At 68.9% G+C, this 56,742-nt stretch carries 55 protein-coding genes; 30 read left to right on the forward strand and 25 right to left on the reverse strand.

Annotation, left to right across the window (positions count from 1 at the left end; translation table 11 throughout):
• Window positions 1-1,505, forward strand: a 1,505-nt coding sequence (locus AC1D12_RS00240) for an RNA-directed DNA polymerase (RefSeq protein WP_477838325.1), incomplete at its 5' end; no start/stop codon positions are given.
• A gap of 252 nt (window positions 1,506-1,757) precedes the next feature.
• On the opposite strand, the gene gyrB is transcribed toward AC1D12_RS00240, so the two are convergent.
• The 3 genes from gyrB to dnaA all read right to left on the reverse strand — a co-directional run bounded on the left by gyrB (window position 1,758) and on the right by dnaA (window position 7,150).
• Window positions 1,758-4,274: a DNA topoisomerase (ATP-hydrolyzing) subunit B gene (gyrB, locus tag AC1D12_RS00245; RefSeq protein WP_477838327.1), complete on the reverse strand. Its 2,517-nt coding sequence runs from the start codon at window positions 4,272-4,274 to the stop codon at window positions 1,758-1,760.
• 54 nt (window positions 4,275-4,328) lie between these two features.
• Window positions 4,329-5,450 carry a DNA polymerase III subunit beta gene (dnaN, locus tag AC1D12_RS00250; protein WP_477838329.1) on the reverse strand — a complete coding sequence of 374 codons (1,122 nt, stop codon included), beginning with the start codon at window positions 5,448-5,450 and terminating at the stop codon, window positions 4,329-4,331.
• Window positions 5,451-5,695: 245 nt separating this feature from the next.
• On the reverse strand, window positions 5,696-7,150 hold the full coding sequence (gene dnaA, locus AC1D12_RS00255) for a chromosomal replication initiator protein DnaA (protein WP_477827634.1): 1,455 nt from the start codon (window positions 7,148-7,150) through the stop codon (window positions 5,696-5,698).
• Between the two features lie 284 nt (window positions 7,151-7,434).
• On the opposite strand from dnaA, the gene rpmH reads away from it, so the two are divergent.
• The 6 genes from rpmH (at window position 7,435) to AC1D12_RS00285 (ending at window position 12,604) form a co-directional block, all read left to right on the forward strand.
• Entirely contained in the window at window positions 7,435-7,569 is a 135-nt protein-coding gene (rpmH, locus tag AC1D12_RS00260; RefSeq protein ID WP_047486751.1) for a 50S ribosomal protein L34, read from the forward strand.
• 121 nt (window positions 7,570-7,690) lie between these two features.
• Complete coding sequence (locus AC1D12_RS00265) at window positions 7,691-8,140, forward strand: ribonuclease P protein component (protein ID WP_465110104.1); 450 nt, start codon at window positions 7,691-7,693, stop codon at window positions 8,138-8,140.
• Between the two features lie 2 nt (window positions 8,141-8,142).
• The gene (gene yidD / locus AC1D12_RS00270; protein WP_477838331.1) at window positions 8,143-8,502 is read left to right on the forward strand and encodes a membrane protein insertion efficiency factor YidD; all 360 of its coding nucleotides are present in this window, start codon (window positions 8,143-8,145) and stop codon (window positions 8,500-8,502) included.
• Window positions 8,499-10,280: a membrane protein insertase YidC gene (gene yidC / locus AC1D12_RS00275; RefSeq protein WP_047503791.1), complete on the forward strand. Its 1,782-nt coding sequence runs from the start codon at window positions 8,499-8,501 to the stop codon at window positions 10,278-10,280. The genes yidD and yidC overlap by 4 nt, the downstream gene beginning before the upstream one ends.
• 283 nt (window positions 10,281-10,563) lie before the next feature.
• Window positions 10,564-11,976 (forward strand): tRNA uridine-5-carboxymethylaminomethyl(34) synthesis GTPase MnmE, encoded by a 1,413-nt coding sequence (gene mnmE / locus AC1D12_RS00280; RefSeq protein ID WP_477838334.1) that lies wholly within the window; start codon window positions 10,564-10,566, stop codon window positions 11,974-11,976.
• 160 nt (window positions 11,977-12,136) lie between these two features.
• Window positions 12,137-12,604 carry a cyclic nucleotide-binding domain-containing protein gene (locus AC1D12_RS00285; RefSeq protein WP_047503796.1) on the forward strand — a complete coding sequence of 156 codons (468 nt, stop codon included), beginning with the start codon at window positions 12,137-12,139 and terminating at the stop codon, window positions 12,602-12,604.
• A 27-nt stretch (window positions 12,605-12,631) separates the two neighbouring features.
• Here AC1D12_RS00285 and AC1D12_RS00290 read toward each other — a convergent pair whose 3' ends face one another.
• On the reverse strand, window positions 12,632-13,192 hold the full coding sequence (locus AC1D12_RS00290; protein ID WP_047503799.1) for an adenine phosphoribosyltransferase: 561 nt from the start codon (window positions 13,190-13,192) through the stop codon (window positions 12,632-12,634).
• Between the two features lie 135 nt (window positions 13,193-13,327).
• Here AC1D12_RS00290 and AC1D12_RS00295 point away from each other — a divergent pair, with 135 nt between their 5' ends.
• Complete coding sequence (locus AC1D12_RS00295) at window positions 13,328-14,779, forward strand: alpha/beta hydrolase family protein (RefSeq protein WP_477838336.1); 1,452 nt, start codon at window positions 13,328-13,330, stop codon at window positions 14,777-14,779.
• Window positions 14,780-14,785: 6 nt separating this feature from the next.
• On the opposite strand, the gene AC1D12_RS00300 is transcribed toward AC1D12_RS00295, so the two are convergent.
• Window positions 14,786-16,783: a monovalent cation:proton antiporter-2 (CPA2) family protein gene (locus tag AC1D12_RS00300; RefSeq protein ID WP_465110109.1), complete on the reverse strand. Its 1,998-nt coding sequence runs from the start codon at window positions 16,781-16,783 to the stop codon at window positions 14,786-14,788.
• 70 nt (window positions 16,784-16,853) lie between these two features.
• Between AC1D12_RS00300 and AC1D12_RS00305 the strand changes: the two genes are divergently transcribed.
• From AC1D12_RS00305 to AC1D12_RS00330, 6 genes are all read left to right on the forward strand, one after another.
• Window positions 16,854-17,849, forward strand: a complete 996-nt coding sequence (locus tag AC1D12_RS00305) for a KpsF/GutQ family sugar-phosphate isomerase (protein WP_477825724.1) — start codon at window positions 16,854-16,856, stop codon at window positions 17,847-17,849.
• Window positions 17,849-18,427: a KdsC family phosphatase gene (locus tag AC1D12_RS00310; RefSeq protein WP_047503808.1), complete on the forward strand. Its 579-nt coding sequence runs from the start codon at window positions 17,849-17,851 to the stop codon at window positions 18,425-18,427. The genes AC1D12_RS00305 and AC1D12_RS00310 overlap by 1 nt, the downstream gene beginning before the upstream one ends.
• Window positions 18,414-19,100: an LPS export ABC transporter periplasmic protein LptC gene (gene lptC / locus AC1D12_RS00315; RefSeq protein ID WP_082004273.1), complete on the forward strand. Its 687-nt coding sequence runs from the start codon at window positions 18,414-18,416 to the stop codon at window positions 19,098-19,100. Before AC1D12_RS00310 ends, lptC begins: the two co-directional genes overlap by 14 nt.
• Entirely contained in the window at window positions 19,097-19,876 is a 780-nt protein-coding gene (locus tag AC1D12_RS00320; protein ID WP_047503811.1) for an SDR family oxidoreductase, read from the forward strand. The genes lptC and AC1D12_RS00320 overlap by 4 nt, the downstream gene beginning before the upstream one ends.
• Before the next feature lie 94 nt (window positions 19,877-19,970).
• Window positions 19,971-20,834, forward strand: a complete 864-nt coding sequence (locus tag AC1D12_RS00325; protein ID WP_477824628.1) for a DUF4349 domain-containing protein — start codon at window positions 19,971-19,973, stop codon at window positions 20,832-20,834.
• Between the two features lie 86 nt (window positions 20,835-20,920).
• Window positions 20,921-23,212 (forward strand): carbohydrate binding family 9 domain-containing protein, encoded by a 2,292-nt coding sequence (locus tag AC1D12_RS00330; protein WP_477838339.1) that lies wholly within the window; start codon window positions 20,921-20,923, stop codon window positions 23,210-23,212.
• 88 nt (window positions 23,213-23,300) lie between these two features.
• Here AC1D12_RS00330 and rbp read toward each other — a convergent pair whose 3' ends face one another.
• Entirely contained in the window at window positions 23,301-23,801 is a 501-nt protein-coding gene (gene rbp / locus AC1D12_RS00335; protein WP_047503813.1) for an RNA-binding regulator, read from the reverse strand.
• Window positions 23,802-23,976: 175 nt separating this feature from the next.
• On the opposite strand from rbp, the gene AC1D12_RS00340 reads away from it, so the two are divergent.
• The 6 genes from AC1D12_RS00340 (at window position 23,977) to AC1D12_RS00365 (ending at window position 31,837) form a co-directional block, all read left to right on the forward strand.
• The gene (locus tag AC1D12_RS00340) at window positions 23,977-24,756 is read left to right on the forward strand and encodes a helical backbone metal receptor (RefSeq protein ID WP_465110112.1); all 780 of its coding nucleotides are present in this window, start codon (window positions 23,977-23,979) and stop codon (window positions 24,754-24,756) included.
• Between the two features lie 14 nt (window positions 24,757-24,770).
• Window positions 24,771-25,409, forward strand: coding sequence for a MarC family protein (locus AC1D12_RS00345; protein WP_047503815.1), 639 nt, complete (start codon window positions 24,771-24,773; stop codon window positions 25,407-25,409).
• A gap of 75 nt (window positions 25,410-25,484) precedes the next feature.
• Complete coding sequence (gene creD, locus AC1D12_RS00350) at window positions 25,485-26,867, forward strand: cell envelope integrity protein CreD (protein ID WP_477824625.1); 1,383 nt, start codon at window positions 25,485-25,487, stop codon at window positions 26,865-26,867.
• 32 nt (window positions 26,868-26,899) lie between these two features.
• Complete coding sequence (locus AC1D12_RS00355) at window positions 26,900-27,859, forward strand: quinone oxidoreductase family protein (RefSeq protein WP_477824624.1); 960 nt, start codon at window positions 26,900-26,902, stop codon at window positions 27,857-27,859.
• Between the two features lie 10 nt (window positions 27,860-27,869).
• Entirely contained in the window at window positions 27,870-29,549 is a 1,680-nt protein-coding gene (locus tag AC1D12_RS00360) for a GMC family oxidoreductase (RefSeq protein WP_477838342.1), read from the forward strand.
• The gene (locus AC1D12_RS00365) at window positions 29,546-31,837 is read left to right on the forward strand and encodes a putative bifunctional diguanylate cyclase/phosphodiesterase (RefSeq protein ID WP_477824622.1); all 2,292 of its coding nucleotides are present in this window, start codon (window positions 29,546-29,548) and stop codon (window positions 31,835-31,837) included. Before AC1D12_RS00360 ends, AC1D12_RS00365 begins: the two co-directional genes overlap by 4 nt.
• An 8-nt stretch (window positions 31,838-31,845) precedes the next feature.
• Here AC1D12_RS00365 and AC1D12_RS00370 read toward each other — a convergent pair whose 3' ends face one another.
• From AC1D12_RS00370 to AC1D12_RS00390, 5 genes are all read right to left on the reverse strand, one after another.
• Window positions 31,846-33,984 (reverse strand): TonB-dependent siderophore receptor, encoded by a 2,139-nt coding sequence (locus AC1D12_RS00370; protein WP_477824621.1) that lies wholly within the window; start codon window positions 33,982-33,984, stop codon window positions 31,846-31,848.
• A 247-nt stretch (window positions 33,985-34,231) separates the two neighbouring features.
• Window positions 34,232-34,675: a universal stress protein gene (locus AC1D12_RS00375; protein WP_477838344.1), complete on the reverse strand. Its 444-nt coding sequence runs from the start codon at window positions 34,673-34,675 to the stop codon at window positions 34,232-34,234.
• Between the two features lie 29 nt (window positions 34,676-34,704).
• Window positions 34,705-35,106, reverse strand: coding sequence for a type II toxin-antitoxin system VapC family toxin (gene vapC, locus AC1D12_RS00380; protein WP_477824619.1), 402 nt, complete (start codon window positions 35,104-35,106; stop codon window positions 34,705-34,707).
• Window positions 35,103-35,297, reverse strand: coding sequence for a type II toxin-antitoxin system VapB family antitoxin (locus tag AC1D12_RS00385; protein ID WP_477824618.1), 195 nt, complete (start codon window positions 35,295-35,297; stop codon window positions 35,103-35,105). The genes vapC and AC1D12_RS00385 overlap by 4 nt, the downstream gene beginning before the upstream one ends.
• A 107-nt stretch (window positions 35,298-35,404) precedes the next feature.
• On the reverse strand, window positions 35,405-36,841 hold the full coding sequence (locus AC1D12_RS00390; RefSeq protein ID WP_477838346.1) for an alpha-hydroxy acid oxidase: 1,437 nt from the start codon (window positions 36,839-36,841) through the stop codon (window positions 35,405-35,407).
• 72 nt (window positions 36,842-36,913) lie between these two features.
• On the opposite strand from AC1D12_RS00390, the gene AC1D12_RS00395 reads away from it, so the two are divergent.
• The 10 genes from AC1D12_RS00395 (at window position 36,914) to AC1D12_RS00440 (ending at window position 45,806) form a co-directional block, all read left to right on the forward strand.
• The gene (locus tag AC1D12_RS00395; protein ID WP_477838348.1) at window positions 36,914-38,113 is read left to right on the forward strand and encodes an acyl-CoA dehydrogenase family protein; all 1,200 of its coding nucleotides are present in this window, start codon (window positions 36,914-36,916) and stop codon (window positions 38,111-38,113) included.
• A complete protein-coding gene (locus AC1D12_RS00400; protein WP_477824616.1) occupies window positions 38,110-38,922 on the forward strand; it encodes a methionine ABC transporter ATP-binding protein in 813 nt (270 codons plus the stop codon). The genes AC1D12_RS00395 and AC1D12_RS00400 overlap by 4 nt, the downstream gene beginning before the upstream one ends.
• Window positions 38,915-39,577 (forward strand): methionine ABC transporter permease, encoded by a 663-nt coding sequence (locus AC1D12_RS00405; RefSeq protein ID WP_477824615.1) that lies wholly within the window; start codon window positions 38,915-38,917, stop codon window positions 39,575-39,577. The genes AC1D12_RS00400 and AC1D12_RS00405 overlap by 8 nt, the downstream gene beginning before the upstream one ends.
• 41 nt (window positions 39,578-39,618) lie before the next feature.
• Window positions 39,619-40,431, forward strand: coding sequence for a MetQ/NlpA family ABC transporter substrate-binding protein (locus AC1D12_RS00410; protein WP_477838350.1), 813 nt, complete (start codon window positions 39,619-39,621; stop codon window positions 40,429-40,431).
• Entirely contained in the window at window positions 40,428-41,801 is a 1,374-nt protein-coding gene (locus tag AC1D12_RS00415; RefSeq protein WP_477824614.1) for an LLM class flavin-dependent oxidoreductase, read from the forward strand. The genes AC1D12_RS00410 and AC1D12_RS00415 overlap by 4 nt, the downstream gene beginning before the upstream one ends.
• 24 nt (window positions 41,802-41,825) lie before the next feature.
• Entirely contained in the window at window positions 41,826-42,800 is a 975-nt protein-coding gene (locus tag AC1D12_RS00420; protein ID WP_477838352.1) for an aliphatic sulfonate ABC transporter substrate-binding protein, read from the forward strand.
• Window positions 42,790-43,617, forward strand: a complete 828-nt coding sequence (locus tag AC1D12_RS00425; RefSeq protein WP_477824612.1) for an ABC transporter permease — start codon at window positions 42,790-42,792, stop codon at window positions 43,615-43,617. The genes AC1D12_RS00420 and AC1D12_RS00425 overlap by 11 nt, the downstream gene beginning before the upstream one ends.
• A gap of 31 nt (window positions 43,618-43,648) precedes the next feature.
• Window positions 43,649-44,437 carry a MetQ/NlpA family ABC transporter substrate-binding protein gene (locus AC1D12_RS00430; protein ID WP_477824611.1) on the forward strand — a complete coding sequence of 263 codons (789 nt, stop codon included), beginning with the start codon at window positions 43,649-43,651 and terminating at the stop codon, window positions 44,435-44,437.
• A gap of 71 nt (window positions 44,438-44,508) precedes the next feature.
• On the forward strand, window positions 44,509-45,039 hold the full coding sequence (locus AC1D12_RS00435; protein WP_477838353.1) for a GrpB family protein: 531 nt from the start codon (window positions 44,509-44,511) through the stop codon (window positions 45,037-45,039).
• A complete protein-coding gene (locus AC1D12_RS00440) occupies window positions 45,036-45,806 on the forward strand; it encodes a fumarylacetoacetate hydrolase family protein (protein WP_477824609.1) in 771 nt (256 codons plus the stop codon). The genes AC1D12_RS00435 and AC1D12_RS00440 overlap by 4 nt, the downstream gene beginning before the upstream one ends.
• Here the strand turns inward: AC1D12_RS00440 and AC1D12_RS00445 are convergent.
• The 14 genes from AC1D12_RS00445 to AC1D12_RS00510 form a co-directional block, all read right to left on the reverse strand.
• Window positions 45,791-46,246, reverse strand: a complete 456-nt coding sequence (locus tag AC1D12_RS00445) for a GNAT family N-acetyltransferase (protein ID WP_477824608.1) — start codon at window positions 46,244-46,246, stop codon at window positions 45,791-45,793. The genes AC1D12_RS00440 and AC1D12_RS00445 overlap by 16 nt on opposite strands.
• 7 nt (window positions 46,247-46,253) lie before the next feature.
• Window positions 46,254-46,715, reverse strand: coding sequence for a GNAT family N-acetyltransferase (locus AC1D12_RS00450; RefSeq protein WP_477824607.1), 462 nt, complete (start codon window positions 46,713-46,715; stop codon window positions 46,254-46,256).
• Window positions 46,716-46,731: 16 nt separating this feature from the next.
• Window positions 46,732-47,286, reverse strand: a complete 555-nt coding sequence (locus tag AC1D12_RS00455) for a DUF1697 domain-containing protein (protein WP_477824606.1) — start codon at window positions 47,284-47,286, stop codon at window positions 46,732-46,734.
• 7 nt (window positions 47,287-47,293) lie between these two features.
• Window positions 47,294-47,812 carry a cupin domain-containing protein gene (locus AC1D12_RS00460; RefSeq protein ID WP_477838355.1) on the reverse strand — a complete coding sequence of 173 codons (519 nt, stop codon included), beginning with the start codon at window positions 47,810-47,812 and terminating at the stop codon, window positions 47,294-47,296.
• Between the two features lie 10 nt (window positions 47,813-47,822).
• On the reverse strand, window positions 47,823-48,161 hold the full coding sequence (locus AC1D12_RS00465) for a DUF2845 domain-containing protein (RefSeq protein ID WP_465110135.1): 339 nt from the start codon (window positions 48,159-48,161) through the stop codon (window positions 47,823-47,825).
• 19 nt (window positions 48,162-48,180) lie between these two features.
• Entirely contained in the window at window positions 48,181-49,188 is a 1,008-nt protein-coding gene (locus AC1D12_RS00470) for a 2-dehydropantoate 2-reductase (protein ID WP_477824603.1), read from the reverse strand.
• On the reverse strand, window positions 49,185-50,705 hold the full coding sequence (locus tag AC1D12_RS00475; RefSeq protein ID WP_477838357.1) for a tripartite tricarboxylate transporter permease: 1,521 nt from the start codon (window positions 50,703-50,705) through the stop codon (window positions 49,185-49,187). Before AC1D12_RS00475 ends, AC1D12_RS00470 begins: the two co-directional genes overlap by 4 nt.
• Window positions 50,706-50,763: 58 nt before the next feature.
• Window positions 50,764-51,261: a tripartite tricarboxylate transporter TctB family protein gene (locus tag AC1D12_RS00480; RefSeq protein ID WP_047503878.1), complete on the reverse strand. Its 498-nt coding sequence runs from the start codon at window positions 51,259-51,261 to the stop codon at window positions 50,764-50,766.
• Between the two features lie 24 nt (window positions 51,262-51,285).
• Window positions 51,286-52,251 (reverse strand): Bug family tripartite tricarboxylate transporter substrate binding protein, encoded by a 966-nt coding sequence (locus AC1D12_RS00485; protein WP_477838363.1) that lies wholly within the window; start codon window positions 52,249-52,251, stop codon window positions 51,286-51,288.
• Between the two features lie 178 nt (window positions 52,252-52,429).
• Window positions 52,430-53,953 carry an acyl--CoA ligase gene (locus AC1D12_RS00490; RefSeq protein WP_477838359.1) on the reverse strand — a complete coding sequence of 508 codons (1,524 nt, stop codon included), beginning with the start codon at window positions 53,951-53,953 and terminating at the stop codon, window positions 52,430-52,432.
• A 144-nt stretch (window positions 53,954-54,097) separates the two neighbouring features.
• Entirely contained in the window at window positions 54,098-55,000 is a 903-nt protein-coding gene (locus AC1D12_RS00495) for a nucleotidyl transferase AbiEii/AbiGii toxin family protein (protein WP_477824601.1), read from the reverse strand.
• Window positions 54,997-55,602 carry a type IV toxin-antitoxin system AbiEi family antitoxin domain-containing protein gene (locus AC1D12_RS00500; RefSeq protein WP_477824600.1) on the reverse strand — a complete coding sequence of 202 codons (606 nt, stop codon included), beginning with the start codon at window positions 55,600-55,602 and terminating at the stop codon, window positions 54,997-54,999. Before AC1D12_RS00500 ends, AC1D12_RS00495 begins: the two co-directional genes overlap by 4 nt.
• Window positions 55,603-55,671: 69 nt before the next feature.
• A complete protein-coding gene (locus AC1D12_RS00505; RefSeq protein ID WP_465110139.1) occupies window positions 55,672-56,313 on the reverse strand; it encodes a peroxiredoxin in 642 nt (213 codons plus the stop codon).
• A gap of 43 nt (window positions 56,314-56,356) precedes the next feature.
• On the reverse strand, window positions 56,357-56,742 hold a 386-nt coding region (locus tag AC1D12_RS00510; protein WP_477838361.1), incomplete at its 5' end, for an RBBP9/YdeN family alpha/beta hydrolase.

The following is a 56,742-nucleotide window of genomic DNA, read 5'->3' on the forward strand; positions in this document are numbered from 1 at the left end:
CCTTTTTGGCTACGTTCGTCGCCCGGCACTGGGCCGACTTTCTGCGGCACTACCGCAAGTCGCGTCTCAGTGCGAGCCATCCGAGGTTTCTTCGGGCAGCTGGTCGCGCGGCCTGCATCCCGTCAATGCAGAGACTCCACGAGCGCAAGATTTTGGAGTCCGCCGGCTTCCGGTACATGCTCCGGACAGACGTATCTCGGTTCTTTCCAACCGTTTACACACACTCCGTTCCGTGGGCACTGCACACCAAACCAGTCTCCAAGCGGAACCGAAAGATCACGGCCAAGTACTTTGGGAATCTGATCGACCAAGCCCTGCGACAGGGGCAAGACGAGCAGACGATGGGGCTGCCGATTGGGCCTGACACCTCCCACGTCATCGCAGAGGCCATCGCCGTTGCAGTTGACCTCTTGCTGAAAACGTCGCTGAAGTCGTGGCCCGCCGGTTTCCGCTACGTGGACGACTATTTTTTGTTTTTCCCAACGATGGCCGAAGCAGAGGCGGCGCTCGCAGCACTATCAAGAGCCCTGAAGGAATTCGAGCTTCAGATCAATTTCGAGAAGACCCACATCGGCCCAGTCTCGGAGATTGCTGACGACTATTGGACGCATCAACTGCGGGGCTTCGATATCGACAAGGGCGCCCGAAAACAAAAAACCGACATCCATCACTTCTTCGAGCTTGCCAGGGACCTCGCGGCAAAAAATGCTGATGAGAACGTCATGWCGTATGCGCTGAAGCGCGCTTCCTCTGTGCTTATCAAGCCAGAGAACTGGGAGGCATTCGAGGCTCATATCTGCCACATTGCGCTGTCTCACCCGAACACGTTGCAGACGATTGCGCAGATTTTCGCAACGTATAAGTTCCACGCCTACAAGCTCAGTGGCCGACGCATTCAGCGCACCCTGAATGCACTGATCGTCGAGCATGCGGGGCTAGGTCATCACAGCGAGGTGGCCTGGTGCCTCTGGATGTGCAAGGAGCTTGATGTCAAACTTGAACAGGCTGGCGTTGACCTTGTTGCAGCGATGCAAAGCTCGGTGTGCGCATTGTTACTGATGGACTTGGCCGTTTCCGGGAAGCTAGACAAGGCCCCCAAGGAGTCGTTCTGGCGATCAGTTGATGGTCCGGATTCCCTGCACGAAGAGCTTTGGCTGATGTGCTATGAGGCTGGTGTTCGTGGATGGGGCGGTTTCACGAATGCACGAGTGTCGGCTGACGGTCATTTCGTGATGCTTCAAGCCCTCGGGGTTCACTTCTACGAACCTACCGCGACTTCAAAATTGCTGTTCAACGTCAAGCCGGGCACGCTCGAAAAATTTAGCTTCACCGATTTCGATGATTTGTTCGAACGCGACGATGCAGACGACTACCTTGAGTACGAAGCCGGGGACGGCGGTTACGAGGGTGTCATCTTCGATGAAAACGAGGACGGAGCCGACGACAAAGATGACGACGAAGAGGAGCCCGGTGAAGAGGAACAGGACGAGGAGTTCTACTTCTAACTCCGGCACGGGTGCCATTCAACAGACCTCCGCCCGATCTGGCGAATCAGTCAGGGCAGGCCGCTCGTCCTGCTCCGAGACAGTAGTCGGAGTTCCTTAGCAAGCGTGACAGACGAAACCGCGTAGGGCTGAAATTGGCCCGGCGACCAGCATTAACGACCGGCATGCCGGTCGTCCCTTTCTATCACCTTCCGCGTCAATGCTTTTTCACTAACTCGGCAGGGTTTTCACTTTCCGTGTCACCCGACACGGTCACGCGTCGATGTTCGCCGCCCTCAACGCATTCGCCTCGATGAACTCCCGGCGCGGCTCCACCTCGTCGCCCATCAGCATCGTGAACACCCGATCCGCCTCGATCGCGTCGTCGATCTGCACCTTCAGCAGGCGCCGCACGGTCGGGTCCATCGTGGTCTCCCACAGCTGCGCCGGGTTCATCTCGCCCAGCCCCTTGTAGCGCTGGCGGCCCACCGCCGACTCCGCCTGCTGGATCAGCCAGGCCATCGCCTGGCGGAAGTCGCTGACCTTGGCGTCCTTCTGCTTCTCGCCCTCACCGCGCTTGACCACCGCCTCGCTGCTCACCAGCCCCTTGAAGGTCTGGCCCGCCGTCGACAAGGCCTCGTAGTCGGCGCCGTGCACGAAGTCGGCGCTGATCACGCTGCTCTTGCGGTTGCCGTGGTGCATGCGGCTGATGCGCAGGATGTGCTTGTCGGTGCGGGCATCGAACTCGGCCGTCACCTCGGCATCGTGCAGCGCCGCCTTCAGCGCCGCCGCCGACACCTCGGCCGCCTCCAACGTGTCCAGGTCGAGCGCCAGGCCGTTGGCCATCGCGCGCAGCGCCTCGATGTCCATCCAATTCGACAGCCGCTCCACCACGTTGTTGGCCATCACGTACTGCCGTGCCAGCGTCTCGAGCGTCTCGCCCAGCAGCACCGTGCCGCCGACACCCGTCTCGAGCTTCGCATCCTTCAGCGCCACCTTCAGCAGGTAGGCGTCCAGCTCGTGCCCGTCCTTCAGGTACTGCTCTTCCTTGCCGAGCTTCACCTTGTAGAGCGGCGGCTGCGCGATGTAGATGTGGCCGCGCTCGACGATCTCCGGCATCTGCCGGTAGAAGAAGGTCAGCAGCAGCGTGCGGATGTGCGCGCCGTCCACGTCCGCGTCGGTCATGATGATGATGCGGTGGTAGCGCAGCTTGTCCGGGTTGAACTCGTCCTTGCCGATGCTGGTGCCCAGCGCGGTGATCAGCGTCAGGATTTCATTGCTCGTCAGCAGCCGCTCGAAGCGCGCCCGCTCGACGTTCAGGATCTTGCCGCGCAGCGGCAGGATCGCCTGGAACTTGCGGTCGCGACCCTGCTTGGCCGAGCCCCCTGCGGAGTCGCCCTCCACGATGTAGATCTCGCAGAGCGCCGGATCCTTCTCCTGGCAGTCGGCCAGCTTGCCCGGCAGGCCCATGCCGTCGAGCACGCCCTTGCGGCGCGTCATCTCGCGCGCCTTGCGGGCCGCCTCGCGCGCCCGCGCCGCCTCGACGATCTTGCCGCAGATGATCTTCGCGTCGACCGGGTTCTCCAGCAGGTAGTCGGTCAGCGCCTTGCTGACCACGTCTTCCACCGGGCCGCGCACTTCGCTGGACACCAGCTTGTCCTTGGTCTGGCTGCTGAACTTCGGCTCCGGCACCTTCACGCTCAGCACGCAGCACAGGCCTTCGCGCATGTCGTCACCGGTGATCTCGACCTTGGCCTTCTTCGCCAGCTCGTTGTCCTCGATGTACTTGTTGATGACCCGCGTCATGCCGGCACGCAGGCCCGTCAGGTGGGTGCCGCCATCACGCTGCGGAATGTTGTTCGTGAAGCAGAGGACGTTCTCGCTGTAGCCGTCGTTCCACTGCATCGCCACTTCGGCGGTGATGTTGGTGTTCTGGTCGGACAGCTTGTCGCCGGTGGCGTGGAAGATGTTCGGGTGCAGCACCTTCTTGCCGGTGTTGATGAAGTCGACGAAACCCTTCACGCCGCCGATGAAGGCGAAGTTGTCTTCCTTGTTGTTGCGCTCGTCGACCAGCCGGATCTTGACGCCGTTGTTCAGGAAGCTCAGCTCGCGCAGCCGCTTGCTGAGGATGTCGTAGTGGAAGTCGATGTTGTTGAAGATCTCGTCGTCCGGCAGGAAGTGCACCTCGGTGCCGCGCTTCTCGGTCTCGCCGGTGATCTTCATCGGGCTCACCTCGAAGCCGTCGCGCATCTCCAGCACGCGGTCCTGCGGCACGCCCTTGCGGAACTCGATGAAGTGCGTCTTGCCGTCGCGCCGCACCGTCAGGCGCAGCCACTTCGACAGCGCGTTCACGCACGAGACACCCACCCCGTGCAGGCCGCCCGACACCTTGTAGCTGTTCTGGTTGAACTTGCCGCCGGCGTGCAGCTCGGTCAGCGCGATCTCGGCCGCACTGCGCTTGGGCTCGTGCTTGTCGTCCATCTTGACGCCGGTCGGGATGCCCCGGCCGTTGTCGGTGACGCTGATCGCGTTGTCGCTGTGGATCGTCACGACGATGTCGTCGCAGTAGCCGGCCAGCGCCTCGTCGATCGAGTTGTCGACCACCTCGAACACCAGGTGGTGCAGCCCGGTGCCGTCGGAGGTGTCGCCGATGTACATGCCCGGGCGCTTGCGCACGGCCTCCAGGCCTTCCAGGATCTGGATGCTGCCTTCGCCGTAGGCGCTCGACACTGCATCTGCAGCCGCCTTCTTGGCGGCACCGTCGTCGGGAGTGTTCAGGGAATCGGTCATCGCGGTGTTGAACTCATGGAATGCACAGGGTACGGGCGGGCGGCACGCGGATCGTCAGATCCGCATCGGCATCACCACGTACTTGAAGCCCGCCTGCTCGGGCACGGTGAACAAGGCGCTGGAGTTGGTGTCCTGCAGCTCCAGCTTGACCATCTCGACGCTCATGTTGGCCAGCGCGTCCATCAGGTAGGTGACGTTGAAGCCGATCTCGATCGCGTCGCCGTCGTAGTCGACCTCGAGTTCTTCCTTGGCCTCTTCCTGCTCGGCGTTGCTCGACGCGATGCGCAGCACGCCCGGCTCGATGTTGACGCGCACGCCCTTGAACTTCTCGCTGGTCAGGATGGCGGCGCGCTGCAGGCTGGCCAGCAGCGGCGCACGGCCGAGCGTCACGTGGTTCTTGTGGTTCTTCGGGATCACGCGGTTGTAGTCGGGGAACTTGCCCTCGACCAGCTTGGTGACGAACTCCATGCCGCTGAAGCTGAACTTCGCCTGGTTGCCGGCAAAGCGCATCTCGATCGGGCTGTTCTCCTTGTCGTCCTTCTCGTCCTTCAGCAGCCGCTGCAGCTCGAGCACGGTCTTGCGCGGCAGGATCACCTCCTGCTTCGGGATCTCGACGTCGAGGTTGGCCTGCGCGAGCGCCAGGCGGTGGCCGTCGGTCGCGACCAGCGTCAGGCTCTTGCCCTCGGCGACGAACAGGATGCCGTTCAGGTAGTAGCGGATGTCGTGCACCGCCATCGCGAAGTGCACCTGGTTGATCAGCATCTTCAACGTCTTCTGCGGCACGCTGAACACCGGGCCGAAGTCGGCCGCTTCCTGCACCAGCGGGAAATCGTCGGCCGGCAGCGTCTGCAGCGTGAAGCGGCTCTTGCCGCCTTGCAGCGTCAGCTTGTTCTGCGCGGTGCTCAGCGTGACGATCTGGTCGGCCGGCAGCGAACGCAGGATGTCGATCAGCTTGCGCGCACCGACGGTGGTCGCGAAGTTGCTCGCGTCGCCCTCGAACTCGGCGGTGGTACGCACCTGGATCTCCAGGTCGCTGCTGGTCAGCTCGACCTGGCTGCCGGTTTTGCGAATCAGCACGTTGGCCAGGATCGGCAAGGTATGCCGACGTTCGACGATGCCGGACACGGCCTGCAGGGCTCCCAACACTTTTTCTTGCGCTGCCTTCAAGACAATCATGTCAACCTCTTAATTTAGTCGTCTTAGTAGAGGAAACGCGTTCCTTGTGGAGAACGCCATTTTCCCCTTTTCCATCAACCGCTTACAGACCTCGAAACCCTGTGCGCAGAGGCCCCTGAACTTCGGGACTCGCGCACAACAACTTCCTGGAACCCGCCTGGCCTGTGGACATCTCCGGTGTTGTTCGAGAGTTGTCCCCAGGCTTGTGCTTTGACATCCCCGCGCGTTGGTGTCAGTCGAAACGTTCAGCCCTTCAATGTCTGTTCCAGCACGTGCAGCTGCTGGTTCAGTTCGGTGTTCTTCTGGCGCTCGCCGGCGATCTTGCGCACCGCGTGCAGCACCGTCGTGTGGTCGCGCCCGCCAAACAGCTCACCGATCTCCGGCAGGCTCTTCTGCGTCATTTCCTTGGCCAGGTACATCGCGATCTGGCGCGGCCGGGCGATGCTGGCCGGGCGCTTCTTGCTGTACATGTCCGCGACCTTGATCTTGTAGAAGTCGGCCACGGTCTTCTGGATGTTCTCGACGCCGACCTGGCGGTTCTGGATCGACAGCAGGTCCTTCAGCGCCTCGCGGGCGAGCTGGATGTTGATGTCCTTGTGCGAGAACCTTGAGTACGCAAGGATCTTGCGCAGCGCGCCTTCGAGCTCGCGCACGTTGGCGCGCACGTTCTTCGCGACGAAGAAGGCCACGTCCTCCGGCATCGCGGTGCCCTCGGCATCGGACTTGCGCATCAGGATGGCCACGCGCATCTCCAGCTCTGGCGGCTCGATCGCCACCGTCAGGCCGGCGTCGAAGCGCGAGGTGAGCCGCTCGTCGATGTCCACCAGCCCCTTCGGGTAGGTGTCGCTCGTCATGATGATGTGGGCGCGCTTGGCCAGCAGCGCTTCGAAGGCGTTGAAGAACTCCTCCTGCGTGCGCTCCTTGCCGGCGAAGAACTGCACGTCGTCGATCAGCAGCAGGTCGAGCGAGTGGTACTTGGCCTTCAGCTCGTCGAAGGTCTTGCGCTGGTAGTTCTTGACGACGTCGGTGATGAACTGCTCGGCGTGCAGGTAGAGCACGCGGGCGTCGGCGCGGTCGGCCAGCAGCGCATTGCCGACGGCATGCACCAGGTGGGTCTTGCCGAGGCCGACGCCGCCGTAGATGAAGAGCGGGTTGTACATCTGCCCGGGCGCACCGGCCACGTGCAGCGCCGCGGTGCGGGCCATCTGGTTCGCGCGGCCGGCGACCAGCGAGCCGAAGGTCAGCGCGGGGTTCAGGCGGTGGCGCGGCAAGGCCGCATTGGCGGCGGAGGGGCTGCGCGGTACGGCGACGGTGGGCGCACCCACCGTCGCGACCTCGGCGCCGCCGCCATGGCCGATGCCGCTCGACCGTGCCGGCCCGAGCGCGCGGGCGATCGGCACCGGGCCATCGCTGCGGAATCCGCTGACCGGCACCGGGTTGTCGCGCGGCGCGAGCATCAGGTCGAGCCGCACCGGCTTGCCGGCCAGCTCGCTCAGCACGGCCTCGATGCGGCCGGCGTACTGGTTGCGGATCCAGTCGAGCTTGAACCGGTTGGGCACACGCAGTGATGCCACCGCGCCGGAGATGCCTTGGTCAGTGACGTCGGCAGCGGGCAGCGGGCGGATCCAGGTGTTGAATTGTTGTTCGGGCAGTTCGGCTGCCAAACGCTCGCAGCCGCGCTGCCAGAGATCAGCGCTCATGTTGTGGAAAAGTTCTTCTCGGAGCGGCCGGATTCTACGGTGCAACGGGCCCGCCGGGCGAGGTTATCCACAGTCTTGTGCAGCCGGATGAAACCGGCGCGCGGGCGCATGCCACCGTGTAAGTCTTTGACTTGGCAGGGGGTTTTTGGTGTAATAGTGGGTTTCCCGAAGGCCCGGCTCTTGTGACCTTGATGATCAAGGTGAGCAGCATGCAGGGTCGAGTCGTGTGGTGATCACATTGAAGATCACATGGCTTGGGACCCCCTTCAGCAGGACTGATCATCATGAAACGCACCTACCAAGCTTCGAAGACCCGCCGCGCCCGCACCCATGGTTTCCTCGTGCGCATGAAGACGCGCGGCGGCCGCGCCGTCATCAACGCGCGCCGCGCCAAGGGCCGCAAGCGCCTGGCCGTCTGAGGCCTGTCGCTGTAAGCGCAACAGCAGCCGCAGTCAGCGCATCCACGGCGGCACCCCCCGTTTCGGCAACGGGTGCGGCGTTGGATGCAGCAACGCCGGCCGTGGCGTCCAGGGCGTCACCGTGATCGGGCGAATCGTTCAATCGGTTGATTTCGAGCGCGTGCTCGCGGCGCCCACCCGGGCCCGCAGCACGCATTTCGCCGTCCATTTCCTCGCCGCCCGGCCTGCTGTCAAAGTGGCCGCTGTTCGTGCAGCTGCCCACAAGTTGTCAACAGGCGAGGCACCTCAACAGGGCAAAGCTGTGGATGACTTGCCTGAAGGCGCCTGCTGGCTGGGTGCGGTGGTGCCCAAGCGGCATGCCCGCCGGGCCGTCACGCGCAACCTGCTGAAGCGTCAGATCCGTCGCGTCGTGCATGCGCAGGCCGGCTTGCCGAGCGGCTTGTGGGTGATCCGGCTGCGCAGCCCGTTCGATCGCAAGCTGTTCCCGAGCGCTGCATCCGACGCGCTGCGCACCGCGGCTGGTACCGAGCTGCTGGCGGTGATGGCGCGCGCTGCCCGGACCGGAGCCTGACGATGTCGCGGCTGGTCGTGCAGTTGAAGTCCGCGCCGCAACGCCTGTTGATGGCGCTGGTGCGCGGCTACCGCTTCTTCCTGAGCCCGTGGCTCGGCAGCGCGTGCCGTTTCGAGCCGACCTGCTCGGTGTATTCGCTGCAGGCACTCGAGCGGCACGGCGCGATCGGTGGCAGCTACCTGACGCTGCATCGGCTGGCGCGTTGCCACCCGTGGTGCAATGGCGGCCACGATCCGGTGCCCGAGCGGCTGGCCGGCCTGTTCACCCGCCTTGAGGCGCAGCGTTCCGGCCCCAACTCCGGCGCAGCTGCGGCCTCCCGTCCCCCTTCTTCCCCCCTTTCCCGCGAAGAGACTCTTCCATGACCGATATGCGCCGCACCCTGCTGTGGGTGGTGTTCTCGATGTCGCTCGTCCTGCTCTGGGACGCGTGGAGCCGGCACAACGGGCAACCGTCGCTGTTCGGGCCGCAGCCGGTGACGGCGCCGGTCGCCGCAGCCGGTCCCGGCAGCGCCCCGGCCGGCGTGCCGGCGGCCCCGGGATCGGTCGCGTCGACCACGGCGGCCGTGCCCGCTGCGCCGGCGGCGTCGGCGGTGCTGGCCGAGCGGGTCGAGATCCAGACCGACCTGGTGAAGGCCACGCTCGACAGCAAGGGCGGCACGCTGGTGCGCGTCGAGCTGCTGACGCAGCATGAGCAGCTGCAGAAGGACCTGTGGCAGAAGGTGCAGGAGCTGGTCGGCCTCGCGCCGCGCCATGACGAGCAGTTCGAGAAGAAGAACGTCGTCGTGCTCGATGAATCGGCGCAGCGCCTGTATGTGGCGCAAAGCGGCCTGATTCCCGCGGCGGGCGGCAGCGGCCTGCCGAACCACCTGACGGTGATGAGCCTGGTGCCCGGCGAGCGCAAGTTGAAGGATGGCAGCAACGAGCTGCAGGTGCGCTTCGAATCGCCGGTGGTCAACGGCGTCAAGCTGGTCAAGACCTACACCTTCAAGCGCGGCGACTACGTGATCGGCGTGCACAACGAGGTCACCAACGCGTCGGGTGCGCCCGTCAATGCGCGGCTGTACCTGCAGCTGGTGCGCGACGGCAACGACGGCACCGGCGGATCGAGCTTCTACTCCACGTTCACCGGCCCGGCGATCTACGACGAGACCAAGCACTTCACGAAGGTCGATTTCAAGAGCATCGAGAAGCGCGGGCCGAAGGACGTGCCCGATCACGTGACGACGGCCGAGACCGGCTGGGTCGCGATGGTGCAGCACTACTTCACCTCGGCCTGGCTGATCGACAAGCCCGACGCGAAGCAGCCGCGCGAGTACTTCACCGGCAAGGCCGACGTGACGAACGACGTCACCGGCGGCCCGGCGCACGTCTACCAGGTGGGCATGACGGTGCCGCTGGGCGACATCGCGCCGAACGCCACGAAGACCTTCGACGCGCAGCTGTTCGTCGGCCCGCAGGAAGAGCACAAGCTCGCCGAACTCGCCCCCGGCCTCGAGCTGGTGAAGGACTACGGCTACTTCAAGGTGCTGTCCGAGCCGCTGTTCTGGGTGCTGACCCAGCTGCACAAGCTGATCGGCAACTGGGGCTGGTCCATCATCTCGCTGGTCGTGCTGCTGAAGATCGCGTTCTACTGGCTCAACGCCAGCGCCTACCGCTCGATGGCCAAGATGAAGGCCATCAACCCGAAGGTGATGGAGCTGCGCGAGCGCCTGAAGGACAAGCCTCAGCAGATGCAGCAGGAGATGATGCGCATCTACCGCGAGGAGAAGGTCAACCCGATCGGCGGCTGCCTGCCCATCATTGCGCAGATGCCGTTCTTCATCGCGCTGTACTGGGTGCTGCTGTCGACGGTGGAAATGCGCAACGCGCCGTGGATCGGCTGGATCACCGACCTGTCGGCCAAGGACCCGTACTTCATCCTGCCGCTGCTGATGACGCTGTCGAGCCTGCTGCAGACCTGGCTGAACCCGACGCCGCCGGATCCGGTGCAGGCCAAGATGATGTGGATCATGCCGCTGGTGTTCTCGGTGATGTTCTTCTTCTTCCCGGCCGGCCTGGTGCTGTACTGGCTGACGAACAACATCCTGTCGATCGCGCAGCAGTGGCTGATCAACAAGCAGCTGGGCGTGCTGGGCAAATAGCAACCTCAGGTTGCCCCCGCGCTTGCGGCCCCCCAAGCGGGGGCTTGTTGCAAGAGGCGGTCGGCGCGACGATCCAGCCATGGAATGACGGCAGCTCGCCGCCCTTCCACCAGTTCAATGCGGGGCAGACCCGCTGCCGTGATCTCGGCAGCGGCTCGGGAGGATGATTCGGATCGCAGCATGCTGCACCGGCGCTTCCCCCCGCGCCATCTTCAACCCGGGCCACGCCGTGTGCGTGCCCGGGTTTGTCGTTTCTGGACGGCCTTCCAGGACAATCACCGCCATGCTGCCGCGCCACCACGACCCCGTCATCGCCATCACCACCGCGCCCGGCCGCGGCGCCGTCGGCATCGTGCGTGCCTCGGGCCGCGACCTGAAGCCGCTGGTCGACGCGCTGTTCGGTCGCGCACTGGCGCCGCGGCACGCCACCTACCTGCCCTTCACCGATGCACAGGGCCAGGTGATCGACCGCGGGCTGGCGCTGTACTTCCCGGCCCCGCATTCGTACACCGGCGAAGACGTGCTCGAACTGCAGGCGCACGGCGGCCCGGTCGTGCTGCAGTTGCTGCTCGCGCGCTGCCTGGAAGCCGGTCGCGCGGTCGGGACAGGGACAGGGACGAGGATGGGGCTGCGCCTGGCCGAGCCGGGCGAGTTCACCGAGCGCGCCTACCTGAACGACAAGCTCGACCTCGCGCAGGCCGAAGCCGTCAGCGACCTGATCGAAGCCAGCACCGAGGCGGCGGCGCGCTCGGCCAGCCGCTCGCTGAGCGGCGCGTTCTCCGACGAAGTGCATGCGCTGCGCGATCGGCTGGTCTCGCTGCGCATGCTGGTCGAGGCGACGCTCGATTTCCCGGAGGAAGAGATCGACTTCCTGCAGAAGGCCGACGCGCTCGGCCGCCTGCGCAGCATCGCGGCCGATGTCGCGGGCGTGCTCGGCCGCGCGCGCCAGGGGGCGCTGCTGCGCGAGGGCATGCAGATCGTGCTGGCCGGGCAACCGAACGTCGGCAAGAGTTCGCTGCTGAATGCGCTGGCCGGCGCCGAGCTGGCGATCGTGACGCCGATCCCCGGCACCACGCGCGACAAGGTCAGCGAGACCATCCAGATCGACGGCGTGCCGGTGCACGTGATCGACACTGCCGGGCTGCGCGAGGCCGGCGACGAGGTCGAGCGCATCGGCATCGCGCGCAGCTGGGAGGCGATCGAGCGGGCCGATGCGGTGCTGTTCCTGCACGACCTGACGCGGCGCGGCGAGCCGGGCTACRACGCGGCCGAGGCGCAGATCGCGGCGCGGCTGCCCGCCCCGCAGCGCGACGGCGAACGCATCGTGCACGTCTACAGCAAGAGCGACCTGGCGAAGGTGCAGGATCTGCCAACCGGTGCAGGCCACCACCTCGCGCTGTCGGCCCGCACCGGCGAAGGCCTGGACGCACTGCGCCGCCTGCTGCTGCAACTGGCCGGCTGGCATGCCTCGCCCGACGGGTTGTTCATCGCGCGCGCCCGCCATGTCGACGCGCTGCGGCACACCGCGGAGCATCTCGCGTTGGCACTCGAACTCGCGACCTCGCCCGACCCGGCGCTCGACCTGCTGGCCGAAGAACTGCGCCTTGCGCAGACGGCGTTGTCGCAGATCACCGGCGAGTTCACGTCAGATGACTTGCTGGGCGAGATCTTCAGCCGCTTCTGCATCGGCAAGTAGCACTTTTTGTCACACGGGCCCCGACAGACGGGACCGTGACGGTGACCGACGGGCACAACTTTTGCCATGCGCTGTTGTGGTGCCCGTCACACACGCTGATAATCGCGTCACTTTCACGCACTTGTCCCGCAAGTACGCGTCACACCACACAGAGGACACGATGGAACTGCAGCAGCTGGTACAAGCGATTCAGACGTTGAATGCGGAAGACGCCTTTCGCGCGCGTTTGACGCTCGACCAGTGGCGGGTCATCGGGCCCTACCTCACGCGCCACGACATCCGCGCCGGCGACCTGCTGATCAAGCAGGGCGACTCCGACCGGAGCATGTATTTCCTCGGCCAGGGCTCGCTGCAGGTCTTCGTGACCGGCGGCCCGCCCGGCAGCAACCGCATCGCGATCCTGCGCGCCGGCTCGGTGATCGGCGAACCGGCGCTGTTCCTCGACGGCCCGCGCATGGCCAACGTCGAGGCGATGACGCCGTGCATCGTGTGGGCGCTGCGCGGCCCGCGCCTGGAAGAGCTGGCCCAGCGCACGCCGGCCCTCGCGCTCGAGCTGGTGCGGGCTGCCGGCTCGGTGATGGCGCTGCGCATGCGCGCCAACATCACGCGCCAGACCCCGATCACCTGAGTCGGATCCTCCGGCCCCGGGCGGGCGTCAATGCCCGCCGAAATCGACCAGCGTGAACAGCGGCAGCCCGGCCTCGCGCAGGCGCTGCGAGCCCTGCAGCTCCGGCAGGTCGACGATGGCCGCGCCTTCGATCACCACCGCGCCGAGCCGCTGCAGCAACCGCATGCCGGCCATCATCGTGCCACCGGTGGCGATCAGGTCGTCGACCAGCACGATGCGGTCGCCGGGCTTCACCGCATCGGTGTGCATCTCGACGGTGGCCGAGCCGTACTCCAGCTCATAGGTCTCCTGCACCGTCGTGAACGGCAGCTTGCCCTTCTTGCGGATCGGGATGAAGCCGACGTTGAGCTCGTAGGCCAGCACCGAGCCGATGATGAAGCCGCGCGCGTCGAGCCCGGCGATCGCGGTCGGCCGCACGTCGAAATAGCGGTGCACGAACTCGTCGATCAGGATGCGGAAGGTGCGCGGATCGGCCAGCAGCGGCGTGATGTCGCGGAATTGCACGCCCGGCTCCGGCCAGTCGGGCACGGTGCGGATGCTGCGCTTGATGGTGTCGCGCGCTGATTCGAGGGGGCTGGCTGCGGTCATGGGGGATTCACCGTCGGTGAGCGGGGCGCCATTGTCCCGCACGCGACAGCCCGTGACGGGAAATCCCGGGCGACGCCATCGTGCGTGCCGACTAGTCTCGATCTGCCACTCGGCGCCCACACCAGGAGACACCCCATGCATCAGCGACACCTGCTGAGGATGACGGCTTTCGCCGCCGCCTCCACCCTGCTGTTCTCCGCCTGCGGCGGTGGAGACGACGGCCCTGCCCCGGCGCCTGCGCCGGTCCCCGAGGAGACGCGTGCACAGGATGGCCGCACCGCGTTCACCGCCGATCCCGCGGCGCTCGCGTTCGACGCGCTCGCGGGCCTGGCCGTCGAGACCGACCGCTGGACCGGCGTGCAAGCCGGTGCCGGCTACCGCGTCGAGGTGCCGAAGACCGGCTGGAACGGCAAGCTCGTGATGTATGCGCACGGCTACGTCGGCACCGGCAACGCGCTCGTGGTGACGAACCCGTCGATCCGCCGCTACCTGCTGGAGCAGGGTTTCGCGTGGGCTGCATCGAGCTACGGCAAGAACTTCTACGACGTGCGCGCCGGCGTCGAGGACACCAACGCGCTCGCGCAGGCCTTCGTGCAGATCGCAGCGGCCAACGGCCGCACGCTGGCGGCGCCGACCCGCACCTACCTGATCGGCCATTCGATGGGCGGCCACATCACCGCGGCCGCGATCGAGGACGAGGCGGCCGCGACCGCGGTCCACAAGCAGAAGTACGACGGCGCGGTGCCGATGTGCGGCGTGGTCGGCGACACCGAGCTGTTCGACTACTTCGCCGGCTACCAGCTCGCGGCGCAGCAACTGGCCGGCGTGCCGGCGACATCTTTCCCGACCACCGACTGGGCCACGCTGGTCGCCGACGTGCGGACCACGTTGTTCGCGAGCCAGACCTCGTTCACGACGCCCACCGCGCAGGGCGCGAAGCTGAAGGAGGTGGTGATGAACCTGACCGGCGGGCCGCGGCCGATCTTCGACCAGGGCTTCGCGAACAACGGGCTGCAGAACGTCGTGTGGGGCACCTTCGGCGGCGACGGCAGCATCAACGGCATCCTGAACAGGAGCGTGGTCGACACGAACCGCTTCAGCTACCGGTTCACCGCGAGCGATGCGGTGCTGGCCTCGTTCAACGCGTCGATCGTGAAGGCGACGGCGGTACCCGATGCCAACCGGCTGCGCACGGATGGCCTGCGCTGGATCCCGAAGGTGAACGGCGAGTTCAAGATCCCGGTCGTCAGCCTGCACACGCTGGGCGACCTGTACGTGCCGTTCCGCATGGAGCAGGTCTACCGCGAGCGTGTCGAGGCGAAGGGCAACGGCGGCTGGCTGGTACAGCGGGCGGTGCGCGCACCGAGCCACTGCGACTTCACGGTGGCCGAACAGGTCGGCGCGTTCTCGGCGATGGTGGCGTGGGCCGAGACCGGCGTGAAGCCGGCCGGCGATGACGTGACCACCGCGGCGACGGTGGCCGACCCGGGCTATGGCTGCACCTGGACCGTCAACGCCGGCGGTGCGGACGACAACCCGACGACGATCGCGACCCGCGCGCTGATGCCGGCCTGCCCGGCGCCGTGAAACAGCTCAGCGGCCGAGCAGCTTGCTCTCGGCCAGGGCGAGCGGCTCCGGCAGCCCCGACAGCACCAGCGTGTCGCCGCCGGCCAGCAGCAGCGCGTCGTGCGGCTTCGTCACCGCGCCCGACGCGCGGCGCACCGACACCACGGTGACGCCCACCGCATGCAGCGCCAGCGCCGACAGCGGCTGGCCGATCCAGCTGCCGGCCGACGGCATGCTGACGCTGAGCAGCCGTGCCTGCTGCCGCTCGTCGACGGTGTCGTCGTCGGCGCCGTGGAAGTAGCCGCGCAGCAGCCCGTAGCGCGCATCGCGCTGGTCCTGCACGACGCGGATCACGCGCCGCATCGGCACGCCCACCAGCGCCAGCGCATGGCTCGCGAGCATCAGCGAGCCCTCGATCGCCTCGGGCACCACCTCGGTCGCTCCAGCCGCCTGCAGCCGCTCGATGTCGCTGTCGTCGAGCGTGCGGACGATCACCGGCACCGTCGGCGCGTGCGCCTGCACCAGGTGCAGGATCTTCATCGCCGACGGCGTGTCGTGGTAGCTCACCACCACCGCGCTGGCGCGTGCCAGCCCGGCCGCCATCAGGCTCTGCAGCCGCGCGGCGTCACCGAACACCACGCTCTGCCCGGCCGCGGCGGCCTGGCGCACGCGGTCGGGGTCGAGGTCGAGCGCCATGTACGGGATGCGCTCGCCGTCGAGGATGCGCGCCAGGCTCTGCCCGCTGCGGCCGTAGCCGGCGATGATCACGTGCGCCTCGGTGTTGATCGCGCGCTTGGCGATGCTCGTCATCGCGACCGACTGCATCAGCCAGTCGCTCGAACTCAGGCGCATCACGATGCGGTTGCTGTACATGATGATGAACGGCGTGGCCAGCATGCTCAGCACCATGCTCGCGAGCACCGGGCTCTGCAGCGGGGCCGGGATCAGGTGCTCCTGCGTCGCCAGCGTCAGCAGCACGAAGCCGAACTCGCCGGCTTGCGCCAGGTACAGGCCGGTGCGCAGCGCGACACCCGGCGCCGCGCCCGCCAGCCGCGCCAGCAGCGTCACCAGCGCGAACTTGAACAGCACCGGCAGCACCGTCATCGCCAGCACCAGCGGCCATTGCCGCAGCACGATCTCGACGTCGAGCTTCATGCCGATCGTGATGAAGAAGAGCCCGAGCAGCACGTCGTGGAACGGCCGGATGTCGGTCTCCACCTGGTGCTTGTACTCGGTCTCGGCGATCAGCATGCCGGCCACGAAGGCGCCGAGCGCGAGCGACAGCCCCGCATGCTCGGTCAGCCAGGCCAGGCCGAGCGTGACCAGCAGCAGGTTCAGGATGAACAGCTCCTCGCTCTTGCGCCGCGCCACCAGCGTGAGCCACCAGCGCATCACGCGCTGCCCGCCGACCAGCAGCACGGCGAGCACCAGCACCGCCTTCAGGCCGGCCCAGGCCAGCGCCGGTGCCAGCGCATCGGGCGATGAGCCGAGCGCCGGGATCAGCACCAGGAACGGCACCACGGCCAGATCCTGGAACAGCAGCACGCCCATCACGCGGCGGCCGTGCTCGCTCTCCAGCTCGAGCCGCTCGGCCATCAGCTTGACGACGATCGCGGTGCTGCTCATCGCCAGCGCCCCGCCCAGCGCGAACGCGCTCTGCCACGACAAGCCCCAGCTGCGCCCGACCTGCGCCAGCCCCCAGCCGAGCAGCACGTTGCCCGCCAGCGCCGCCAGCACCGTCATCGCGACCTGGCTGAGGCCGAGGCCGAACACCAGCCGGCGCATGCTGTTGAGCTTCGGCAGGTTGAACTCGAGCCCGATCACGAACATCAGGAACACCACGCCGAACTCGGCCAGGTAGGTCATGCCGGCCGAATCCTTGGCCAGGCCGAGGGCATTCGGGCCGATCAGCACGCCGACCGTCAAATAGCCGAGCATCGGCGGCAACTTCAGCGACCGGCACGCCACCACGCCCAGCACCGCGGCGATGAGATACAGCAGGACGAGTTCGAGTGTGGATGCCATGAAGTCGCTGTCGCAACGTGCGTGCCTACAATCGCCTGATCCTATCGGACCGAAGCTTCTCTCCGTGCCCCTGACCGCCCCTCCCGCCGATTCTTTTGATGCCGAACGCGTGCTGCAGCTGGCGCGCGAGACCTTCGACATCGAGGCCCGCGCGCTGCTGGCCTTGCACGCGCGCCAGGGCGACAGCTTCGTGCAGGCGGTGCGCGCGATGCTGCAGTGCAAAGGCCGGGTGGTCGTGATGGGCATGGGCAAGAGCGGGCACGTGGGCCGCAAGGTCGCGGCCACGCTGGCCTCCACCGGCACGCCCGCCCTCTTCGTGCACCCGGCCGAGGCGAGCCACGGCGACCTGGGCATGGTGACGCCCGGCGACGTGGTGCTCGCGATCTCCAATTCGGGCGAGAGCGACGAGCTCGCCGCGATCCTGCCGGCGCTCAAGCGCCTGGGCGTCACGCTGGTCGCGATGACCGGCCGGCCCGACTCCAGCCTGGCGAGCCATGCCGACATCACCATCAGCAGCGCCGTCGACCAGGAGGCCTGCACGCTGAACCTCGCGCCCACCGCCAGCACCATCGCGCAGATGGCGGTCGGCGACGCGCTGGCGGTCGCGCTGCTCGATGCGCGCGGCTTCCGCGAGGAAGACTTCGCCCGCTCGCACCCGGGCGGCAGCCTGGGCCGCAAGCTGCTGACCCACGTGCGCGACGTGATGCGCAGCGGCGACGACGTGCCGCAGGTGCCGCCGGCCACGCCCTTCGTCGACACGATGCGCGAGATGACGCGCAAGGGCCTGGGCGCCACCGCGGTGCTCGGCGAGCGCGGCGAGATCCTCGGCATCTTCACCGACGGCGACCTGCGCCGCCTCGTCGAGCAGGGCCGCGACCTGCGCGCGCTGACCGCGGCCGACGTGATGAGCCCGAGCCCGCGGCGCGTGCGCAGCGATGCCCTTGCGGTCGACGCGGCCGACCTGATGGAGCTGCACCGCATCACCGTGTTGCTCGTCGTCGACGCCGACGACCGGCTGGTCGGCGTCATCAATACCAACGACCTGATGCGCGCGAAGGTGATCTGATGGCCCTGGACGACATCACCCCGGTGCTCGGCTTCCCGCCTGAGCTGCTGCTGCGCGCGCAGGACATCCGCGCCGCGATCTTCGACGTCGACGGCGTGCTGACCGACGGCCGCATCTACATCAGCGAGCGCGGCGAGGAGTTCAAGGCCTTCAACACGCTCGACGGCCACGGGCTGAAGCTGCTGGCCCAGGGCGGCATCGCGCCGATCGTGATCACCGGCCGCGATTCGCCGGCGGTGCGCCGGCGCGTCAACGACCTGGGCATCGCGCATGCCGTCTACGGCGTGCACGACAAGCTGGCCGCCGCGCAGCACCTGCTGACGACGCTCGGCATCGGCTGGGATGCGGTGGCGGCGATCGGCGACGACTGGCCCGACCTGCCGCTGCTCGCGCGCGCCGCACTGGCCTGCGCGCCGGTCAACGGCCATGTCGAGGTGCGGGCGATCGCGCACCACGTCACCACGGCGGCGGGCGGCCATGGCGCCGCGCGCGAGTTCTGCGACCTGCTGCTGTCGGCCACCGGCCGCTATGCCGCGCTGCTGCGCGGCCACCTCACCACGCTCGATGGCGGAAGCTGACGCTGCCGCCCAGGCCAGCCGCCCCGGCGCGCTGGCGCCGGCCGTGGCACGCCCGGGCGGCCGGCGCACGCCGCAGCCGCTGCGCTGGCGGCTGGTCGAGCTGCTGTCGTCCTACCTGCCGCTGGTGCTGATGGGCGTGCTCGCGATGGGCACCTGGTGGCTCGTCAAGAACACGCCGCTGTCCGACGACCCGCGCATCGCCGCGCCGCTGCGTCACGTGCCCGACTACGAGATGCGCCACTTCGCGCTGCAGCGCTTCACGCCGCAAGGCCAGCTGCGCGCGCAGATCGAGGGCGACGTGCTGCGCCACTACCCCGACACCGACACCGTCGAGATCGACAACGTGCGGCTGCGCGCCGTCGGCACCGACGGCCGCGTGCTGCACGCCACCGCGCGCCAGGCCATCGCGAACGGCGACGCCACCGAGGTGCAGCTGGTCGGCCAGGCCGAGATCATCCGCGACGGTGTCGACGGCGGCCCGCCGATCAGCTTCCGCAGCGAGTTCCTGCAGGCCTTCATCGACACCGAGCGCATCAAGTCGCACCTGCCGGTCACCATGACCCAGGGCGGCACCGAGCTGCGCGCCGACAGCATGGAATACAGCCACCTCGACCGGGTGATCAAGTTCGGCGGACGCATGCGGGCCGTCTTCAGCCCCCGGGAATCCAAATGAGCGGCGATCGCCTCGTCTTCATCACCGGCGCCTCCAGCGGCATCGGCCAGGCGCTCGCCTGGCGCTTCCACCAGGCCGGCTACCGGCTGGCGCTGGTGGCGCGGCGCACCGACGAGGTCCGCAAGTGGGCCGATGCGCAACGCCTCGACGCGTCGCGCTTCGCGGTGTACGCCGCCGACGTGCGAGACATCGACGCAATCACCGCGGCCGGGCGGGCCTGCATCGCGGCGCAGGGCCTGCCCGATGTGGTGATCGCGAACGCCGGCATCAGCGTCGGCATCGACACCGCGGTGTTCGACGACCTGGCGGTGATGCGGGCGACCTACGAGACCAACAACCTCGGGATGGCGGCCACCTTCCAGCCGTTCATCACCGCGATGCGGGCGCGGCGCAGCGGTGCGCTGGTCGGCATCGCGAGCGTGGCCGGCATCCGCGGGCTGCCCGGTCACGGCGCGTACTGCTCGAGCAAGGCGGCGGTGATCGCCTACTGCGAGAGCCTGCGCGGCGAACTGCGGCCCGACGGCGTCAAGGTCGTCACGCTGGGCCCGGGCTACATCGACACGCCGCTGACGCGCGAGAACCGCTACGGCATGCCGTTCCTGATGCAGCCCGAGGTGTTCGCCGACCGGGCCTTCCGCGCGATCGAGGCCGGCGTCACCTACCGGGTGATCCCGTGGCAGATGGGCGTCGTCGCGAAGCTGCTGCGTGCGCTGCCGAACTGGCTGTACGACCTGGCGCTGGCCGGGCGGCCGCGCAAGAAACGCCAGGGCGAGTGACGGTTTCACCCCGTTCGGCGGGGTCGTGCGTATCAGCCTTCACCTGAACTTTCACGTGAGACGCCCGATGCGCCGTTCTTCCGTTCTGCCCGTGTTGACCCTGTCCCTCCTGTTGGGAGCCCTCACTGCCTGCGGCCGCGGCGGATCGATGGAGGCCGACAGCGGCACCCTCGAGGGGGCGGCGCCGGCCCCGGCGCCCGCCGCGTTCGGGAAGGCCAAGCGCGCGGCCGCTGCCGAGCTGGCGCAATCCGCGAAGGCCGGCGCCGACACGGCCAGCGAGGTGCGCCGCTACGTGGCCGTGCGCCACACGCTGCAGATCTTCACCGCGGCCGACGGCGTCGAAGCCGCCTGGCGCGATGCCACCGACGCCTGCACCGCCGCCGGCTGCGAGGTGCTGAACGCCGCGCTCGAGCGCAACGACGAGCGCCGTCCCGCCACAGCGACGCTCGAGGCGCGCGTGCCGCCGCAGCAGCTCGAGGCCTTCCTCGCGCGGATCAGCGGCCTGGGCCGCACCGGCCTGAACGCGCGCACCGCCGAAGACAAGACCGACACCGTGCTCGACACCGAGGCGCGGCTGAAGAACCAGACCGCGTTCCGCGACCACCTGCGCGTGCTGATGGCGACGCCCGGCGCGAAGCTGAAGGACCTGATCGAGGTCGAGCGCGAGCTGGTCCAGGTGCAGAGCGAACTCGACAGCCTGGCGTCGCAGCGCAAGGTGCTGGCCAACGAGACCGAACGGGTGCACGTGTCGATCAGCTTCGGGGCCCAGCCCTCGGTCATCGAGACCGGCATGTGGCGGCCGGTCACCGATGCGCTGCGCGGCGCGGGGCATGTCATCGCGTCGAGCATCGGGGTGCTGATCACTGCAGTGGTCGGCCTGCTGCCGTGGGGGATCGCGCTGGTGCTGGCGGGCTGGGGCGTGCGGGCCGCGTGGCGCCGCCGCCGGCGCGCCCGCTGAGCGCGGACAGTTGCGGAGGACGCGCCGCAGTTGCACTCCCTGTTGCAAACCTATACTGCGCGCCTCCCTTCGTTCCGGTCCTCCCGATGAACCTCTCGCGCTGGCGCTGGTGGGCGCCTGCGGCCTGTGCCTTTGCGCTGCAGGCCTTCACGGCCGAAGCGCCGGCCCAGGAGGCCGCCGCGCAGCTGCCGCACCCGCGCGCGTCCAGGCTGCTCGCCGACGACCCGCCGCTGGTCATCGACGGCCGCCTCGACGACGCCGGCTGGCGCCATGCCCCGGTGCACGATGCCTTCGTGCAGTACCTGCCGGTCGACCGGCTGCCGGCGCCGCTGCGCACCACGGTGCAGGTGCTGGTCGACGAGCACGCGATCACGTTCGGCATCCGGGCCTACGACCCGCAGCCCGAGCTGATCCGTGCCCCGTTGCTGCGCCGCGACCAGGTGCGCCGCGACCAGGATTTCGTCTCGGTGATGCTCGATGCGGCCGGCACGCGCCGCTCGGCGCAGTTCGTGCGCGTCAACGCGGCCGGCGTGGTGGCCGACGGCATGTACATCGCCGAGACCGACACCGAGGATTTCGCACCCGATTTCGAGGTGGATGCCGCGGTGCACCGCGAAGTCGACGGCTACAGCGTCGAGATCCGCATGCCGCTGCTCGGCCTGCGCTACCCGTACGAGGGCGGCGCGCCGTGGCGGATGATGGTCGGCCGCAGCGTGCCGCGCGAGGCCAGCATGCTGCTGCTCAGCGCGCCGCTGACCAAGGACGCGCTGAACTTCATCGCCGAGCTGCAGCCGGTCGACGGGCTCGAGGACGTGACGGAGCGGGTGCGCGAGCGCTCGTTCCTGACGGTGCGCCCCGAGCTGACGATGCGCTCGACGCGCGGCAGCGAGCCGGCCGACCGCACCTCCGTCGGTGCCGAGATCAAGTGGCGCCCGCGCGCCGACTGGGTGTTCGATGCGACGCTGAACCCCGATTTCTCGCAGGTCGAGCTGGACGTTCCGCAGCTGGCCGGCAACACCCGCTTCGCGTTGAGCGTCGAGGAAAAGCGGCCGTTCTTCCTCGAAAGCACCGATGTGCTGGACCTGCCGCTCGCCTCGTTCTACTCGCGCTCGGTGACCGATCCGCGCTGGGGGCTGCGCGCCACCTGGCGCGGTGCCGAGGCTGACGCGACCGGCCTCAGCCTGAGCGACGACGGCGGCGGGCTGGTGCTGCGGCCGGGCGCCTACGGCACCGGCGTCGCGCTGCAGGACCAGCGCTCGCAGGCCACGCTGCTGCGCGCTCGGGTGCACGGCGAGGCGCTGAGTGCCGGCGGGCTGGTCTCGGTGCGCCGCTACGAGGCCGCGCGCGAGAACCGCGTCGCCGGTGCCGACCTGCTGTGGCGCCGCACCGCCGAGGAGCAGCTGCGCCTGCGGGCGCTCGGTTCGCAGACCACCGCGCTGTTCGACGCCGATGGCGCGCCGTCGGCCGGCKCGCCGGAGGACGGCCGCTACCTGTGGGCTGCGTGGGCGCGGCGCGTGCCGGGCTGGAACCTCAACGCCGAGGCCGCCGAGATCAGCCCGCGCTTTCGCAACGACAACGGCTTCGTCGAGCAGGCCGGCGTGCGCTCGCTGCAGGCCGAGGCGATCCGGCGCTTCGGCGAGGTCGCGCTGCCCGGCATCAACCTCTACGAATTCGAGGCCTACCTGTGGGCGCAGCAGCGCACCGCGCTCGCCGACCCGCGCGAGGGCATCGCCGACGGCGAGCTGGTGTCACGGCGCCTGCACCCCGGGCTGTGGTGGTCGGCGGCGTACAACACCGAGGCATCGGTCGAGTGGCGTGCCCACACCGAGCGCGTGAAACCGGTGTCGGCAGGCGGTCAGGCGCACCGCACGAACGCGCTGGCGCTGACCTACGGCGTGAACCCGGCGCCGTGGTTCACCCGTTTCACGGCCGAACTGGAATGGGGGCAGCGCATCGATGTCGAGGCCGATCGGGTCGGCCGCGGCGCGGTCTGGCTGCTCGAGGCCAAGCTGCGCGGCAGCCTGCCCAACGGCTGGGGCGTCGAATCGGAACAGCGCGCCGAGCAGGGCTTCGTGCGCGGGCCCGACGGCCGCCGCGCGCTGACCGACACCGCGCTGCAGTGGCTGGCCGTGCTGCACCTCGATGCACGCGATTCGGTGCGGGCGGTCTGGCAGCGCCATCGCATCGACCGCGTCGCCGACGATGCCGCCGGGCTGGCGGCGGCGCGCGAGCGGGACACCGTGGGGTCGCTGGTGGCCCAGCACCGCATCGGGCTGGGCCGGGTCTTCAGCGTCGGCATGAGCCGCCAGCGCCCGGGCGTGAGCGCGCCGAAGGACACCGAGGTGTTCGTGAAGGCGGCCTTCGCGTTGGAGCTCTGATTGGGGCTCTGACGCGACGGGCCATGAAAAAAGCGGTGAGCGCTTTCGCACTCACCGCTTCTTGTTCTAACCGGATCGCTGGGGCTGATCAGTAGCCGCCGCGGCTGCCGCCGCCACCACCACCACCGTAGCTGCCGCCACCGCCGGAACGGCCACCGCCGCCACCGCCGTAGCCGCCGCCACCACCGGAGCGGCTGCCGCCACCACCGCCGTAGCCGCCGCCACCGCCGGAGCGGCCACCGCCGCCACCACCACCGCCGTAGCCGCCACCACCGCCGCCGCCGAAGCCACCACCGCCGGAGCGGCCGCCACCGCCGCCGCCGAAGCCGCCCGGACGCTCTTCGCGCGGACGGGCTTCATTGACGACCAGCGCACGGCCGTCGAGGGCCTGGCCGTTCATGCCGTTGATGGCCGATTGCGCTTCGGCATCCGAGCCCATCTCCACGAAGCCGAAGCCCTTGGAGCGGCCGGTGTCGCGGTCCATCATGACCTTGGCGGACGAGACAGTACCGAATTGTGCGAATGCTTGTTGGAGATCGTCGTCGCGAACGCTGTAGGCGAGGTTGCCGACGTAGAGTTTATTGCCCATGGAGAGCGCCTTTCTTTCCTGAAGTCACGAGAACCATGTGGAGCGTGTACCCATCCTGAACCATTCAAGTGAAGGCGCTGCTTCCAGACACAGAATTTTGATTATCGAGTAATTGCGCGAAGCGGTGCAAATTGTGGAAACCCCTTGCAAGCCGAGGGAAACGAAAAGTGTTGTCGTGAACACACGCATAGCCAGTCTTGTGCCCAGCCTGACCGAGCTCGTCGTCGCGCTCGGCCTCGGTCCGCGCCTGGTCGCGCGCACCGGCTTCTGCATCCATCCGGCGGCCGTCGTGCGGGATGTGCCCAAGGTCGGCGGCACCAAGGCGGTGAACCTCGACCGGCTGCGGCGCCTTGCGCCCACCCACGTCCTCGTCAACGTGGATGAGAACCGGCACGACATCGTGCCGGCGCTGCACGAGATGGGTGCGCAGGTCATCGTGACGCACCCGTGTGGTCCCGAGGACAACCTCGCGCTGGTCGACCAGCTCGCCGCGGTGTTCGGCCACGAGCCGGGCGTGCACGACCGCGCACGGGTGCTGCGCGAGGCCTTGCAGCACGAGCTAGGGGAAACCCGTGGTGAAGAAAGTCTGTTGCCTGGCTTGCGGTGCCGCGTGCTCTATCTGATCTGGCACGACCCGTGGATGACGGTCGCGCGCGACACCTACCTGTCACGCATGCTGGCGCGCATCGGCTGGCACACCGAGCCGGCGCTCGACGGCGGCCCGCACGGCGCGGCGCGCTACCCGGTGGTGCGCGGCGACGAGCCCTGGCTCGCGCAGGTGGAGCGCGTGCTGTTGAGTTCGGAGCCGTTCATGTTCAAGGACCGACACCTGGCGCTGGCGCAGGCGCTGTGCCCGCAGGCGCGCGTGCAGCGGGTCGACGGCGAGTTGCTGAGCTGGTACGGGCCGCGCGCGGTGCCGGGGCTGCGCTACCTGCGCGAGCTGGGCCGCAGCTGAAGTCAGAATGCCGCATGGACATCTACAAGCCGCTGATCGCCCTGCTCGCCATCGTGAACCCGATCGGCGTGATCCCGTTCTTCATCCACTTTACCGGTGGTTTCACCCGCGAACAGCGCCAGCGCACGATCCGCGTCGCCGCGTTCAGCGCCTTCATCGTGATCGCGGTCAGCGCGGTGGCCGGGTTGAGGATCATCGAGTTCTTCGGCATCTCGCTGGCGTCGTTCCAGGTCGGCGGCGGCACGCTGCTGCTGATCTCGGCGCTGCAGATGCTGAACGCGCAGCCGGCCGAGACGCGGCAGGAGGATGTGACCGAAGGCAACACCAAGGTCGATGCCGGCGACAGCATCGCGGTGGTGCCGCTGACCATTCCGCTGCTGACCGGCCCGGCCACCATCTCGACGATGGTGATCTATGCCGACAAGACGCGGCATTGGTGGGAGATCGCGGTGCTGGTCGGCTACGGCGTGGTGATCGGCATCGCCGTGTGGCTGGCCTTCAGCGCGTCCGGCCGCATTGCGCGGGTGCTCGGCAAGACCGGCATCAACGTGATGACGCGGCTGATGGGGCTGATCCTCGCGGCGCTCGCGGTCGAGGTGATGTCCGACGGACTGGTGAAGCTGTTCCCGATCCTCGCGAGCAGCATCCACTGAGCCGACTTCACCGCGACTTCATGGCGCCTTCAACGGTGCTGGCCACAGTGCGGCGCTTCAACTCCTGGAGCCCGCATGAAGCCCCACCCGCTGTTCGTCAAGGCGGCCGCCATCGGCGCGATCGCCGTCCTGTTGTCCCTGGCCCTGGGCCGCATCGGTGCCCTGGTCGATGAACGCCAGAGGCGCCTCGCCGAGGCCGAACAGAACGTCGAGGAGAGCCAGGCCGGCCGGCAGGCGCTGCTCGGGCCGCTGCTGCGCACGCGCTGCACCGAGTCGTGGGACGTGCAGTACGGCCATGGCGCCGCTGCCCGCAGCGGCGTCGAGACGCGCGAGTTCATCGTCACCAGCGTGCCGGCCCGGCTCGACGTGACCGCCACCGCGACGATGGAGCCGCGCTGGCGCGGCCTGTTCAAGGTCAACACCTACGGGCTGCACGCCGAGATGGAGGCCGCCTGGGCACCGGTGCGGCCGGCGCTGCGGCATGCGAATGGGCGGCTGCAGTGCGAGCCGCCGGTGCTGCAGGTCGAGGTGACCGACCCGCGCGGCATCCGGCGCGCCGACGTGCGCGTCGGCAGCGACCTGCTGGTGGTGCAGCCCGGCACCGGCGACGAGAAGCGCCCGCAAGGCTTCCAGGCGCGACTGCCCGACGGCTGGCTGCGCGCCGCCGTGCCGGCGCCGGTGAAGCTGTCGCTCGACCTGACCGGCACCAGTGAGCTGGGCCTGGTGCCGGTGGGGCGCGAGAACCACATGACGCTCGCGGGCAACTGGCCGCACCCGTCGTTCGGCGGCCGCTTCCTGCCGACGCGGCGCGAGGTGCGCAAGAACGGCTTCGATGCCACCTGGGATGTGTCCGCGCTCGCCACCGGCGCGGCGACCGACCTGTCGGGCGAGGTCGCGGTGTCGACGGCGGTGCCGCTGACGGCGGCCGCCGTCGCCGGGTCGCCCGACGAGGTGCGCGGGGCTCGTCCGTCCGGCCAACCCGAGGCGTTCAGCGTCGCCTTCATCGACCCGGTCAACCCCTACTCGCTGAGCGACCGGGCGATCAAGTACGGCCTGCTCTTCATCGGCCTCACCTTCGTCGCGGTCGCGATGGTCGAGCTGCTGCTGCGCCGCCGCGTGCACCCGGTGCAGTACCTGCTGGTGGGTTGCGCGATCAGCCTGTTCTTCCTGCTGTTGCTGAGCCTGTCGGAGCACTTCCCGTTCGCCGCGTCGTACGCGGTGGCGGCGGGGGCCTGCGTCGCGCTGCTCGCCTTCTACGGGCGCCACGTGCTGGGCGGCTGGCGCGAAGGGCTCGGCTTCGGGGCCGGCATCGCCGGGCTCTATGGCGCGCTGTACACGCTGCTGCAGATGGAGCAGACGGCCCTCGTGATCGGCTCGGTGCTGCTGTTCGTGGTGCTTGCCGCGGTGATGGTCGCGACGCGCCGCTTCGACTGGTACGGCGTCACTGCGCCGCGCTGAGGCCGTCCGGGCGGCGGGTACCATGCCGCACCATGAATGTGCTCAGCTTCGACAGCTTCGGTGCGCCGGATGTGTTGCGCTATCGCCCGCATCCCGACCCGGCGCCGGGGCCCGCCCAGGCCCTGGTGCGCACCCGCGCGATCGGGCTGAACTTCGCCGACGTCTACCGGCGCAAGGGCACCTACCACCTGGCCGGCTCGCCGCCGTACATCGCCGGCTATGAAGGCGCCGGCGAGATCGTCGCGGCGCCGGCCGGCAGCGGCTTCGCGCCCGGCGACCGCGTCGGCTTCGCCGACATGCCGTTCGCCAACGCCGAGCTGGTGGCGGTCGACCTCGCGAAGCTGATCCCGCTGCCCGACGACATCGGCTTCGACACCGCGGCGGCCGTGCTGCTGCAAGGCCTCACTGCGCAGTACCTGGTGCGCGACAGCCACGCGCTGAAGGCCGGCGAGCGCGTGCTGGTGCATGCCGCGGCCGGCGGCGTCGGCGGGCTGCTGGTGCAGCTGTGCAAGGCGCTCGGCGCCCGCGTGATCGGGCTCACGTCGAGCGAGGCCAAGGCCGCGCAGGCGCGCGAGGCCGGCGCCGATGCGGTGGAGCTGTATTCGCAGGACTGGGTGGCCGCGGCGCAGGCCTTCGCGCCGGGCGGCGTCGACGTGGTCTACGACTCGGTCGGGTCCACGCTCGCGCAGAGCCTGGCCGCGGTGCGCACCGGCGGCCACGTCGTCTTCTACGGCATGGCCGGCGGCGACCCGGCGCCGGTCGACCCGCGCCTGCTGATGGACACCTCGAAATCCCTCACCGGMGGCGACCTGTGGAACGTGCTGACCAGCGCCGACGAGCGCCGCAGCCGGGCCGGCGAGCTGTTCGGCTGGGTGCGCAGCGGCCGGCTGCGCGTGCCGGTCGACTCGCGCTTCGCGCTGGCCGACGGTGCGCAGGCGCATGCCCGCCTGGAGAGCCGTGCGTCGACCGGCAAGGTCCTGCTGATTCCCTGAGCCCCCCCCGATGCGCGAGATCACCTACGACTACATCGTCTGCGGCGCCGGCACGGCCGGCTGCCTGCTGGCCAACCGGCTGAGTGCCGACCCGACCAAGAGCGTGCTGCTGATCGAGGCCGGCGGCAACGACGACTACCTGTGGATCCACATCCCGGTCGGCTACCTCTATTGCATCGGCAACCCGCGCACCGACTGGCTGTTCCACACCGACGAAGACCCCGGCCTGAACGGCCGCTCGCTGCGCTAYCCRCGCGGCAAGRYGCTGGGYGGCTGCTCCAGCATCAACGGCATGATCTACATGCGCGGCCAGGCRCGCGACTAYGACCACTGGGGCGCGCTCGGCAACCCCGGCTGGAGCTGGCAGGAGTGCCTGCCCTTCTTCAAGCAGCACGAAGACTTCCACAAGGGCGCCGATGAATTCCATGCCGCGCCCGGCTTCGACCGGACCGGCCAGCGCGCGGGCGGCGAATGGCGGGTCGAGAAGCAGCGCCTGCGCTGGGAGATCCTCGACGCGTTCGCGCAGGCGGCGCAGCAGGCCGGCATCCCGCACAGCAACGACTTCAACCGCGGCGACAACGAAGGCGTCGGCTACTTCGACGTCAACCAGCGCAGCGGCATCCGCTGGAATGCGGCCAAGGCCTTCCTGCGGCCGGTGCTGCGCCGGCCCAACCTGCAGGTGTGGACCGGCGCGCAGATCGCGCGCGTGCTGGTCGAGCCCGGGCCGAGCGACGGTTCGTGGGATGGCCAACCGCAAGCCAACGGCGTCGAGGTGATCCCGCAGGGCGGTGGCGAGCGCGTGCGCGCCCGCGCGGCGCGCGAGGTCATCCTGTGCRCCGGCGCGGTCGGCACGCCGCAGCTGCTGCAGCTGTCGGGCATCGGCCCGCGCGCGCTGCTGCAGCAGCACGGCGTGATGGTGATGCGCGACGCGCCCGGCGTCGGCGGCAACCTGCAGGACCACCTGCAGGTGCGGGCCGTCTACCAGGTCGATGGCGTGCGCACGCTGAACACGATGGCCAATTCGCTGTGGGGCAAGGCGATGATCGGGGCCGAGTACGTGTTCCGCCGCAGCGGGCCGATGAGCATGGCGCCGTCGCAGCTCGGGGCCTTCACGCGCAGCGATGCCGCGCAGCCATTCGCCAATCTGCAATATCACGTGCAGCCGCTGTCGCTCGATGCCTTCGGCCAGCCGCTGCATCGCTTCAACGCCTTCACCGCGAGCGTGTGCAACCTGAACCCGACCAGCCGCGGGCGCATCGACATCCGAAGCGGCGATGCCGCCGTCGCGCCGAGCATCCGCGCCAACTACCTGAGCACCGACGAAGACCGGCGCGTCGCGGCCGATTCGCTGCGCGTCACGCGCCGCATCGTCGAGCAGGCGGCGCTGGCGCCCTACCGCCCGAAGGAGATCAAGCCGGGCGTGCAGTTCCAGTCCGACGATGAACTCGCGCGGCTGGCCGGCGACATCGGCACGACGATCTTCCACCCGGTGGGCACCGCGAAGATGGGCCCTGCCAGCGATGCCGACGCGGTGGTCGATGCGCAGCTGCGGGTGCACGGAGTCAAGAAGCTGCGCGTGGTCGATGCGAGCGTGATGCCCACCATCACCAGCGGCAACACCAACTCGCCGACGCTGATGATCGCCGAGCGCGCCGCCCAGTGGATCCGCGAGGAAGCGGCCCGCACGTGACGCTCGCCCTCGCCATCAACGCCTGCGTCAACCTGATCGTCGGCTGGGCGCTGCTGCTCGCCTGGCGCAGCGACCGGGCGCAGCTGTTCTCGCGCGACCTCGGCTGGGCGTTCGCGAGCCAGGCGATGATTCCCGCCGCCTACCTGATGCAGGCGCAGAACGACGGTGTCGTCGCGGCGCTCGGCACGGTCGTGATCGTCGGCGTGTCGGCGCTGTACCTGTCGCTGCTGCTGGTCGGCAGCGCCCGCCTGGCCGGCCGCATGCCGAGCCGCGCCGAGGCCTTCGCGCTCGGCGCGGTGCTGCTGCTGGTGGCGGCGCTGCTGGTGCCGCTGAACGTGCAGGCGGCGCAGGCGGTGAGCGCGAGCCTGCACGTCGCCGCCGGCCTGGTGGCCACCATCTGGCTGTGGCGGCATGGCGGCTCGGAGCGCCTGGCCGGGCTGCTGCTGATGCTGCTGGGCATCAACCAGTTCACCTTCGTGTTCTTCGGCCCGGCCGGCATCACGCTGCAGGCGACGGTGGCGGCGATGCTGCGGCTGACGCTCGGCCTCGCGCTGCTGCACGCCGCGGTGCGTCGCTCGAATGAAGAATCGCGCCGGCTGCGCGACCGCTTCCTGCAGCTCACCGAGCATTCGCACCAGGGCGTCGCGGTGGTGCGCGGCGAAGACCTGCTGTACGCCAACCCGGCGCTGCTGAAGATCTACGGCCTGAGCGCGCTGACCGAGGTGCTGACGCTGTGGCGCGAGGCGACGATGCCGCCCGAGGAGCGCGAGCAGGCGCGCGACCGCCACCGCAAGATCATCGCCGGCGAGTTGCGGCAGGCCAGCTGGCAGGGCATGCGCTACCGCTTCGACGGCACGCCGATCCAGCTGCGCTTCAGCGCCTGGCGCATCGACTGGGACGGCCGCCCGGCCGAGCAGGTGGTGGTGACCGACGAGACCGCGCAGCACGACGCGGCACAGGCCATGCTGTACCAGGCGACGCACGACGAGCTGACCGGCCTGCCGAACCGCGTCGCGCTGCTGCAGCGGCTGCGCGACCTGTGCGGCGCGGAGCTGCCGACGCCGTTCGCACTGGTGCTGATGGACGTCGACCGCTTCAAGCTCTTCAACGAGGCGCATGGCCCGTCGATCGGCGATGCGGTGCTGCGCTCGCTGGCGGCCGCGTTGCAGAAGGCGCTGGCGGGGCGCGCCGAGGTGATGCGCCTGGGCGAGGACGAGTTCGCGCTGCTCGCGCCGGGCAGCGAGAGCGACCGCACCGCGCACAGCGTCGCGCAGGCGGTGCGCCAGATGCTGATGCAGCCGCTCGCGTTGCCGCAGCACGAGTTCTTTCTCGACGTGTCGATGGGCATGGCGACCTACCCGGCCACCGCGCGCGAGCCCGAGGCGCTGCTGCGCGCGGCCAATGCGGCGATGCACGAGGCCAAGCGCACGCCGGGCACTTCGGTGCAGTTCGCCGAAGAGCGCTTCGAGCGCGGCTCGGGCGCGTCGCTCGATGCCGAGCAGGCGCTGCGGGCGGGCATGAAGAACGACGAGTTCTGCCTGGTCTACCAGCCGAAGGTGGATGCGCAGAACAAGACGCTGGTCGGCTTCGAGGCGCTGGTGCGCTGGGACCGGCCGGGGCTCGGGCGCATCAGCCCGATGGAGTTCATCCCGGCGGCCGAGCGCACCGGGCTGATCGGGCCGCTCGGCAACCTGATCCTGACGCAGGCCTGCCAGCAGATCTCGGAGTGGCGCGGCGCGTTCGGCAAGACGGTGCCGGTGGCGGTGAATGTGTCGCCGCTGCAGCTGCTCGACCCGGGCTTCCCGGAGCTGGTGCTGCGCACGCTGCGGCACTTCGACGTGCCGCCGGGGCTGCTGACGCTGGAGATCACCGAGAGCGCGGCGGTGACCTACATGGAGCAGGCGCGCGAGCAGATCCGGCAGATGCGGGCGCACGGCATCGAGGTCGCGCTGGACGACTTCGGCACCGGCTTCTCGTCGCTGAACATGCTGCGCAGCCTGCCGCTGCGCACCGTGAAGATCGACCGCAGCCTGATCGACCCGATGCCGGCGCCGGACGCGACCGCGGTGGTCAAGGCGATCTGCGACCTGGCCTCGGCACTGCGCCTGGACGTGGTGGCCGAAGGGGTCGAGACGCGCGAGCACGCGCGGGCGGCGACGGCCGCCGGCTGCGACGTGCTGCAGGGCTACCTGTATGCGCGGCCGCTGTCGCCGGAAGACGCCGCGCGCTGGCTGGGCGAGATGCGCAGCCCGGATGCCAATCCGGGACCCTCTCTCACGCCCCCCTGAGGCCCGGGTCAGAGCTTGTAGTCGAGCGACACCGCGACCGTGCGCGGCGCGCCGTAGATCGCGCCGTAGGCCAGCCCGGTGATGTACTTCTTGTCGAACACGTTGTTGACGTTCAGCCGCACGGTGGCGGCGGGGGTCAGCTCATACGCGGCGAAGGCGTTGGCCACCAGGAAGGCGCCCTGCTTCGCGCTGCCGTTCTTGCTCACGTCCGACTGCCAGCGGCCGCCCGCGCCCACGCGCAAGGCCGGCAGCGCCGGCAAGCGGTGGTCGATGCGGAAGTTGACGGTGTTGCGCGGCACCCATTCGTAGATGGCGTTGCCGTCCGGGCCGGTCAGGATCAGGCGGGTGTAGCCGAAGGTCAGCTTCGTGTCGCGCGCGACGCGGCCGGTGGCTTCGAATTCGTAGCCCTTGGACGTCACGTCCTTGCCCTCGTACCACGACTGGTTGTAGCGCGGGTCGTCGGTGGGCACCTCGGTGATGGTGCCGGCGTAGGTCGCCAGGCCGTTCTGCTTGGCGGTGAACACGGCGAAGGTCGTCAGCAGCGCCTTGTCGAGCCACTCGGCCTTCACGCCGAGCTCGGCGTTGACGCCCTTCATCGGGTCCAGGTATTTGCCGTTGTAGTCGGTCTGGTCCTGGTTCTGGAAGATGTTCGAGTACGACACGTAGCCCAGCAGGTCGGGCATGAAGTCATAGGTGAGACCGACGTAGGGGCTCGTCTCCTTCGTCACCGGATAGTCGGTGTTGGTGGCCGTGGTGCCGTAGATCGACGCGCCTTCGCGCGCGAGGCGCACCGCGTTCACACCCACGACGCCCTTCAGCGAATCGGTCAGCGTGAGGTGCGAGGCCGCGTACACGCGGGTCAGCGTCTGCTCGCCGCGGGTGCTGGGCAGGCGCGGGCCCCACGCCGGTTCGGGGAACGCGTCGTCGCCGTACGGGAAGGCCGGCAGCGACGGCAGGTTGCCCAGGTCGGTCGACGGGGCGAAGGCGTCGACGGAGGTCTTCTCCCGCGACTGGCTCACGCCGACCAGCAGGCTGTGCTTGCGTCCGAAGGCGGAGAACTCGCCGTTCAGGCTGACGTCCAGCACGTGGTTGTCCGCGCTGCCTTCGCTGCGGTAGGGCCAGCCCACCAGGCCGGTGTTGTCCGGGTTCAGCACACCGGTCGGCGAGTACGCGTACAGCAGGCGCGTCGACTCGTTGCCGTGCCGGAAGTTGTAGGTGGCCTTGGCCTCCCAGTCGGGGGTCAGGTGATGCGAGTACTCGGCGAACGCGTTGTAGGACTTGTTGTTCCAGTAGGTCCACTTCTGCGAGGTGGACGAGCCGACGTCGAAGTCGGCCTGCGTGCCGTCGGAGCGCAGCAGCGTCAGCGAGCCCCACATCGGCGAATCCTGCTTGGCGTCGACGGCGGTGACGCCCAGCGTCAGCACGCCGTCGGTGCCGATCTGGCCGTCGACCACGCCGTAGAGGGAGGTGCGCTCGTTGTGCAGGTTGCGGATCCAGGAGTCCTTGTCCTCATGGGCGACGACGAAGCGGCCGGCCCAGGAGCCGTCCTCGGCCAGCACCTTGTTGTAGTCCAGCGCCACGCGCTTGAGGCCGTAGGAGCCGAGCGTCACGTTGGCTGCGCCGCCGTCCTCGTTCTTCGGGCGCTTGCGCACGTAGTTGATCGTGCCCGACGCGTTGCCCACGCCGGTCAGCAGCCCGTTGGCGCCGCGGATCAGCTCGATGCGCTCGAACAGGAAGGTGTCCTCGCGGCCGACGACGGTGCCCCAGGAGTTGGTCATGCCCAGGCCGTCGACCTGCGTCAGCTGGATCTCGAAGCCGCGCGCATTGAAGGTCGCCCGGTTGGTCTCGTACTGCTCGACATTGATGCCGGTGGCCAGGCCCAGTGCCTCATTGCTGCCGGTCAGGCCGAAATCGGCCATCTCGCCCTGGTCGATGGTGCTGATGGTCTGCGGCGTTTCCTTCACGTCCATCGGCAGGCCGGTGGCGCCCTTGGAGACGCGGTGCACGCGCTTGCCGGTCACGGAGACCTTGTCGAGTGCGGCTTCCGGCGGCTTGGTCTCTTGCGGCCTGGCGTCTTGCGCACGGGCATCGCCCAGGGCCAGGCTGGCGGCGATGGCGCAGGCCGTCATCAGGAAGGGGTGGTTCACGGGTACTTCTCCAAATGCGTTGGACGCCGCGTCTTGTCGGGCAGGGCTGCGCCACGCGGGCCGATGCCGGACGCGTGCTGTCGTGGTGGCGGTGGGTTGGGGTTGCCCGCGGCTCGTCCCGCAATGGGGATGGCGGCTTGCCGGCGCTCCTGGCGGGCAAGTCTACAGGCTAATAAGAATTGTTCTCAACAAAGCGCTTTGAAGCGCAGGCCCGTGTGTTGTCGGCGCGACGCTGGCCTGATGCCGATCAATGCGCCGGTGGCCGGACCAGCAGCACCGGCACCGGCGAGCTGCGCAGGATCTGCTCGGCATCGCTGCCCAGCACCCAGCGCCCGATGCCGCGGCGGCCGTGCGTGCCGACCACGACGAGGTCGGCCGGCCATGTGCCGATCTCGTCGACCACCACGTCAGCCAGCCGGCGCTGCATCGTCTCGAACAGCGCGACCTCGGCGGGGACGCCGGCCGCCTCGGCGCGTGCCTTGCCCCGGGCCAGCACCTCGTTGCCGGCGCTCTTCAGCACGCCCGCCACATCGCCCGCGTAGCCGCCGAAGCCGGTCGCGAAGCTCAGTTCGTCGACCATGTGGATCAGGCGCAGCGTGGCACCGGTCAGCTTCGCGAGGCGGATCGCTTCGTCGAGGCCGCGGGTGGAGGTGTCGCTGCCGTCGACCGGGACGAGGATGTGTTGGTACATGGAGGGACCCGCGGGGTTGGGGGCTCGCGTCAGTTCCCCGAATATGCCTGCTTGAGCCCGAGGTGCTCGGCAAAGGGAAGGAAATCCCTGTCCGCGTGGAGCAGCATCAATCCGTCTTCGATGCACCGGGTTGCAATCAGCGTGTCGATGGTCTTCCGGATGGTGATGCCCATGGCGCGCAGAGTCCTGTAGTTCGCGGAAGCCTTCACCGCCAGGCCGTAGCCGACCAGATCGATGTGATCGAAGGTCTCCAGGGTCTGCTTCACCAGCTTGAACTCGCGCTCGCTGCGAACTCCCTGCAGGACTTCCGCCGCGATCAGGTCGCCCACGGCCACGGGGCTGCGCCCGAGGACCGAGTCCAGAAGCGCGACCTGCGGCGTGTCCGCCGCGCGAAAGTAGTCGATCCAGACGCTGGAGTCGACCAGGATCACCGGTCCGTCCTCATGGATTCCAGGTCACCTTCCCAGGTGATCTTTCCCTTGAGTTCGCGGGCTTTCTCCTGCGCACGAAGTCGCACCAGGGTTCGCAGGCCCAACTCCACGGCCTCGCGCTTGGTCTTCGCGCCCGTGGCCTTCAAGGCGTCCTTCATGAGCTTGTCGTCGATCTCGATGTTCGTTCGCATGATGTGTATCCGCCAGGAATTCCTTACACAGCGTAGCACCTCTGCGGGGATTCTTCACCTGAGCTCATGCTTTTGCCGCAAACGCGCCCTCGCCCACTCAAGTGTGATCATCGCGAGGCGAACGACGGGCCGGCAGCGACCGTCGCGGCGGTGATCTCTTTCAGCCGGGTCGCCCCGGTTTGACGCATGATGGTCTCGAACTCGCGCTGCAGGATGCCGAGCACGGCCGCGACGCCCGGTTCGCCGAAGGCCGCGAGCCCCCAGCAGTAGGGGCGCCCGATGCCGACCGCCGTCGCGCCCAGTGCCAATGCCTTGTAGGCGTCGGTCCCGCGGCGGACTCCGCCGTCCACCAGCACCGGGATCTTGCCGGCGACCGCCTTGACGACCTCGGGCAGCGCGCCGATCGTCGACTGGAAGCTCTCTTCCGCGCGTCCGCCATGGTTGGACACGATGATGCCGTCGACGCCGGCCCGCACCGCGCGAGCAGCGTCCTCACCGGTCATGATGCCCTTCAGGACGACCTTCGCCTTGGTCGCGGCACGCAGCTTGGCGACGAAGTCCCAGGTCATGCCTGTCCCGTACAGGTTGGTCACGTGCGACACGTCGATGTCGTTGAACGCGGGCTTGCGCGAGACTTCGTTCTTGAAGCCGCCGGCATGGCAGGCGACGCACTGCCGATCGTCCTGCCTGCGCGCACGGAACAGCGTCTCGGTGTTGCGCCCGCCCTGCCGGTCCACCGTCAGCACGATGGCAGTGACCCCGGCCTCTTCGGCACGCCTGACGAGCGCCCGCGTCACGTCCCAGTCGTCGGTGGGATAGAGCTGGAACCAGATCGGTGCGCCGTGCGCCTTGGCCACGTCGGCGGCCGACGAATTGCTGGAGGTCGACAGAACCATCAGCTGCTTCCTCGCGCCCGCCGCGCGTGCGACCGGGATCTCTGCTTCGGGGTGGAATGCACCCTGGCTGCTCACCGGCGACAGAAAGATCGGGCTGGCGTACTCGGCACCGAACAGGCGGATCCGCGTGTCGATCTTGCGCGCGTCGACCAGCCGCCGCACCTTGATGCGGAGCTTGTCGTAGTCGTCATGATTCGCGCGCAGCGTGGCGTCGTCGTCGACGCCGGTGGCCATGTAACCCCAGTGTGCAGGAGCGCCCTGGGCCTGCAGCGCCTTTCGCGCCGCCGGCTCGAAGTCCATCACGTTGAGCGCGTCTTCGGGCGCTTCGATGATGTCGCCGACCTTGCGTGTCTGGGCGCGCAGCACGTCGTAGCTCTGCGCCGACGCCGCATCGGACAGTGTCGCCGCCAGGGCGGCGATCACGCCCGGGGCTGCGGAGCCGGCCAGCAAGGGACTGCCCGCCAGGAATTGCAGCAGGCGGYGGCGGGCCCGCACGCGATCGGCGAGAGCAACATGGGTGCGTGAGTTGTTCAAGGGCGCTTCCTCATTCATGGGGCCAGGGATGGTCGGGGACCACGAGAACGTGAGTATCCGAATTTTCTGAAGCCAATGTTCGAAGGGCTTGAACGGCTCTCCGGTCCGCTTCATCGCAAACCGCAGATCGAGTCGCGTTTTCCTTCGTTCGCCGCGCGATGTCCGCGCTCGACACTGCGGCCCACGATGTCCCAGGTTCTCCCGTTGTCCCGCCATGCCGACGTGCATGAGCGAATCGCTGCCGCCACCGCCACCCTCGTCCGGCAGCTCGCCGCCACCGCGGTCGAACGCGACCAGGCCGGCGGCCACGCCGCGGCCGAGCGCGAACACATCCGCGCGAGCGGCCTGCTGACGCTGACGATCCCGCGAGAGCTCGGCGGCCTCGGCGCCGACTGGCCCACCTTCTTCGGCGTGCTGCGCCAGCTCGCGCAGGCCGACAGCGCGCTCGCCCACCTGTTCGGCTTCCACCACCTGCAGCTCGCCGGCGTGCTGCTGTACGGCAGCGCCGACCAGCAGCGCTCGCTGCTGCGCCGCACCGTCGACGAGCAGCTCTTCTGGGGCAATGCGCTGAATCCGCTCGACAAGCGCACGCTCGCCCGCGAGGTCGACGGCGGCTTCGTGATCGACGGCATCAAGAGCTTCGCGTCGGGCTCGGTCGGCTCCGACCAGCTGACGGTCTCCGCCTGGCACGAGCCGACGCAGACGGCGCTGATCGCCGCGGTGCCGACACGACGCGAAGGCGTCAGCGTGCAGGCCGACTGGGACGCCTTCGGCCAGCGCCAGACCGACAGCGGCAACGTCGCGTTCCGCCAGGTGCCGGTCTCGCACGACGAGGTGCTGCAGGCGCCCGGCGTCGTGCCCACCGCGCGCGCCACGCTGCGCTCGCAGGTGGCGCAGCTGATCATGGCGAACCTGTACCTCGGCATCGGCCTCGGCGCGTTCGACGAGGCCCGCCGCTACACCCGCGAATCGAGCAAGCCGTGGTTCGCCGCCGGTGTCGCGCAGGCCATTGACGATCCGTTCATCCAGCACCGCTACGGCGAGCTGTGGCTGCTGCTGCGCCCTGCGATCGCGCTGGCCGATGTGGCAGCGGTGAGGCTCGACCAGGCGCTGCGCCAGGGCCCGGCGCTGACGGCCGCCGAGCGCGGCGAGGTCGCGATCGCGGTGGCCGAGGCCAAGGCCTTGTCGCACCGCGCCGGCCTCGAGGTCAGCTCGCAACTCTTCGAGCTGACCGGCGCGCGCTCCACCTCGCAGCGTTACGGGCTCGACCGCTTCTGGCGCAACGCCCGCGTGCACACGCTGCACGACCCGATCGACTACAAGCTGCGCGACATCGGCCGCTACGTGCTGAACGGGCAGATCCCCGAGCCGACGGCCTACTCATGAGCAACATCCAGAACCTCGACCCCGGCCTGCCGCCGCCTCTCATCCGGCTCGACGGCCTGAGCAAGTCGTTCGCCCTGCCCAACGGCACCCGCTTCGACGCCGTCAAGAACGTCTCGCTGCAGGTCCGCCAGGGCGACATCTTCGGGCTGGTCGGCAAGAGCGGCGCCGGCAAGTCGACGCTGCTGCGGCTGATCAACCTGCTGGAGCGACCCGACCACGGCAGCGTCACGGTCGACGGCCGCGAGCTGACGGCCCTCGGCAAGCGCGTGCTGCGCGACGCGCGCCAGGGCATCGGCATGATCTTCCAGCAGTTCAACCTGCTGCAGAACGCGAGCGTGTTCGACAACGTCGCGTTCCCGCTGCGCATCCACGGCCGCTGGCGCGCGGCCGAGATCGAGCAGCGCGTGCACGAGTGCCTCGCGCTGGTGGGCCTGGACGAGAAGGTCGACGTGCACTCGGCGCAGCTGTCGGGCGGCCAGAAGCAGCGCGTCGCGATCGCCCGCGCGCTGGCCTCGCGGCCGTCGGTGCTGCTGTGCGACGAGCCTACGTCTGCCCTCGACGCCGAGACCACGCAGTCGCTGCTGGCCACGCTGCGCGACATCAATGCCCGCCTCGGCGTCACCATCGTGATCGTCACGCACGAGCTGGCGGTGGTGCACACGCTGTGCCGCCATGTCGCGGTGATCGAGGACGGCGCGGTGGCCGAGCAGTTCGCGCTCGCCGAAGCTGGCGCCGCGCGCAAGACCGCGCTGGGTCGCGCGCTGGCGCGCCTGGTGGCCGCGCCGCCGCAGGAGGCCGCGTATGCCTGAGAACATCGTCGCCATCCTCCCCGAGCTGGGCACCGCGCTCGGCCAGACGCTGCTGATGCTCGCCATCGGCCTGTCGGCCGCGGTGCTGCTGGGCGGGCCGCTCGGCATCTGGCTGTTCCTGCTCGGCCCCGGCCAGTCGCTTGCGAATCGCCCGCTGTTCGCCGTCGTCAGCTGGGCGGTCAACACCGTGCGCTCGTTCCCGTTCATCATCCTGCTGGTTGCGCTGGTGCCGTTCACCCGCGTGATCGCCGGCAGCTCGATCGGGCCGGTGGCCGCCGCGGTGCCGCTGTCGTTCGCGGCGATCCCGTACTTCGCGCGCATGGTCGAGCAGAACCTGCGCGACGTGCCGCGCGGCGTCATCGAGGCCGCGCATGCGATGGGCGCCTCCGAGCTGCAGATCATCTGGCGCGTGCTGATCGTCGAGGCGCGTTCCGGCCTGGTGCTCGCGCTCACGGTGCTCGCGATCAGCTTCCTGTCGTATTCGGCGGTGGCCGGCGTGGTCGGCGGCGGCGGCATCGGCGACCTCGCGATCCGCTACGGCTACTACCGCTTCCAGACCGACGTGATGGTGCTCACCGTCGCGATCCTGATCGTGCTGGTGCAGGCGATCCAGCTGGTGGGCAACACCGTCGCGCGCCGGCTGGACAAGCGCTGATCCGATTCCCGATTTCTTCATCTCTCCCTGGAGTTGTACCCATGTTGTTCGCACGCCGCTCGCTGCTGGCCCTCGCACTCACTGCCGTCGCACTCGGCGCGACCGCCCAGCAGAAGAAGGAGATCGTGTTCGGCGCCACCGCCGGCCCGTACGCCGACCAGATCAAGCTCGGCATCAAGCCGCTGCTCGAGAAGAAGGGCTACACGGTGAAGATCGTCGAGTTCAACGACTACATCCAGCCGAACCACGCGCTGGCCCAGGGCGCGCTCGACGCGAACGCGTTCCAGCACATCGTCTACCTGACGAAGTTCGCGACCGAGAACAAGCTCGCGATCAGCGAGCTGCTGAAGGTGCCGACCGCGCCGATCGCGATCTACAGCCGGAAGCACAAGACGCTGGACGTGAAGGAAGGCGCCGTCGTCGCGCTGCCGAACGACCCGACGAATGCGGCGCGCGCGCTGGTCGTTCTGCAGGAGATCGGCTGGGTCAGGCTGCGCGAAGGCACCGACCCGATCCGCGCGTCGGAGAAGGACGTGGCCGTCAACCTCAAGAAGATCAAGCTGGTGCCGATCGAGGCCGCGCAGCTGCCGCGCTCGCTGGACGACACTGACTACTCGTTCGTCAACGGCAACTTCGCGCTGGCCTCGGGCCTGAAGCTGACCGAGGCGCTCGCGCTCGAGAAGACCGGCCCGACCTACCAGAACGTCGTCGCGGTGCGCACCSCGGACAAGGACGCGCCGTGGGTCAAGGACATCGCCGAGGCCTACCGCTCGAAGGAGTTCCTCGCCATCACCGAAACGAAGTTCGCCGGTTTCGTGAAGACCGACTACCAGCAGGCCCTCGCAAGCAAGTGATCCGCTTCAACGCCTTCCAGATGAACACGGTCGGGCACCAGTCGCCCGGGCTGTGGACGCACCCGCGCGATCGCTCGCACCGCTACACCGATCCGGACCATTGGGTCGAGCTCGCGCAGCTGCTGGAGCGCGGCCGCTTCGACGGCGTGTTCCTGGCCGACGTGCTGGGCGTCTACGACGTGTACCAGGGCGCGGCCGATGCCGCGCTGCGCCATGGCGTGCAGGTGCCGCTGAACGACCCGCTCGCGCTGGTGCCGCTGATGGCGCAGGCGACGCAGCACCTGGGCTTCGGCGTGACCTGCGCGCTGACCTACGAGCACCCCTACCCGTTCGCGCGCCGCATCAGCACGCTCGACCACCTGACGCGCGGGCGCATCGGCTGGAACATCGTCACCGGCTACCTCGACAGCGCCGCGCGCAACCTGGGCCTGCCGCAGCAGCCGGCGCACGACGACCGCTACGACATGGCCGACGAGTACCTGGAGGTCGTCTACAAGCTGTGGGAACACAGCTGGCAGGACGACGCGGTGGTGCGCGACAAGGCGCGCGGCGTCTTCACCGACCCGGCGCGCGTGCGCCCGATCCGCCACCGCGGCGAGCACTACCAGGTGCCGGGCATCCACCTGTGCGAGCCGTCGCCGCAACGCACGCCGGTGCTGTACCAGGCCGGCAGCTCGCCGCGCGGCAAGGCCTTCGCGGCGCGCCATGCGGAGTGCGTGTTCGTCAGCGGGCCGAGCGTCGCGGTGGTGCGCAAGTATGTCGACGGGATCCGCGCTGCGCTGGTGGCGCAAGGCCGCCCGGCGAACGACGTGCTGATCTACGCGCAGGCGTTGATCGTCACCGGCGAGAACGAAGCCGTCGCGAAGGCCAGGCATGCGGAGTACCGCGAGCACATCGACCTCGACGCCTCGCTCGCGCTGCTGTCGGGCTGGACCGGCGTCGACTTCAGCCGCTTCGCGCCCGACGCGACGGTCGAGTACATCGACACCGAGGCCGGCCGCAGCGCGCTCGCGTCGTTCAACCAGGCCGACCCGACGCGCGTCTGGACGGTGCAGGAAGCGGCGCAGTTCATCGGCCTCGGCGGCCGCGGGCCGGTGATCGTCGGCGATGCGGTGCAGGTGGCCGACGAGCTGGAGCGCTGGGTCGAGGCGACCGGCGTCGACGGCTTCAACCTCGCGTATGCGGTGGCGCATGAATCGATGCGCGATGTCGTCGAGCACGTGGTGCCCGAGTTGCAGAAGCGCGGCCGCTACCGCCGCGAGTACGCCGGCGGCACGCTGCGCGAGCAGCTGTTCGGCCGCGGCCCGCGGCTCGGTGCCGACCACATCGCGAAGCGGCTGCGGCTGGATGCCGTGCACGCCGCCGCCTGATCCCTTCATTCCCGAAAGTTGCCGATGAAACGCCGTACCGTCCTGCAAGCCGCCGCTGCTGCCCTGGCCGTCCCTACGCTGGCGCGTGCCGCCGATGCGAAGGAGCTGCGCCTCGACTACGCCTACTACTCGCCGTCCAGCCTGGTGCTGCGCCGCTTCGGCTGGCTCGAGGAAGACTTCAGGCGCGACGGCGTCAACGTCAAATGGGTGCTGAGTGCCGGCAGCAACCGCGCGCTGGAGTACCTGAACAGCAACAGCATCGACATCGGCTCGAGCGCCGGCCTGGCCGCGCTGCTCGCGAAGGCCAACRGCAACCCGATCCGCACGCCGTACATCTTCTCGCGCCCGGAATGGACCGCGCTGGTCGTGCCCAAGGGCTCGCCGATCAAGTCGCTGGCCGACCTGAAGGGGAGGAAGGTCGCGGCCACCAAGGGCACCGACCCGTACCTGTTCCTGCTGCGCGCGCTGCACAGCGTGGGGTTGAAGCGCAGCGACATCGAGCATGTCGCGCTGCAGCATGCCGACGGCCGCACCGCGCTCGAGCAGGGCCGCGTCGACGCCTGGGCCGGGCTGGATCCGCTGATGGCGGCCAGCGAGCTGGATGCAGGATCGACGCTGCTGTACCGCAACGTCGCGTTCAACACCTACGGCTTCCTGAATGTGCGCGAGGACGTGCTCGCGCAGCGCCCGGACGACGTGAAGCGCGTGATCGCGGCCTACGAGCGTGCGCGGCTGTGGATCCTCGCGAACCAGAGCGAGGCCGCGAAGATCCTGTCCGAAGAGGCCAAGGTCAGCCTGCAGGTCGCGCTGCTGCAGATCAAGCTGCGCACGGATCTCAGCAACCCGCAGCCGTCGGCCGAGCATGTGAAGGCCTTGCAGGCGGCCGCGCCGATCCTGCTCGACGAGCAGCTGGTCAAGCCGGGCACCGACCTCGCGCGCACGATCACGGAGCTGGTCGACACCCGCTTCGCGACCGGCGTGATCCAGCGTGCCGCCTGAACTGACGCTGACGGCTGCGCCTGCAGCATCGACGGCACCGCGCCTGCGCAGCAAGCGCCGCTGGCGCGTGCCGGTGGGCATCGTGCTGCCCGCCGTGGTGCTGGGCGCGATCGAGCTGGCGGCCTGGCTCGGCTGGTCCGGCAGCCGCGCGCTGCCGCCACCGAGCGAGGTGCTGCGCACGCTGATCGGCCTGGGCGGCCAGACGCTCGGGCTGCATCTGCTGGCCAGCACCGGCCGCGTCGCCGCGGGCTTCGCGCTCGGCAGCGGGCTCGCGCTCGCGGCCGGCTCGGCGGTCGGGCTGTCGCAGCGCGTCTCGGCCTGGCTCGATCCTTCCGTGCAGGGCCTGCGCGCGATCCCGTCGCTCGCCTGGGTGCCGTTGCTGCTGCTGTGGCTGGGCATCGACGAGACGCCGAAGATCGTGCTGATCGCGATCGGCGCGTTCTTTCCGGTCTACCTGGGCGTGGCCTCGGGCTTCCGCGGCGTCGACCGCAAGCTGGTCGAGGTCGGCCGGCTGTTCGGCTTCTCACGCCTGGCGCTGGTGCGGCGCGTGCTGCTGCCGGCCGCGTTGCCGTCGGTGCTGACCGGGCTGCGCAACGGCCTCGGCCTCGCGTGGATGTTCATGGTGGCCGCCGAGCTGATCGCCGCGAGCAGCGGCCTCGGCTACCTGCTGACCGACGGCCGCGAGACCGGCCGCGCCGACATCGTGCTCGCCGCGATCGCGCTGCTGGCGCTGCTGGGCAAGCTGAGCGACGGCGCGATGCGCGCGCTGGAGCGCCGGCTGCTGGCGTGGCGCGATGCGTTCGAGCCGGGCCCTTGATGTTTCCTGTCGTCCCTGACCTCCAAAGACCATGAGCCTCCATCGCCGTACCCTGCTGTTGTCCGCCCTCCTCGTCGCCGTCGCCGGCCCGGCCGCCGCGCAGGAGACGATCAAGATCGCCGTCACCGCCGGCCCGCATGCGCAGATCGCCGAGGTGGCGAAGAAGGTCGCCGAGCGCGACGGCCTGAAGCTGCAGATCGTCGAGTTCAACGACTACATCCAGCCCAATGCCGCGCTCGATGCCGGCGACGTGCAAGCCAACAGCTACCAGCACCTGCCGTTCCTGCAGTCGCAGATCCAGGCGCGCGGCTACAGGATCAGCGCGGTCGGCTACACGGTGACCTTCCCGATGGGCTTCTATTCGAAGCGCTACAAGTCGCTGGCCGACCTGCCGGCCGGCGCGAAGGTCGGCATCCAGAACGATCCGTCGAACAGCGGGCGCGCGCTCGCGCTGCTGCAGAAGTACGGCGTGATCAAGCTGAAGCCGGCCGCCGGCATCAGCGCGACGGTGCAGGACGTGGTCGAGAACCCGAAGAAGATCCAGATCGTGCAGGTCGAGGCGGCGCAGCTGCCGCGCTCGCTCGACGACCTGGACGCGAGCGCGATCAACACCAACTACGCGGTGCAGGCGAAGCTGGTGCCCACGCGCGATGCGATCGCGATCGAGGACCCGAAGAACCCGTACGCCAACCTGCTGGCGGTGCGCACCGAGGACAAGGACAAGCCCTGGGTCGCGAAGCTGGTGAAGGCCTTCCAGTCGCCGGAGGTGAAGCAGCTGGTCGAGTCGACCTTCAGCGGATCGATGGTGCCGGCCTTCTGAGGGTGGGGCCGGGGGGCTGACTTCGGGGCCGCACAGTGATACTGTGCGGGCGCGTCCGTTGGAGGCCCGCCATGCCAGATACCACCGACACGATAGCCCTCGCTCCCTACGATGCCCGCTGGCCTGCGCTGTTCAAGGCGGAGCAGCAGGCGATCCGCGCCGCGCTCGGGCCGGACATCGAGGTCTGCATCGTGCACATCGGCAGCACCGCGGTGCCGGACCTGCCGGCCAAGCCGATCATCGACATCCTGCTGATCGCCCCGGTGGCGGCGCAGTGGTCGTCGTTCATCGCGCCGCTCGAGGGCCTGGACTACGTGTTCTGGCCCGACAACCCGCGGCGCGACCGCATGTTCTTCGTGAAGGGCATGCCGCCGTACGGCACCGGCCGCACCCACCATGTGCACGTGCGCATGCCGGCCGATGCGCAGGCCGAGTTGCGGTTCCGCGACCAGCTGCGCGCCCACCCCGAGCTGGCGGCGCAGTACCTGGACGTGAAGCGGGCGCTTGCCGCGCGCTACCGCGACGACCGCGAGGCCTACACCGAGGGCAAGTCGCGCTTCATCCGCGAGCTGCTGGCCGCCGCCTGCGTCGACGGCGCATGAAATGGCTGCGCGGGGTACACGCCGGGCGTGAGATCTTCGGGCAGCTGGACGGCGAAGAGATCGTCGTCCATGCCGGCGGCCTGTTCGCCTCCCCTTCCCCCACCGGTGAGCGGCTGCCGCTGGCCGGCCTCGAGTGGCTGACGCCGTGCCGGCCGTCGAAGATGATCGCGCTGTGGAACAACTTCGCCGCGGCGGCCGAGAAGAACGGCTGGTCGCGGCCGGCCGAGCCGCTGTACTTCCTGAAGGCACCGAGCAGCTTCGCCGCGCACGGCCAAACGATTGCGGTACCGAGCCCGGACGTCGGCCGCGTGGCCTACGAGGGCGAACTGGCGATCGTGATCGGCCGCCGCGCGAAGGCGGTGCCGCTCGAGCAGGCCGCGTCGCACATCTTCGGCTACAGCTGCGCCAACGACGTGACCGCGATGGAGCTGATCGCGCGCGACCCGAGCTTTGCGCAGTGGGCGCGCGCGAAGAGCTTCGATGGCTTCGGCGTGTTCGGCCCGGTGATCGAGACCGAGTTCGACCCGGCTGCGGCGACGCTGCGCACGACAGTGGGCGGCCGCGAGCGCCAGAACTACGCGCTGAACGACATGTTCTTCACGCCGGCCGAGCTGGTCTCGCGGCTGTCGCACGACATGACGCTGGAGCCCGGCGACGTGATCCTGTGCGGCACCTCGCTCGGCGTGCTGCCGATGAAGCCCGGCACGGCCGTCGAGGTCACGATAGCCGGCATCGGCACGCTGGCGAACGTCTACGGGGCCGGCTGAATCGGCTGAGCGGGCTGCAGCGCCTTCTTCATGAAGTAGCGCGCATACCCGGGCGGGTAGCCGTCGATCTGGCCGAAGCAGGCGTAGCCCAGCTTCTCGTAGAAGCCGCGCGCCTGGAACTCGAAGGTGTCGAGCCAGGCGCCGACGCAGCCGCGCTCGATGGCTTCCGCTTCGGCGCGCTGCATGATCTGCGTGCCCAGGCCCTGGCCGCGTGCATCGGCCGGCACCACCAGCAACTGGATGAACAGCCACTGGAAGCCGGTGTAGCCCCAGGCGCCGCCGGCGACGTTGCCTTGCGCGTCGTGCACCAGCACCGCGAGCGGCCGGTTGCCGCTGGCGCCGGCCTGCGACAGGTTGTACTCGACGAGCGGCGCGAGGATCGCCTGGCGCAGCGCTTCATCGGCGGTGTCGGTGAGGGTCAATGAGTAGGGCGTCGGCATCGGGGGCTCAGAGCATCTTGCGGTAGATCAGGAAGCCGGAGTTCGTCGCGACCCGGTCGTACAGCGTCCTCGCGGTCGTGTTGGTCTCGTGCGTCATCCAGTAGACGCGGTTGGAGCCGCCCGCCGCGGCGCGCTCGTACACACCTTCGATCAGCGCGCGGCCGACGCCGCGCCCGCGTGCAGCGGCCGTCGTGAACAGGTCCTGCAGGTAGCAGGTCGGCCCGAGCAGCGTCGTGCTGCGGTGGAACAGGTAGTGCGTGAGGCCCAGCAGCTCGCTGCCGCGCGCGGCCACCAGCGCGTGCACCGGCTCGTAGGCATCGAAGAAGCGCGACCAGGTGGCCTGCGTGATCTCGTCGGGCAGCGCGGTCGGGCCCTCGCGGCCGTAGAACGCGTTGTAGCCGTCCCAGAGCGGCTTCCAGGCGGCGAAGTCGTCGCGCGCGACGGGGCGGATCGTGAAGTCGGGTTTCATGGCGGCAGGGTCCGGGTCAGTCGGCGGACGCGGCGCGATGCTTGCGCACCAGCCGCACGAGGGTGTTCCAGGCGCGCGTCGTCAGCGGCGAGCCCAGCCGCTTCTCGAGGAAGGCGTTCGGGCTGCCGGGCGAGGCGCCGAACTTGCGGCTCAGGCTCAGCACCTCGGCGGGCGTCACCGCGATCAGCTCGACATCGCCGCGCGCGGACGCGAGCGGCAGCGTCGGCGGCACCACCTCGGGCGAATGCAGGAAGGAGACGCAGAACTCGTAGACGCTCGCACGGTCGATGCCGGCGAACGGGTCGGTGTCGACCAGCGCTTCGAGGTAGTCGACGGTGCGCACGAAGGCGGGCTCCTTCAGGCCGCATCGCGTGTTCAGCAATGCATATGCGCGGTCGAACACCTCCCGTGCTTGATCGGTCGACGAAGCTGTGTAGACCAGCGTGCCGTTGGTCAGAAACGAGGCGGCGCTGACGGCACCCGCGTCCAGGAAGGCGGCTTCCAGCTGCAGCTTCGTCGGGCAGTTGGTCCGCCCGAGGTTGAGGTTGCGGAAGAAGACGGCGAAGTCCATGCCGTCGTCAAGGCGTGCGGTCGACGTCGACCTCGTCCCAGTAGCCCATCACCGATGAGCGCCGGTAGCCCTCGCCCATCAGCCTGACGCTGACGCGGCCGGTCTCGGTGTGCACCGCCACGTCATGCGGGTTCGAGGTGCCCAGCACCAGGTAGCGGCACGGCGCCTCGGTGTGGTTGAAGATCGCGTGGCCCGCCTTCTGGCCGGCCGGAAAGCACACGTAGTCGCCGGCTGTCATCAGGTAGCGCTTGTCGCCCAGCGTCAGCGTGAGGCTGCCCTCGATCAGGTAGAGGTGCTCTTCCTCGAGCAGGTGGTAGTGCGCCTGGTTGGCCTGGCGGCCCGGCGGCAGCTCTTCCATCGAGACGCTCACCTGCGTGCCGCCACCGAACGAGCTGAGGTGCCGGTAGCGCATGCCGAAGCGCTCGCCGCGCAGGAACTCCTCCATCGGCACGCGGCTGATCGGGAACGGCTCGAAGATGCCGTCGGCGTTGACCGAGGTGGGCTTGTCGGCGGCCRGTGAACTCATCGCCGCACGCCTACTTGACCCGGTCGCCGTAGGTCACCGCGGTGACCTTGCCGGCCTCGAGCCGCAGCGTCGTGATGAACTGCCCGTAGCCGGGGTTGTAGGTCCACTCGTCGATCTTCTCGCACGGCAGCACGACGGCGGTACCGGGCGCGCTGGCGGCGACCGACTGCGGATCGACCGGCTTGCAGAACGAATCGCGGGCGATGGGTTCGCCGCATTTCTGCAGCACGCCGGAGCGCGGTTCGCCGACACCGATGGTGGCGGAACTGCAGCGCAGCGATTGGGCACCGGCCGAAGCGGACAGGCCCAGCAGCACGGCCGCTGCGCACAACGCAAAGGGAAATTTCATGAGGGTTCCTTGTGATTTCTCAGGCGGGCGAGAGCGCGAGTTTGCCTGCGTGCTGCGACAGCGTCTGCGCCAGCAGCCCGGTCACCGCGTACACCGCCTCGATGTTCGGYGCCGGCGTCTGCGTGATCTGCGCGAGCTCGACCACCGAGCCCACCAGCGCCTGCAGCTCCAGCGCGCGGCCGTGCTCCACGTCCTGCAGCATCGAGGTCTTGTGCGCGCCAACCGCCTCGGCGCCGGCGATGCGCTTGTCCAGCGAGATCTTGAACTCCACGCCGAGCTTCTCGCCGATCGCCTGCGCCTCGGTCATCATCCGCGCCGCGAGTTCGCGCGTGGCCGGGAAGCGGCAGATGTCCTGCAGCGTCGCATGCGTCAGCGCGCTGATCGGGTTGAAGCTCAGGTTGCCCCACAGCTTGACCCAGATCTCGCCGCGGATGTCCTTGGACACCGGCGACTTGAAGCCGGCCCGCATCATCGCCTGCGACAGCGCCTCGATGCGCTCGCTGCGCGAGCCGTCCAGCTCGCCCAGCGTGAAGCGGTTGCCCTCGATCACGCGCACCACGCCCGGCTCGACCAGCTCCGAGGCCGGGTAGACGATGCCGCCGATCACGCGCTCGGGCTCGATGTGCGCGCCGATCACGCCGCCGGGGTCGACGCTCTCGAGCGAGCGCCCCTCGTACGGCCCGGCCAGCTTGTGGAAGTACCACCACGGCAGCCCGTTGATCATCGTGACGACCAGCGTGTGCGGGCCGAACAGCTCGCGCAGCTCGGGCAGCACGTCCTTCACCTGGTGTGCCTTCAGCGTCAGCAGCACCACGTCCTGCGGGCCGGCCTCGGCCATGCGCTGCACCGCCCGCAGGTTGCGCGCGACCTGCTCGCGGCCGTCTTCCTCGATCAGCTTGAAGCCGTTCGCGTTGATGGCCGCCAGGTTGCGGTTGCGGGCGATGAAGGTGACCTCTTCGCCCGCCAGCGCCAGCCGGGCCCCCAGGTAGCCGCCGATGGCACCGGCGCCGACGATCGCGAATTTCAAGGGATTTCTCCGACAGCGTGGGTTTCGCGCGAGCGCAACCACCTGCGCCCGCTTTGCGCCGCCGGCCACAGCAGGATCACCAGCGCCAGCGCCGTGATCCCACCCACCAGCGGGTTCGACCAGAAGATCGAGAGTTTGCCCTGAGATGCAAGCATCGACTGCCGGAAGCTCGCCTCGGCCATGTCGCCCAGCACCAGCGCCAGCACCATCGGCGCCAGCGGGTAGCGCAGCTTCTTGAAGACGTAGCCGACGACGCCGAACACCAGCATCATCACCACGTCGAACATCGCGCTGTGCACCGTGTACGCGCCGATCGCGCAGATCACGATGATCACCGGCGCGATCACCGAGAACGGGATGCGCAGGATCGCCGCCCACCACGGCACCGTCGTCAGCACCACGATCAGGCCGACCAGGTTGCCGAGGTACATCGAGGCGATCAGCCCCCAGACGAAATCCTTCTGCTCGACGAACAGCATCGGCCCCGGCTGCAGCCCCCAGATCAGCAGGCCGCCCAGCAGCACGGCCGCGGTCGGCGAGCCGGGGATGCCCAGCGTCAGCATCGGCAGCAGCGCCGAGGTGCCGGCCGCGTGCGCCGCGGTCTCGGGCGCGATCACGCCCTGGATCTGCCCCTTGCCGAAGCTCTGCGGGTCGTCGGACATGCGGCGCGCCATGCCGTAGCTCATGAACGAGGCCGGCGTCGCGCCGCCCGGCGTGATGCCCATCCAGCAGCCGATCGCCGTCGAGCGCAGGAAGGTCTTCCAGTGCCTGAGCAGCTCACCCCAGGTCTGCCACACCACCTTGAAGTTGATCTTCGCGCTCTTGCCCTTGAAGGCCAGGCCCTCCTCCATCGTCAGCAGGATYTCGCCGATRCCGAACAGCCCGATCACCGCGATCAGGAAGTCGAAGCCCTTCAGCAGCTCGGGCACGCCGAAGGTCATGCGCAGCTGGCCGGTCACGCTGTCCATGCCGACGGCGGCGAGCGCGAAGCCGAGCATCATCGACGCGATGGTCTTGGCCGGCGGCTCCTTGCTGGTGCCGACGAAGCTGCAGAACGTGAGCAGCTGCACCGCGAAGAACTCCGGCGGGCCGAACTTCAGCGCGAACTTCGCGAGCAGCGGCGCGAGGAAGGTGATCAGCACCACCGCGAACAGCGCGCCGACGAACGACGAGGTGAAAGCCGCCGTCAGCGCCTGCGCCGCGCGGCCCTGCTGCGCCATCGGGTAGCCGTCGAAGGTGGTGGCCACCGACCACGGCTCGCCGGGGATGTTGAACAGGATCGACGTGATCGCCCCGCCGAACAGCGCTCCCCAGTAGATGCACGACAGCATGATGATGGCCGACGTGGGGTTCATCGAGAACGTGAGCGGCAGCAGGATCGCGACGCCGTTGGCGCCGCCCAGCCCCGGCAGCACGCCGATCAGCACGCCCAGCGTGAGGCCGATCAGCATGAAGCCGAGGTTGGGCAGCGTGAGGGCCACGCCGAAGCCGTGCATCAGGTTGGTGATTTCTTCCATGCGCTTCTCTCCCTGTGGGTTCTTGTGTGCGCGGGCGGAGGAACTTCTACAGCCCTGACTAAAGACCGAACAGACGCTCGATCGGCCCCTTCGGCAGCGGCACCAGGAACCATTTCTCGAACACCGCGAACAGCAGCAGCGGCACGCCGACCGACACCGCCGCGGTGAGCGGCCAGCGGTAGTGCCCGTGGCGGCGCATGAAGTAGCCGATCAGCAGCGTCGATGCGAGGTAGATGCCGAGCCCCCAGATCAGCGCGACGTACACCACCATCGGCAGCAGCACCGCGACCACCATGCGCAGCTGCGCGCGCTCGGCGAACGCCGGGTCGGGCTGCTTGCGGCGGCGGAACTCGCCGAACAGGATGCTGCCCGCCGCCGCGAGCAGCAGCAGCCCGATGTAGAACGGGAAGTAGCCGGCGCGCGGGCCGTCGTCGGCCCAGCCGATGCCCACGCGCAGGCTGTCGACGATCACCACCAGCGCGATCGCGGCCAGTACGCCGGCCATGCCGACCTCCGGCCACCGCTTGCCGACCGTTGCGGAATCAGGTTCGCTCATGCATCACCTCGTTGTGGGACGGGCCTATTGCGCGAGGAAGCCGGCCTGCTTCATCAACTCGCGGTGCATCTGCTCGTTCTTCCCGAGCCAGTCGACGAACTCCGGGCCGCTCATGAAGGTCTGCTTGAACGCACCCTTGTCCATGAAGTCCTTCCACTCCGGCAGCGCGCGCACCTTCTTGAACAGTTCGATGTAGAACGCCACCTGCTCCGGCGTCGCGCCCGGCGGCATGAAGATGCCGCGCAGCATCAGGTAGTCGACCGGCACGCCGGCCGACGCACACGTGGGGATGTCGTTCCAGCTCTGCGTCGGCGTCAGCTTGGCGGTGTACGGCAGCTTGTCCTTGTCCATCACGCACAGCGCGCGCAGCTTGCCGGCGCGCCAGTGCGACTCGGCCTCGATCGGGTTGTTGACCGTCGAGTCGACGTGCTTGCCCACCAGCTGCACCRCGACGTCGCCGCCGCCCTTGTACGGGATGTAGGTGAGCTTCTTGCCGACCGCCTTCTCGAGCATCGCGGTGATGATCTGGTCTTCCTGCTTCGAGCCGGTGCCGCCCATCTTGAAGCTGTTGGCCGGCTGCGCCTTGATCGCGTCGATGTACTCCTTCGCGGTCTTGTACGGCGACTCGGCGTTGACCCACAGCACGAACTCGTCCTGCGCGAGCATCGCCACCGGCGTCAGGTCGCGCCAGTTGAACGGMACGCCGGTGGCGAGCGGCGTCGTGTACAGGTTCGACAGCGTGATGACGATCTTGTGCGCATCGCCCTTCGCGCCCTTCACGTCGAGGAAGCCCTCGGCGCCCGCGCCGCCCGCCTTGTTGACGACGATGATCGGCTGCTTCATCAGGTTGTTCTTCGCGACCACGCCCTGGATGAAGCGGGCCATCTGGTCGGCCCCGCCGCCGGTGCCGGCCGGCACGACGAACTCCACCGGCTTGGCGGGCTCCCAGGCCTGTGCCGCCCCGCCCCCGCCCATCGCACACAGCGCCATCGCGGCCGCCGCCCACWGCTTGAACTGCTGGTACTTCAAGATCGCTCCTTGTGGTTGTCACACTGGGGGAATCGCCCCCCGGGGTCCGTCGGTGTCGTTCTTGTGGGTGCGGCCGCCAACGTCCTCACGGACGCCGACCGCGGGCGACCGGCAGGGTTCGCCCGGGAAGAAAACGGTATCAGCCGAGGCCGAGCTTCTGCGCGAGGCCGATGCGCTGCAGCTTGCCGGTGGCGCCCTTCGGGATCTCGTCCATGAAGAGGATCTTCTTCGGCACCTTGTAGTCGGCGGCCCGCGTCGCGACGAAGGCCTGCAGCTCGCGCTCGGTGGCCGGCTGGCCCTCGCGCAGCACGACGACCGCGGCGACCTCTTCGCCGAGCTTCGGGTGCGGCATGCCGAAGCACACCACCTGCGCGACGGCCGGGTGGTCCATCAGGATCTCGTCGACCTCGCGCGGGCTGACCTTCTCGCCGCCGCGATTGATGATTTCCTTGAGGCGCCCGGTCAGGCTGATGTAGCCGTCGGCGTCCATCGTGCCCTGGTCGCCGGTGCGGAACCAGCCGTTCGTGAAGCCCTCGGCATTGGCCTTCGGGTTGTTCTCGTAGCCGCGCGTCACGTTGGCGCCGCGGATCACGATCTCGCCGATGCCGCCGGCCGGCAGCAGGTTGCCGTCCTCGGCCATGATGGCCACCTCGGGCCCGGCCGCGAGGCCGACCGCGCCCGGCTTGCGCGCCTTCGGCGGCAGCGGGTTCGACGCCATCTGGTGCGTGGCTTCGGTCATGCCGTAGGCCTCGATCAGCGGCGCGCCGAACACCTCCTCGAGCTCGCGGATCACCTGCGGCGGCATCGACGACGACGACGAGCGCAGGAAGCGCAGCGGGTGGCGCTGGATCACGTCGGCGTTCTTGCCGGCGCGCGACAGGATGGCCTGGTGCATGGTCGGCACCGCGGTGTACCAGGTGGGCCTGGCCTCCTCCATCCAGCCGAAGAACTTCAGCGCATTGAAGCCCGGCGTGCAGAACACCTGCGAGCCGGCCGACAGCGGCGCGAGCACGCCGGCGATCAGGCCGTGGATGTGGAACAGCGGCATGATGTTCAGCCCGCGGTCGGCGGGGGTGAACGCGAGCGTGCTGCGGATGTTGGTGGCCGAGGCGCACAGGTTGCGCTGCGACAGCGGCACGATCTTCGGGCGCGAGGTGGTGCCGGAGGTGTGCAGCACCATCGAGACGTCGTCGGGCTCGGCMCAGGTGGCTTGCGCGGCCGATGCGGCGATGGCGCCATCGCGCGGCTCCAGCACGAAGCTGCCGGCGCCGGCGCCTTCGGGCACCACCAGGTCGATCACGCGCACGCCGAGCTTCGCGGCCACGTCGATCGCCGGCGAGGCGCTGCCGCGCTCGACGACCAGCGCCTTCGCGTTCAGGTCGGACAGGTAGAACTCGAACTCGTCGGCGCGGTAGGCCGGGTTCAGCGGCGCGCTGGTCACGCCGCAGGCGCAGGCGACGAAGCAGGTCGCCATCTCGGGGCCGTTGTTCAGCACGATCGCCACGCGGTCGTTGCGGGCGATGCCCAGGCCGTTGAGCCGGGCGAGCGTCTCGGCGATCAGCCGGCGCAGTTCGCGGTAGCGCAGCGGGGGGCGGTCGGGGGCGGAGATGGCGATGTCGTCATCGGCGCCATGGGCAAGCAGATCCTTCAAGCTGTGGGACATCGGTGCCTCGCAAGATGGGAACGAGGCAGCGCGTCGACGACGCACGCCCCCCAACGTGGTGTGTTTCTACTTGTTGTCGGGGGCGAGTGTGCCGCACGAACCCGGCGACTGGCAAGAACGGGGGATCCCCGATCACGCACCGGATCACGCCCAGCGAGCGTGCTCGGGCCGCCAGGCCGCGTTGGCGAGGCTGCCGGAAGCGGCCACTTGCGTGGGCGGCCACAGCAGGTCGTGAAGCAGCGCGATGACCTGCGGCAACGGGGGCGCGCCCAGGCGCGCCTTGCCGAGGAACGCAGCCCACTGCCTGCGCTTGGCGTCGTCGTCCGCGAAGAAGGCCGTCAGCGCGAGCGGGGGCTCGGCGGGCAGCGGGGTCCGGCGCCGGGCGAACGTCGCGCCGATGGCACGTGCGAGCGTGGCGCCGTCCAATGTCGACCGGTGGGCGATGACGGACAGGTCGAAGAAGTCCTTCATGCGGCTGTTGGCGATGCCGAGCGAGACCATCGCGTGGTACTTCTCCGCGATCACGGTATAGACCGGATAGGCCTGCAGCCGGGGCGCGGCCAGGTCGGCCAGCAGCACGGGAAAGGTCACCGACTCGGCGGCCGGCGTGACGGCGTCGCCGAACCCGACGTCGACATGCAGTGCACAGCGTGCGTTGCCGATGCGGGCTTCGAGCCGCACCCGCCAGCCGCCATAGGTCGTGTCTTCGCGGATGGACTCCACGCGGACCGAGTCGGGCGCGAACGTGATGCCATCGCCGAGGTCGATGCCGGCGATGCTGCGGAAGGTGTCCGTCAGGTGGTCCGGGCCGTCGGGGCCGAAACCGAGGAGATCGGCGTCTCGCGTCGGCCGGTGCGGCGTGTCGTACCAGAGCGTGAACAGCAGCGCTCCTTTCAGCAGGAATCGCTCGGCATGCTCCGACACGCTGATGCGGCAGAGCAGGCGCTCCAGCGCGAAGCGGTTCAGCAGCAGGTTGTAGTCTTCGCCGGACTGCTTGGCGAGGTTCAACAGCCGGGCCAGTACCGACGCCGCGCTCGCGTCGCTCATGCCACCAGCGCTTCCAGGTACGGCCGCATCACCGTCTCGACGCGGTTGATGCGCGCGAAATGGGTGACTTCGTCCATGCCGAGCCGGCGCGATCGCCAGGCATCGCGCAGGGCCTCGAGCGCGACGTCCAGCCCGATCTTGTGGCGGAACTTGAAGCAGTCGGTGACCGTTTTCGCGATGCCGTAGACCCGGATCGGCGAACCCTGTTCGACCGCCGTCTCGATGCCGGCCGTGCCGGCATCGCCGCGCAGCCGCACGATGCGCAGCGGCGGGTAGTCAATGGCCGGTGTCTGCGTGCCTTCAGGCAGTGCGATCCAGACCTCGTGCGGAAGCTGCGTGCCGATGCCGTGGAACTGCAGCGCCGACAGCAGGCACACCACCGCCTTCGGCACGCGGTGGCAGACCTCGATCAGCGTCTGGTGCTCGGTGGGTTGCGCATCCGGCAGGCTGTAGAGCCCGCGGGCCGCCCGTTGCAGCTTGCCGGCCTGATGAAGCTTGAGCAGCAGTTGCGGCGACCAGCCCCGGGCGCGAACGTCGGCGGCCTTCAGCAGGCGCTGCCGCCGCGCAAGTTCGAGGATCTGGTCGGCCTGGGTGGATGCCATCGGCGGAGTTTAGTTTCCGCATGACTTGTCGGCAAGTCATGCGTCCAACAAACCCCTGCCGCCTACCTCTCAAGGCTTGTTCGGCTGCGGCGTCAACCGCAGGTACGGCGTCACCGCCGTGTAGCCCTTCGGGAACTTCTTCTTGATGACCTCCGGATCCTGCAGCGACGGCACGATCACGACGTCGTCGCCGTCCTTCCAGTTGCCCGGCGTCGCGACGCTGTGCGAATCGGTCAGCTGCAGCGAGTCGATCACGCGCAGGATCTCGTCGAAGTTGCGGCCGGTGCTCGCCGGGTAGGTGATCGTCAGGCGGATCTTCTTCGCTGGGTCGATCACGAACAGCGAGCGCACGGTGGCGGTGGTGCTGGCGTTCGGGTGGATCAGGTCGTACAGCTCGGCCACCTTGCGGTCGGCGTCGGCCAGGATCGGGAAGTTGACCCGCGTCTTCTGCGTCGTGTTGATGTCCTGGATCCACTTCGTGTGCGAGTCGACCGGGTCGACGCTCAGCGCGATCGCCTTCACGTTGCGCTTCGTGAACTCGTCCTTCAGCTTGGCGGTCAGGCCGAGCTCGGTGGTGCACACCGGCGTGAAATCGGCCGGGTGCGAGAACAGCACGCCCCAGCTGTCGCCCAGCCACTTGTGGAAGCTGATCGGGCCGTCGGAGGATTGCTGTTCGAAGTCGGGGGCGATGTCGCCCAGTCGCAAGCTCATGGTGGTCTCCTGGTGATGGATGAATGACAGGTCGAATGGCCGGTCAGACGGCGAACGAGAACTCGTGCAGGTCGGCGCGCTCCGGCCGGCGCGATTGCTCGACACGGTGGATCAGGAACTCGGTCAGCTTCTTCGCCGCCGGCAACGGGCCGAAGCCCGCCTCGGCATTGATGTGGCCGGCGTCGCCCAGGTTCACGAAGCCGCTGCCCCAGGCCTGGGCGAACGATTCTGCTCTTGGTGCGCTCATCCACGGATCGGTGTCGCTCGCGAGCAGCGTGGCCGGTACGCGCAGGCGCTGGCGCAGCGGCAGGTCGTCGAGCGCGAAGCGGCCCGGGTCGGCCGGCGCCACCAGCAGCGCGCCGCGCACGCCGTGGGCGGTGCGGCCGCAGGTCGACAGCACGTGCTGCGCGAGCGCCAGGCAGCCGAAGC

Source organism: Rhizobacter sp. P1_G5 (assembly GCF_056405435.1).

What these genes read in the sequence shown, in the direction of transcription:
- gyrB (WP_477838327.1), bottom strand. Translation starts at nt 4,274, where the DNA reads ATGACCGATTCCCTGAACACTCCCGACGACGGTGCCGCCAAGAAGGCG.
- dnaN (WP_477838329.1), bottom strand. Translation starts at nt 5,450, where the DNA reads ATGATTGTCTTGAAGGCAGCGCAAGAAAAAGTGTTGGGAGCCCTGCAG.
- dnaA (WP_477827634.1), bottom strand. Translation starts at nt 7,150, where the DNA reads ATGAGCGCTGATCTCTGGCAGCGCGGCTGCGAGCGTTTGGCAGCCGAA.
- rpmH (WP_047486751.1), top strand. Translation starts at nt 7,435, where the DNA reads ATGAAACGCACCTACCAAGCTTCGAAGACCCGCCGCGCCCGCACCCAT.
- yidD (WP_477838331.1), top strand. Translation starts at nt 8,143, where the DNA reads ATGTCGCGGCTGGTCGTGCAGTTGAAGTCCGCGCCGCAACGCCTGTTG.
- yidC (WP_047503791.1), top strand. Translation starts at nt 8,499, where the DNA reads ATGACCGATATGCGCCGCACCCTGCTGTGGGTGGTGTTCTCGATGTCG.
- AC1D12_RS00285 (WP_047503796.1), top strand. Translation starts at nt 12,137, where the DNA reads ATGGAACTGCAGCAGCTGGTACAAGCGATTCAGACGTTGAATGCGGAA.
- AC1D12_RS00290 (WP_047503799.1), bottom strand. Translation starts at nt 13,192, where the DNA reads ATGACCGCAGCCAGCCCCCTCGAATCAGCGCGCGACACCATCAAGCGC.
- AC1D12_RS00295 (WP_477838336.1), top strand. Translation starts at nt 13,328, where the DNA reads ATGCATCAGCGACACCTGCTGAGGATGACGGCTTTCGCCGCCGCCTCC.
- AC1D12_RS00300 (WP_465110109.1), bottom strand. Translation starts at nt 16,783, where the DNA reads ATGGCATCCACACTCGAACTCGTCCTGCTGTATCTCATCGCCGCGGTG.
- AC1D12_RS00310 (WP_047503808.1), top strand. Translation starts at nt 17,849, where the DNA reads ATGGCCCTGGACGACATCACCCCGGTGCTCGGCTTCCCGCCTGAGCTG.
- lptC (WP_082004273.1), top strand. Translation starts at nt 18,414, where the DNA reads ATGGCGGAAGCTGACGCTGCCGCCCAGGCCAGCCGCCCCGGCGCGCTG.
- AC1D12_RS00320 (WP_047503811.1), top strand. Translation starts at nt 19,097, where the DNA reads ATGAGCGGCGATCGCCTCGTCTTCATCACCGGCGCCTCCAGCGGCATC.
- rbp (WP_047503813.1), bottom strand. Translation starts at nt 23,801, where the DNA reads ATGGGCAATAAACTCTACGTCGGCAACCTCGCCTACAGCGTTCGCGAC.
- AC1D12_RS00345 (WP_047503815.1), top strand. Translation starts at nt 24,771, where the DNA reads ATGGACATCTACAAGCCGCTGATCGCCCTGCTCGCCATCGTGAACCCG.
- creD (WP_477824625.1), top strand. Translation starts at nt 25,485, where the DNA reads ATGAAGCCCCACCCGCTGTTCGTCAAGGCGGCCGCCATCGGCGCGATC.
- AC1D12_RS00375 (WP_477838344.1), bottom strand. Translation starts at nt 34,675, where the DNA reads ATGTACCAACACATCCTCGTCCCGGTCGACGGCAGCGACACCTCCACC.
- AC1D12_RS00385 (WP_477824618.1), bottom strand. Translation starts at nt 35,297, where the DNA reads ATGCGAACGAACATCGAGATCGACGACAAGCTCATGAAGGACGCCTTG.
- AC1D12_RS00395 (WP_477838348.1), top strand. Translation starts at nt 36,914, where the DNA reads ATGTCCCAGGTTCTCCCGTTGTCCCGCCATGCCGACGTGCATGAGCGA.
- AC1D12_RS00400 (WP_477824616.1), top strand. Translation starts at nt 38,110, where the DNA reads ATGAGCAACATCCAGAACCTCGACCCCGGCCTGCCGCCGCCTCTCATC.
- AC1D12_RS00405 (WP_477824615.1), top strand. Translation starts at nt 38,915, where the DNA reads ATGCCTGAGAACATCGTCGCCATCCTCCCCGAGCTGGGCACCGCGCTC.
- AC1D12_RS00430 (WP_477824611.1), top strand. Translation starts at nt 43,649, where the DNA reads ATGAGCCTCCATCGCCGTACCCTGCTGTTGTCCGCCCTCCTCGTCGCC.
- AC1D12_RS00435 (WP_477838353.1), top strand. Translation starts at nt 44,509, where the DNA reads ATGCCAGATACCACCGACACGATAGCCCTCGCTCCCTACGATGCCCGC.
- AC1D12_RS00440 (WP_477824609.1), top strand. Translation starts at nt 45,036, where the DNA reads ATGAAATGGCTGCGCGGGGTACACGCCGGGCGTGAGATCTTCGGGCAG.
- AC1D12_RS00445 (WP_477824608.1), bottom strand. Translation starts at nt 46,246, where the DNA reads ATGCCGACGCCCTACTCATTGACCCTCACCGACACCGCCGATGAAGCG.
- AC1D12_RS00450 (WP_477824607.1), bottom strand. Translation starts at nt 46,715, where the DNA reads ATGAAACCCGACTTCACGATCCGCCCCGTCGCGCGCGACGACTTCGCC.
- AC1D12_RS00455 (WP_477824606.1), bottom strand. Translation starts at nt 47,286, where the DNA reads ATGGACTTCGCCGTCTTCTTCCGCAACCTCAACCTCGGGCGGACCAAC.
- AC1D12_RS00465 (WP_465110135.1), bottom strand. Translation starts at nt 48,161, where the DNA reads ATGAAATTTCCCTTTGCGTTGTGCGCAGCGGCCGTGCTGCTGGGCCTG.
- AC1D12_RS00480 (WP_047503878.1), bottom strand. Translation starts at nt 51,261, where the DNA reads ATGAGCGAACCTGATTCCGCAACGGTCGGCAAGCGGTGGCCGGAGGTC.
- AC1D12_RS00495 (WP_477824601.1), bottom strand. Translation starts at nt 55,000, where the DNA reads ATGAGCGACGCGAGCGCGGCGTCGGTACTGGCCCGGCTGTTGAACCTC.
- AC1D12_RS00500 (WP_477824600.1), bottom strand. Translation starts at nt 55,602, where the DNA reads ATGGCATCCACCCAGGCCGACCAGATCCTCGAACTTGCGCGGCGGCAG.
- AC1D12_RS00505 (WP_465110139.1), bottom strand. Translation starts at nt 56,313, where the DNA reads ATGAGCTTGCGACTGGGCGACATCGCCCCCGACTTCGAACAGCAATCC.